The sequence below is a fragment of the Nocardia sp. NPDC003482 genome (assembly GCF_053588115.1).
Window position 1 is genome coordinate 115,344 of the sequence record NZ_JBSFPI010000003.1, and the last position, 57,671, is coordinate 173,014.

Below are 57,671 nucleotides of genomic sequence, written 5' to 3' on the forward strand. Positions count from 1 at the left end.
GGTGTAGGCCCGCTCCCCCAGCACCTCCGCGACATCGTGGCCCGCGTCCCGAAGCTGGCGCGCGGCAAGGATTTCCATCGCGTGCGCGCGGGTCTCCTCGCCGATCCGGCGTTCGATGTAGGGCTCGCGCTGCAAGGTGACGATCTCGCGGAGTTCGCCGGCGTCGCGACGGGATCGTTCGAGCTCGACGTGGATCGCGTTGTGCACCAGATCGGCCATGTGCTGGGCGTCGGAGGCTCCGACGTCGAGCACCAGGCGGTTCAGCGCCGGTCTGAAACCGGCCTCGGCCGGGTCGGCGGTATGCCTGATCTCGACGTCCCGCAGCGTCTCCAGCGCCCAGCGGCCCACATCGGTGCGGCCCAACTCCGCGCGGATGGTCTCGAGCCGTTCCCGGGTCGCCGTGTCGACGAGGTCCAGCCGGTGCAGTTGCGGCGGGTGCGCGGGCTCGGCGAGGCCGGGCGCCCGCCAGACGTGGATATCGCCGTCGTCCTGCAATCTGACCACGTGGTATTCGACTTCGGCCCCGTCACGTGCCGCGGCGACGCGCGGATCCGCGAGCACGGCGTGGTGCTCGCCGGGCGCGCCCACCAGTAGCAATCGCCGCGGCTCGCCGGGCACCAGCACGGCGTTGTCCGAAATCCGTTGCGCGCCGGGATTGTCCGCGAGGGCACGGCCGATCACATCGCGAATCACGATGTCGTGCTTCGCGGCCGTACGATCCCACTGGATCCGCTTGTGCAGTCCGTCGCGCTCGTCGACGAGATCCCACAATTCCCGCAATCGGTGCTGTTCGCGCAGCATGCCGGGCATATCCCTCGGCGCGGCGTCGACCAGCGCGAGGTCGAGACGGGCGAGCCGGACCGCGATCTGGGTTCGCATCCGATCGGTGTCGCCGGGCGTGACTCCGAGTTCGGTCGCCTGCCGCCCGATGCGCCGGATCACCTCGTTGGCCTGGTTCATATCGTCGAGGCGGTACATCTCCGCCTCGCGCAGCCGGCGCGCGCTCTCGGGCGTCGGATCGTAGCTGCGGGAGGAGCGAGCGGGTGGCGACGTCGGATGCGCCGCCTGCTGCGAGCTGTGCGCGTGGTCCCACGCCTCCTGGTAGTACTTGGTGTAGTTCTTGCCGTTGGGCCACACCATCTTCCGCAGCTCGTGATGCACCGCTCGACGCGCGGATTCCTGGGCCCGCGCCTCGATCTGCTCCGGCGTGAGCGTCGGGTCGGCGCTCGCGCGCTCGACGGCTTTGCGATACGCCGCCGCGTGCACGGTTTCGACGGGCGCCTCCCACACCCGATACCCCAGGTCGCGCAGTTCCCGGCCGAATTCCATCTCCCGAATGAAGCACTCGGTCTCCTCGTCGACGCGAGCGCGGACGTAGTCCTCGCGCGACGGGTAGTCGAGCGGATGCTCCTTGGCGCGCCCTTCGACGTGGTACTCCGCGTGCACCAGTTCGTGAACGAGCGTTCTCGCCTGCCACACATGGCCGTTGCCCGAGGTGAACACGCTCGCACGGAGTTCTTCCTGGACGAATTCACCGCTGCGCCCGTCCCGGGCCATCAACACGAACCGCTCCCGGACGGGCATCCGTTCCAGCGCCGCCAGCGCGCGCCGCCCGGATTCGGTCTGCCGCAACAACTCTCGGACCTGGTCCGGCGCCGCGTCCAGCGACCGTCCGACGCCCTCCCATTCCGGCTGTCCCAGCCGCTCGGCCGCCTCCCGCGCCAGCCGATCGCGCGTGGCGTCGTCGACCCGATCGATCGGAGTGCCGTCCCGGTCGAACAGGATCGCCTCGGTGCCGCGCACATCCCGTCCGAGGACCGAAAGATCCTCGTGCGGCCGGAGATCCCCCGGATCCCGCACCACGATCCGGCCGTCCTCGTTGACGAGCAGATAGGCGTGCCCGCCGACGCCGTGTTCGTCGCGCGGCCCGCGATAGGTGTCGACGACCAGCGCCGCGGCCCCGTCCCCCAGTTCCCGTAGTCGTTCCGCGACAACCCCGTGATCGGCGTACTCCCGCAACCGCCCACCCGCGGCGGCCACCAGCTCCTCCCGCGCCATCCCCTCGGCACCGATCACGCGCTCCGGCAATCGGATTCCGCTGTCGTCCCCGAACATGCGTCGCAGTTCACGCAGCGACAGCTCGCCACACCGCCCCTGCTCCACGACCTCACGCACCCGGGCATCCACCTCGCGCGCGGCGATGTGCTCATCACCGCGCACCGAATCCGCCTCGCCCACAGGGTGTTCCGTGCGCGGCACCGGATTCGACCCGTCTCGCACCGGCGTCTCCGCGGCGCGTGGCGTCACCCCCGCGCCGTCATCGCCACGCGACGCCCGCAGGGAAACCGGCGAATCCCGTTCGGCGAACCCACCGAACGTCTTCTCCCGCACCGACTCGCCGGTCGAGCGACCGGGCCCGTCCTCCCACGGCGGCCGCGTCACCTCGGCCTGCGCCAAGCGCGTGGGCCGCTCCGGGGCCGACCCGATCCGGCGGTCGTGGAACTCGCCCTGCGCGTGGGGTTTCGAACCTGCCGGGGGCGGGTTGTCGTGCGGGCGGGGATCCGAACTCCCGAAATCCTGCGCCCTGCTCGCCGAGGACCGATCGCCGGGCGCAGGGGGCTCCGAACCCGCCGAGCGCGAGTTGTCGTGCGGGCGGGGATCCGAACCCGCCGGGCGCGAATTGTCGTGCGGGCGGGGCGTGGAGCCGTCTGGGGCCGCATTCGCTCGGTGTCTGGGTGCGGGTGGGGTGTCGGGGCGGGCGTGGGCCTCGATCTGGGAGAGGCGGTCGAGGATGAGGTCGTGCCAGCGGTCGCGGCCGCGGGCGGCGAATTCGGGGCGGAGGGATTCGACGCGGGTTCGCACCCACTCGACCTGGGAGCGGGTGAGGTCGTGGTCGATGAATTCCACCGAGTTGCCTCGCGCGCGCAGGAAGCGTTCCGCGAAGCGGCTGACCATGGCCGGGGTCAGCGCGTTGGTTTCGAAGGCCAGGTGGTGGTTGCTCCAGGTCAGTTTGCCGTCGGGTTCGGTCACCAGGCGTTCGTCGCCGCGCAGGCCGATCAGGGCGTCGTGCAGGCCGGTTCCGACGCCGCCGAATCCGGAGCGTGCCAGTTCCCCGGCGAGTTTGGCCGAAACGGGTTGCAGATACACGGTGTTGCCGTCGGCGTACGCGTGCGGCATGTCGAGGCCGAAGGCGCGACCCAGATGGGCGGAGAGCACCTCGGCGTCGGCGTAGCGCGAGTTGAGCATCGTCTTGCGGATGAACTGCTCACCGTTGTGAAAGGTGACCAGTTCGGCCCGGCGCACACCTTGGACGGGCGTGTTCTCGCCCAGCGGTTCGACCGTGCGCACGCCGGAGTCGATGGCGGGCCGGAAGGTGTCCTCCATGCCGCGCACGCCGTGGGCCTCGTCCCAGGCCCGGCCGTAGCGGTCGCGATAGGTTTCGCCGTGCGGCGCATGGGCTTCCACCTCGGGCTGCAAGGCCGCCAGCCCCGCCTCGTTGGCGAGCCGGTCCAGCACCGGCCGCAAGCGCTCCGGAATCGGTTCGCCGAGCCGCTCGACCGTCTCGGCGCGAGCGCGATAGAACGCGTCGGTGTAGGCGTGCGTGCCGACCGGCTCGGGCACCGGATGACCGGCGGCCCGAAGTTGCAGCGCCGCAACGATTTCCATCGCGTGCGCCCGGGTCTCCTCGTCGAGCATCCGGTTGATGTAGTCCGAGCGCCGCAACGCCGACCGTTCCTGCGGCGTGACCCGGTCGTGCGCGCCGAGCGGTGTCTCGTGCCCGCCGGTGGCCGCAGCGTGAATGGCGTGATGGACCAGCGCCGCCATGTGTTCGGCGTCGGACAGGCCCGCGTCCAGCACCAATCGGTTGCGGTAGGGCTGGTAGCCCTGTTCCGCCGGGTCGGCGGTGTGGGTGATCTCGACATCGCGCAACATGTCGACGGCCCATTCGCCCACGGGGGTCGCGGCGAGATCCGCGCGGATTCCGGCGAGGCGCTCGGTCGTCGCCTTACCCGCCGCGTCCATCGGGACCACCGGCACGGGATGCTCGATCGGGCCGGACGGCGTCGTGACGCGCATGATCTCGACCCGGCCCGTATCGTCGATCGTCGTCTGGAGGTATTCCACTCGGTCCGTGCCGATTCGGACGATCTCCTCGGCCACGCGCGGATGCGCCATGGCCTGCTCGTGTCCGCCGTGCCGGGCGATCACCAACAGCCGCTCCGGTGGGCCCGGGACCAGTACGGCGTGATCGGAGACGCGGGCGCCGCCCTGCAGGCGGGCGATCGTCTCGACCTGATCGGATGCGGCCAGCTCGTGCATCCGGTCGGACATGGTGCGGGCGCGGGCCTCCAGATTGTTCGTGTGGTCGGCCAGATCCGACAGTTCGCGCAGCCGGTGTTGTTCACGCCGGAGTTCCGGCACCTGCTCGGGCGCGCTGGCGGGGTCGGCGAGCCGGGTGTCGAGATCGGCCAGACGCTGCCGCACCTGGTCGTGAATCTCGTGTGTCGCGCCGATCTGAATGCCGTTGTCCGCGCACAACCCGCCCAGCCGGGCGAAGGCTTCGACGAACCGCGAGTCGACGTGGAAGTGCGCCAGCGCCTCGGTGCGCAACCGCTGGGACACCTCGGGCGACATCGTCTGATAGTGCACGGTCGACGTATGGCCTTGCAGCGCATGCCAATCGGCCTCGTAGCGATCGGTGTAGCTCCGGCCGTCATTGGCCTTGAAGGTGGCGATCTCGGCCTGCGCGGCGCGGAAACCGGCGTCGTGCGCCTGTTCGTGGACCTGCGCTTCGGTCAAGCCGGGCGACTGGCGGCGCAGCCGGTCGGCGGTATCGCGATAGGCGTTGTCGTAGGCCAGTTCGCCCGACTGCGGCCCGATCTCGTAGCCGAGCGCGCGCAGCTGTTTGGCGAGTTGGCCCTCCCGCACGAAACACTCGGTCTCCTCGATGAGCGTTTCGCGCAGGTACTCCTCGCGCGTCATCGTGTGGGCGCGGCCGTGCGCGGTGCGGCCGTCGACGAAGTGCTCCGCGTGTACGAGTTCGTGGGCCAGGGTCAGGGCCTGTTGCAGGTGGTTGTTGCCCCGGGAGAGCACGACCATCTCGCGGCTGTGGCTGTCGAAGTATCCGGCCCGGACGCCGTCGCCGCCCTCGCTGTCGAAATGGTCGCGCACGGGCAGCCGGTCCAGCGCCTCGAGGGTGCGGCGTCCGATCTCGGTCTGCCGCAGGATCTCTCGGACCTGATCCGACGGGGCGTCCAAGGCGTTCCCGATCCGGCCCGCGGCCTCGGGATCGAAACGGTCCTGTGCCAGCAGGGCACGCTCGGGTTCCGCGAGGGGTTCGACGGCGTGGCCCTCGTGGTCGAAGACGACGGCGTGGGGGCGGCCCTCCAGTTCGTGCGGTACGCGGGGCGGAAAGCCGTGCTGTTCGCCGGTGGACGGATCGCGGACGACGATCTCGCCGCCCTCGTTGACCAGCAGATAGGCGTGGGAGCCGACGCCGTGCTCATCGGCGTGGCCCCGGTAGGTGTCGACGACGAGGGCCGCGGAACCGTCACCGCGGGCGAGCAGTTCGTCGGACATGGACTGGTGGTCGGGGAACGACCGCAGCGCGCCGCCCGCGGCCGCGACGAGTTCGTCCTCGCTGACGCCGCGCTCGTCGACGACGCGGTTGGGCATGCGAATGTCGGTGTCGTCCCCGTGCATACGCATGAGTTCGGCCAGAGCGAGGGCCGCGCATCGACCACCCGGATGCGGGGTGACACCGAAACCGCCCCGGTCGCCGAGGATTTCGAGGATCATGCGGCCGGATTCGCTCTCCGACAGCAGTTCCCGGATCTCACGGAGCCGGGTGGGGTCGCCGTCGGGGCCCAGGGCGTGCAGTACCTCGCGGCCGAATTCGGTCTCGCGCAGGATGGCGCGGACCTGATCGGCCCGGCGGGTGAGCTGGTCGCCGAGTTCGTGAGCCTTTGTCGCGGATTCGGCGCCCTGCCGCATCAGGTATTCGCGCGCTCGGTTGCCGACGCGGTCGACCGGGCGGCCCCGGTGGTCGAGCACGATCGCCTGGGTCCGGCCGAGTTCGTGCGGCACGCGCGGGGGGAAGCCGTGTTCCGCGCCGCGCGCCAGGTCGTGGACCACGATCCGGTCGCCCTCGCGCACCAGGAGGTAGGCGTGCGCACCCACGCCGTATCGATCCCGTGGGCCTCGATAGGTGTCCACCACGAGAGCGGAGGCGCCGTCCTTCATCGACCGCAGCACGTCCGCGATCTCGGCGTGTCCCCCGCCGAAGTCGCGCAGCCGACCGCCGATCGCGGCGACCAGTTCGCCGGTGCTCATACCCTCGGCGCCGACGTCGCGATCGGGGAGCCGGAAGTCGCGATCCGGGAAGCGGTTCCGCAGCTCCTCGATCGATAGCACGCCGCATTGGGCGCTGTCGTCGCCCTTGCGTGTCGAGGAATCCTCGCCGTCGGCGCGACGGGTGGGATTCGGCCGTGTGGAGGAATCCTCGCCGTCAGCGCGACGGGTGGGCTTTGGCCGTGTGGAACCGTCGCCCGCCTCGTTTCGGGACGGGCGGCTGTGCGGCTGTGCCTCGTCGTGTGCGTGGAGGGGGGCGACGCCTACCAGAGCCGGGTCGTCTTCTCCCGCATGACGATTCGGTGTCGGGTCGTCGTCCTCGTGGGCTCGCGGACGCTCGGCGTCGCGGTCCGGCGCGTCCGCGTCCGCGCGGCGGTGGCCCTCCTCGTAGGGACGGAGGGGGTCGTGCCCATCCTCGCTTCGATCATGTTGCGCGGCAGGGTCTTCGACGCGATCTCGATCGGGCCTGAGATCCGCTCGCTCGTTCCCCGCCCGTTCCGGCGTTTCACCGTCGCGTACGGGACGGCCGTCCGCGTCACCGTCCCGCTCCCCACGCTGACGCGGCTCATGTCCGATGCCCCGATCCCCCAGCGTGTCCGCGTCTCCCACATGCCGAGGGCTCCCCTCCGCCCCACGCTCGCTCCGGCCTTGCAACTCATCGGGATTGGCTCGATCACGGTGCGCGGTCTCGTCCTCATCGCGTGCCGGGCGGGCCGCATCCGCGTCGTCCTTGTCGCTGGCCCGGCGTGTTCCGTCAGCATCGTCACCATGACGGGCGGGGCGTGTGCCGTCCGCATCGTCCTCATCACGAGCTGGGCGTACGCGGTCTGGATCGTCGCCATCACGAGCGAGGCGTCCGCCGTCCGCATCGTCACCGTCACGCGACGGACGCGCCGCATTCGCGTCGTCGGCATCGCGAGCGGGGCGCGCCTGGTCCGCATCGTCCCCATTGCGAGTCGGGTGCGACGCGTCCACGTCGTCGTCGCGACGAGGGCGTGATGGATTCGCATCGTCTTCGTCGCGGATCGGCCGATCCTCGGCTTCTCGGGTTCTATCGCTGCCGCGGCCCTGGTCGGCGTCGTTCGAGCGGACGTCGGAGGCGCGCGGCTCCTCCCTGGTGCCCGCGCGACTTCGGTCGGGGGTCGAGCGTGTGTCCTCGTCCGCTCGGGGTGTGGTGATGTCGGTGCGGGCTTTGGGGCCGTCCGGGGCGGGCTTGGCGCGGTCGGGGGTGGGTTTCTCGTTCGGGAGTCCGGCGCGGTCGGTGGGTGGGGCGGAGCGGTCGGGTGCTGTCGCGCGGGGCTTCTCGGCGGTGGGGGTGGAATCCGGGCGCGGGGCGGGCTTTTCGGGGACTCCCGCGCCCTCTTGGCGAGACGGAGTAGCCGTGTCGGCGGCGCGGGCCTGGAGGCGTTCGCCCGGGTCGGCCGTTGCGCGGGTCGCGGCGCGGGGGGATTCCGAACCGGTGGAGTCGGCGCGCAGCCGGGGGGACGAATCCTGGAGTGCGCGAGAGGTATTCGGATCCGCGACGCCCGCGCGGGTGGGGGTGGTGGAGCGCTCCGCGCCCGGACGCGCGTCGGAGGAGCGGGATTCGCTCGCGGTGGAGCGGGAGGTGTCACTCGATGACGCGCTGGAATCCGAACGCGTGGACGAGGAGACGGTGTCCGAGCGGGCCGGGGATGCGGCGTCCGAGCGCATCTGCGACGCACCGGAGTCCGAACGCGCGGGAGCGGCGGAATTGGACTGCGCCGCGGGCGAGTCCGCGCGTGCCGGAGCGGTGGTATGCGACTGTGCCGCAGCGGAATCCGAGCGAGTGGGTGTGCTGGCCGAAGAAGCGCTGCCGTCGGTGGCGGCCGCCCCTGCGGGACGGGTGTCGGTCGATGTCGTTTGCTCGTGCGGGACACCGGCCTGTGGCCGCATGGTTTCCGTTGTGCCCGAAGGGATTTCGGCCCGAGTGAGGCCGCCTTCGGTCTGGACCTTGGGCGTGGAACCGTCCCCTGCGACCGGACGGGACGAGGTATCGGTTCCGGCCGGACGCACCGCGGTGCCGTCGTGTGAGTCCGCGATGCTTGCCCGAGGGGACGAACCGCTACGCTCCCCGCCCGGGGAAAGCGTTGTGCCGGAATCGGTTCGGGAGGGGACACCGCCGCCTCGCACGCCGCCGTCGGTGCCGCCCGGAGCGCTCTCCGCATCGACCCGTGGCTCCGCGAAACTCGTCGTCCCCACTCGCGCGGCGGCGGGATCTGCGCCGACACCCGCACCGCGCCCCCAGTTCGGTGAGGTTTCGTAATGCCGGGTGATGGACCCCTTGAACATGCCGGTGATCGAGCCGCTGAGCACACCGCCGGTCAACATGCGCGGATCGAATTCGGTCACACCGCGTTTCAGGTTCTCGACCGCGTAGTCCATGCCGTGTTCGGCGACGTCCAGGCCGAATTGCGTGCCCAGGCCGGCGACCCATCCGGCGCCGCCGCCGACCAGGCCGCCCGCCTTGGCGGTGATGATGTCCTTCAGCAGCGGACGCATGGCGACGTCGGCGAGCTTCTCCCCGACCAGCTCGCCGAACTTGCCGCCCGCCGCGCCGCCGACAGCGGACGAGACCGTCGTGACCAGGAACCGATTCCAGTCGAAGCCGCCCTTGCGATGCCCCTGCAGGATCTGGATGGCCTGGATGGTCGCGTCCTGCCCGGCGCCGATGAGGGTGTTGATGAAGACATGGCGCAGAACGAAATTCAGGATGATCTTGGCGATCCGGTTGCGCACCCAGCCCAGGATTCGCTCGCGGACCTGCATCATGAACAGCCGGATCGCGAAGCGGGTGGCCGCGATCGCGGCCGCCTCCTCCGCGGGCGCGGTCGGCGGAAACGCCCACGCCGCGGCGATTTCGATGGCCAGCAGACCCAGCGACGACTCGACCATCCACTGCCCGGACTCGATCTCGTCGGCGGTGCTGTCCGCGCCCTCGGCGATGCTGTCGAAGTCGTGCGCCAGCCGCGCGACGGATCCGTTCTTCGGATCGTCGAGCGCGAGTCCCGGTGCGTCGCGCAGGGAGTCGAAGGCGGCGGCGATCTCGTCGCGCGCCTCACCGGCCGGATAGGCGTCCAGCGCCGCCTTCTTGGCGGCCTCGATATCCTTCTCGATCTCGCGGAATTCGGCCGCCGCCTCGCGCCACAACCGCGCGAGCTCGCGCATCTGGTCCGGGTCGCCGTTGGGCCACTCCGCCCCGGCTACCCAGCCGAGGCCGTCCATCAAGTCCATGGGCCGTCAGTCCCCGATTACCAACCGGAATCGGTGACACCCGGTTTGCCGTCGGTCCGGTCGCCGAAGATCTCCTGCACCGGCTTGGTGACGGGGGCACGTTCCTGGCCGGGCATCCGGTCGCGCAGATCCGGCATCCCGGGCACGAGGTCGGACAGTTTCGGCAGTCGGGCGCGCTGTTCCTCCAGCGGGGCCATCAACTCTCTGGCCTTGCGTCCGACGTCGGCCGTCGCCTCCTGCGCGGCCTCGACGACCGCGCGAGCGAGGTCCGCGTAGTCCAGATCCTCCACATCGCGGCCGAATTTCAGATCGACCAGGACGCCGTCGGCGTTGACGGTCGCGGTAACCCTGTTGCGCCGCACCGATGCTCGCCCCACGAGCCGGAGGCGCTCGCGCTGCAACCGCGAGATGTTCTGCAGGGTCGACTCGATGTCCTCCCTGAGGTCCGGACGACTACCCGGACCGAGCGCTCCGGTCATCGCCGCCTACTTCCGCGTCTCGAAGCTCTGGCGGTTCTGGGCCTCGAGTTCGCTGCGCACCTTGTCGCCGGTCTTGCTCTGGCCGTCGGCGAGGTTCTCGATGCTCTTGGTCATGCCCTCGCCGCCGACGATGCCCTTGCCGACGTTCGCCTTGGTCGTCACGTAACCGTTGCCGCCGTCGCCCTCGGCGAATTGCCTTCCGGTTCGGTCGGTTCCCCACGGCGTGCCCAATGCGGCGAGCCCGGTGTCGAGCTTCTGCCAGACCTCGCTGATCCGATCGGCCACGTGCTGTGTCTTTCCGGCAGCCTTCTTGAAGGACTCCGGGTCGATCTCCCATTTCTGGGTCCCCATCACGCACCCCTCTCCTGCACTCCGGCCCGGGGAAGCGCGCACCCCGAGTCGACAACCGGGCGAACCCGACTGGGCCGATTCTGTCATCCGAACGGACGGAGCAGAATTGGTTACCAGTTGTGAAAGCCAAAGGAAATGTTAAGTATTCGCCCCAGGTACGAGGCGAGCAAGCCTTCGTGGGTTCCTACTCCAGTGAAGCACAGAACGTGCCGCCGGACAACGGCACGATGGAACGGTCAGTGCGTGGGGTGTTCGGCCTCGGGCAGCAACTCGGCGAGCTCGGCGGTGTCGCGTTCGAGATAGCGCGCCACATACCGGTCGACCAGTTCGGCGGCCACCCGGCCGGGCGCGACCCGGGCCTCGGTGAGCCGCGAGGTCAGTTCGGCCACATCGGCGGTGGTGCGCTCGGACTGCTGGAACGACTGCCACGCCGTGCGCTCGAACAGGTCCACGAACCGTCGCGCGATGCGGTCGCAGTCGGCCGCCAGCCGCTCCAGCTCGTCCAGCACCTGAGCCTGCGGCAAACCCGCGGCGGCCAGTTGATCGGCCACCCCTACGATCTGGCGATCCACCACGCGGTAGGTGGACGCGTCGACCGGTTCGTACATGCCCGCGGTGATCACGCGGGCCAGCCCGTTCGGCACGTCGCGATAGCGCTGCGCGAGTTCCGTTGCGGCGACGGTGATCTCACCGACGCCGCGACCCTTCTCGGCCGTGAACACGAAATCGGTGCGCGGCTCGTCGGCGGGCGCCGCGGCGCCCTCGTGCTCGCCGACGCCCAGGATGTCGCCGAGATCGTCGCCGCGATCCCAGGCCTCCAGCAACTCCCGGATGCCGTTCAGCTTGATGCCGCGATCGAGCAGCCGACTGATGGTCCGGACCCGGTTGAGGTGCTCGGGTCCGTAGAACCCGGTGCGCCCCTTGACCTGTGGCGGCGGCAGCACGCCGCGCTCGTGGTAGACCCGCACGCTGCGCACGGTGGTTCCGGCCTCGCGTGCCAGCTCGTCGATCGTGAACTCCGCACCCGCTGACATACCTCAAGGAAACCACACCGCAACATGCGCGGCTCCGGTCCGCGAGCGTGTGACGACGGTCGAAACATGAGATGACAACCGTGCACAGGTATTGAACGTGCCATTAAGTAGCGGTACGTTATTCACCGATATGATCGCCATCACATGAAAGGCCATCGTCATGACCACAGTTCGACCGCCCGCGGCGGAGGAGCACTCCGCGGCCCCCGGCTTGCATGCGGAGGACGCCGGCTACCACAAGGCCCTGCGGCCGCGTCAGTTGCAGATGATCGCGATCGGCGGCGCGATCGGCACCGGGTTGTTCCTGGGCGCGGGCGGTCGTCTCAAAGACGCCGGAGCCGGCCTGTTCCTGGCGTACGCGGTCTGCGGCATCTTCGTGTTCTTCATCCTGCGCGCCCTCGGCGAGCTGGTTCTGCACCGCCCGTCCTCGGGTTCGTTCGTGTCCTACGCCCGCGAGTTCTACGGCGAGAAGCTGGCTTTCGGCGTCGGCTGGATGTACTTCTTCCACTGGTGTATGACCGGCATCGTCGACATCACCGCGATCGCCACCTATGTGCACTACTGGGGTTCGCTGCAGGTCATTCCGCAATGGGTGATCGCGCTCATCGCGCTGGTGCTGGTGGTCTCCATCAACATGGTGTCGGTGCGGTGGTTCGGCGAGATGGAGTTCTGGGCCGCCCTGATCAAGGTCGTCGCGCTGGTCAGCTTCCTGGTCGTCGGCACGATCTTCCTCGCGGGCCGCTTCACGATCCAGGGGCAGAGCACCGGCTTCAGCGTCATCTCCCAGCACGGCGGGCTGTTGCCCAACGGCATGATTCCGCTGGTGCTGTGCACCACGGGCGTCATCTTCGCCTATGCCGCAGTCGAATTGATCGGCACCGCCGCCGGTGAGGCGGAGAACCCGGCCAAGATCATGCCGCGCGCGATCAACTCCGTCATCGCCCGCATCGCGTTGTTCTACGTCGGTTCGCTGGTGCTGCTCGCGCTGCTGCTGCCCTACACCGCCTTCAAGTCCGGCGAGAGCCCGTTCGTGACGTTCTTCTCCAAGCTGGGCGTCGAGGGCGCGGGCACGATCATGAACCTGGTGGTGCTGACCGCCGCGTTCTCGAGCCTCAACGCCGGTCTGTACTCCACGGGCCGCATCCTGCGCTCGATGTCGATGAACGGCAGCGCCCCGGCCATCGCGTCGCGGATGTCCAGTCGCGGTGTGCCTTACGTCGGCATCCTCGCCACCGGCACCATCGCCCTGGTCGGCGTCGGGCTCAACGCCGTGGTTCCGGAGAAGGCGTTCGAGATCGTGCTGAACATGTCGGCCCTGGGCACCATCACGGCGTGGGCGGCGATCGTGCTCTGCCAGCTCAAGTTGTGGCAGTGGGCGCGCGAGGGCCGGCTGGAGCGGCCGTCGTTCCGCCTGATCGGCGCGCCGTACACGGGCATCGCGACGCTGGTGTTCCTCGTGGCTGTGGTGGTGCTGATGTTGTTCAGCAACAGCGACGTTCAGCGCGGCGCCGTCATCGCCATGCTGGTGATCATGCTGCCGGCCCTGGTCGGCGGATGGTTCCTGGCGCGGCGGCGGGTGCTGCGGATCGCGGCCGAGCGCGAGGGCTACACCGGGCAGTTCCCGGTGCTGGCCGAGCGGCCGATGGAACATCGCGAACTGCACCACACCGATCCCACCGGCGGCACCACCGACGATGGGGCACAATCGCGATGAAACGCGGCCGATCGCTCCGCGACACGGACACCCACCCGTGTCGCGGAGCGTTTCGGAAGGGCAACGGATTCGTGGGTCTGAGAGGGTCTATGTCGGAACACTCCAGTGCGTCCGAGCAGCCACGCCCCCAGACCTGGGCGACGCGGCGGATGCGGGAGCCCGAGCCGAACGGCAACTCGCCGACCTGGGCGGGGCGCCGCGCGGTCTCCGACACCCGATCGTGGGTGGTGGAGGTCAGCGAACCGACCGCGGCCGACGGCGATCCGGGATCGGGCGCCAGCGTTCGTTCCCGGCCCAGCGTGCGCCGATTGGGCGCGGGCCTGGTCACGTTGCCACGGATCGCGCCGGTCGATCCCGCCGCCGCGATGCTCGTCGATCCGCTGGTTCCCGAGGCCAAGCGGTTCTGCTGGAAGTGCGGCAAGCCGGTCGGCCGCTCGGCCGACGGCGAGCCCGGCCCCACCTCGGGCCGCTGCGGAAACTGCGGCTCGCCGTTCAACTTTCGGCCCCTGCTCGATCACGGCGAACTGGTGGCGGGACAGTACGAGGTGCAGGGGTGTCTGGCCTACGGCGGGATGGGCTGGATCTACCTGGCCCGCGATCGCAATGTCAGCGACCGCTGGGTGGTGTTGAAGGGCCTGCAGAATCCGATGGATTTCGAGGCCCATGTCGTCGCGCTCGCCGAACGCCAATTCCTCTCGGAGATGACGCATCCCGGCATCGTCAAGATCTTCAACTTCGTCAAGCACCGCACCCCCGACGGTGTCCAGGCCGGGTACATCGTCATGGAGTACCTGAGCGGGAGCTCGCTCAAGACGATGCTGGATCGCCGTGCGCCGGAACGGCTTTCGGTATCCGAGGCGATCACCTACGTGATGGAGGTGCTGCCCGCGCTGGACTATCTGCACTCGTTCGGGCTGGCCTACAACGACCTCAAGCCCGACAACATCATGATCGGGGAGGACGAGGTCAAGCTCATCGATCTCGGCGCGGTCGCGGCGCGCGAGTCCGGCGGGAACCTGTACGGCACACCCGGCTATCAGGCCCCGGAGTTCACCCGGACCGGGCCGACCATCGCGTCCGACATCTACACCGTGGGCCGCACCCTGGCGGCGCTGACCTTGGATCTACCCACCGACGCGCACGGGCACAAGCTGCCCGGCATCCCGGACGACGATCCGGTCCTGACCAAACATCCGACGTTCCGGCGGCTGCTGGTGCGCGCCACGGATTCCGATCCGACACACCGGTTTCCGTCCGCTTACGCGATGTATCGCCAGTTGTCCGGGGTATTGCGGGCGGTGCTGGCCGAGGAGTCCGGGCGCGAATATCCGCAGGTCTCCTCGGTGTTCGGCGCGCCGCGCGGTGAGTTCGGGATCGACACGCTGGTGCGCCGGACCGATGGCCTGGTCGACGGCCGCCATCGCGAGCTGGTGCTGGACGCGCCGAGTGTGGTTGCGGCGCTGCCGGTTCCGCTCATCGATCCCGAGGATCCGAGCGCGGAGTTGCTGTCGCCGCTGTTGCACGGCGATCCGCGCCTGGCCCTGGACACACTGCGGCAGAGCGGTGAGAGCATGCGAGCGGGCACGATCGACGAACCCGCCACCTTCGCGCTCGAGAGCGCCCTCACCGCCGCCCGCGCCCACCTCGACCTACGCGAAACCGACGCCGCCCGCGCGAGGTTGGCCGCGCTCGCCGACGGCTATCGCACCGATTGGCGCGTCGACTGGTACATCGCGATCGCCGAACTCGCCAGTGGCAACTACGAAAAGGCGTACAACCGTTTCGATCTCGTGCACGGCCGGGTTCCCGGCGAGATCGCCCCGCAGCTGGCGCTCGCCGCCACCTCCGAGTTGCTGATCCAAACCCTCGACGAACCCGAGGATCTCGAACTGTGGTGCGAATCGGCCACCCAGTACTACCGCGCGGTCTGGCGCACCAACCGCGGCATCACCAGCGCCGCCTTCGGCCTCGCCCGACGGCTCGCCGCCGACGGCGACACCGCCACCGCGGTCGCGACGCTCGAACAGGTCCCCCCGACCTCGCGCCACCACAACATGGCCGTCCTGACCGCCTGCCTCCTCCTGGTCTCCCGCTCCCCCGCCGACACCACCCAGGCCGACCTCGACCAGGCCGCCGCCCGCCTGCAAACCCTCCCCGACGAACCCCGCCTCCTCCAGCTGGAGGCCATAGTCCTCGGCGCGGCCCTGAGCTGGCTCCGCGCCGGAGGCCACCCGACCTCCCCCACGGCCACCATCCTCACCGCCCCCTACACCGAACCGGGCCTACGCGAGGGCCTGGAATCCGTCCTCCGCGCCATCGCCCGCACCAGCCCCCACCGCCTCCAACGCTATGCCTTGGTGGATTTGGCCAACTCCCTACGCCCCCGCTCCTGGTGGTAGCCGCCCTGGGGATCGAGGCCCACAGGCCGTAAAGCATTCGCGCCCAACCGAATCAGACCGAACCGCCCGACCTCACCAACCCGAATCGGTCGCCCGATGATTACGGTCGCGCTCGTGGTCGAACGCCTCGACATCCGTGAAGCGCATACTGCCGTCGGAGGCGGGGCGGCGGCGGGGTGGGTCGATCGACGCGCGCGGGGGTTCCGGGAGGGAGAGGTCGGGCATGCCCTCCACCAGTTCGGTGAGTTTGGGTAGGCGGGCGCGTTGGTCTTGCAAGGGGGCGAAGAGGTCTCGGGTCTTGCGGGCCACCTCCGCGGAGGCCTGTTGGGCGGCTTCGGTGATGGCCTTGGCTATTTCGGGGTAGGTGAGGTCCTCGATGTCGGGGCCGAAGGTGGTGTCGATGATGGTGTTGTCGGCGTTCACAGTGACGGTCACGCGCTTGCGGACCGTCGCGGTGGCGACGAGTTCGGCGCGTTCCATTTGCAGGCGCGCGATCGTGCGCAGCTGTTCCTGTACGTCATCGATGAGTCCGGCCAGATCGGCCCTGCTCGCTCGTTCATTGGTCATGCGACGGTCACTTCCGTTCCCTTGCTTGTCCGACGACCATGGCAGCCGAGTTCGAATCTATTGTTAAGGGAATGTGAATGCCCGCTGCCGTGACAGTTGCGCGCAAACCACCGGACATAGTCGGCGACAAGGTTTTTCAGCATGCGCCGCTGGTCGAGAACAGAAGCGAACAATCGGTTTATCGAACATGAACAGTGGATGATCTACACCCGAGCTGAAAGGATGGACCACCGTGCGGGTACTGGTGCAGCGAGTGACGTCGGCGCGGGTGCGCGTCGGCGACGAGATCGTCGGCAGTATCGATCCGAGCGCAAGCGGCGCGCCGCACGGCCTGCTCGCGTTGGTGGGCGTCACCCATTCCGATACCGAGGCGACCGCGAAAGCGTTGGCGGACAAGATATTCCGGTTGCGTGTTCTCGACGGGGAGCGGTCGTCGGCCGATCTGGGGGCGCCGATCCTGGTGGTCAGTCAGTTCACCCTCTACGCCGACACCGCCAAGGGACGGCGGCCCTCCTGGTCGGCGGCCGCGCCGGGTCCGGCCGCCGAGCCGCTGGTGGATCGCTTCGCGGAGACCCTGCGCGAACTCGGCGCCACCGTCGCGACGGGAAGATTCGGCGCGCATATGCGCATCGAACTGGTCAATGACGGGCCGGTGACCCTCCTGCTCGAGGCGTGAGGAGTTCAGCTCTGCGCGAACGGTCTCGGCGAACAGATCAATTCATTGTGAAATCTCCAGCGCGAGCGGCAAAGCCGCCGTACCGTACTCCACACCCGGCTACCGTTCGGTCCGCCCGCCTCGCAGCACGCCGGGACGGGGAGGAAAAGGAGACCATCATGACCAAGCGCCGCGGCCCTGCGGCTCCCGAAATCCATGAAATATTGGACTATTTCGGCAAGTGCCCCGAATGCGGTTATCCCGCACGGGCATCCATGTCCGCCCAGGACACCACCATGGTCCACGCCTCGTGCGACCGCCCCTGCGGCTGGACCGGCACCGTCCCCCTCACCACCATGACCGGCCGCAACGGACGCACCCGCACGGCCTGACCCAGCCGCACCCCTTGTTCCCACACGCACACCTTCCAGGGCACTGAAGGGGGTGCGGATCCGAATAGAGGGTGCGGCTGGGTGGGAGTGCTATTCGGGGCGGGGGGTGAGGATTCGGGGGCCTTGTTCGGTTACCGCTACCGTGTGTTCCCAGTGGGCGGCTCGGCTGCCGTCTTCCGTGACGACCGTCCAGTCGTCGGCCAGGACGCGGGTTTGGGTGGTGCCGAGGGTCAGCATGGGTTCGATCGCCAGGACCGAGCCGACGACCAGCTTCGGGCCGCGGCCCGGGTCGCCCTCGTTGGCGAGGAAGGGGTCCATGTGCATCTGGCGGCCGATGCCGTGGCCGCCGTAGCCGTCGACGATGCCGTAGGCGCGGCCGTGGTCGCGTTCGGCGGCGCGGGTCCCCAACTCGATGGCGTGGGAGACGTCGGTGAGCCGGTTACCGGGCAGCATCGCCTCGATACCGGCCTCCATCGACAGTCGCGTGGCCTCGCTGAGCAGACGGTCCGCCTCGATGACGGTCCCGATGCCGAACGTCCACGCCGAATCGCCGTGCCAGCCGTCCAGGATCGCGCCGCAGTCGATCGATACCAGATCGCCGTCGGCGAGCACCTCGTCGGCGGACGGAATGCCGTGCACCACACGGTCGTTCACCGACGAGCAGATCGACCCGGGGAATCCGTGGTAGCCCTTGAACGACGGAACCGCACCGGCGTCGCGGATGACCTGTTCGGCGATCTCGTCCAACTCGAGCGTCGAGACGCCCGGCTTGGCCGCGGTCCGCACCGCGACCAGGGCCTGGCCGACGATCGCGCCGGCCGCGGCCATGGCGTCGAGTTCTCCGGCGGTGCGGAACGGCACCACCTTCTTGTTCTTGCGGCCGAAGACCATTCCGTCAGCGACCCAGGGCCCGCAGGATGCGCTCGTTCACTTCCTCGACCGAGCCCACGCCGTCGACGGAGACGACCGAACCGTCGTAGTGATCGAGCAGCGGCTCGGTCTCCTCGCGATAGACGCGCAGCCGGTTGCGGATGACGCCCTCGTTGTCGTCGTCGCGGCCGCGGCCCAGCATCCGCTGCACCACGACGTCCTCGGGCACGACGATGCTGACCACGCCGGCGAGCTCGCCGCCGGACTCCTTGAGCATCTTCTCCAACGCCTCGGCCTGGTCGACCGTGCGCGGGTAGCCGTCGAGGACGAAGCCGTTGGCGGCGTCCGGCTCGGCGATGCGCGACTCCACCATGCGGTTGGTCACGTCGCTGGGCACCAGATTGCCCGCGTCCAGGTACTTCTGCGCCTCACGACCCAGCGGGGTCTGCTGAGAGATGTTCGCGCGGAAGAGGTTCCCGGTGGAGATGTGCGGAACACCCAGCTTGTCCGACAGCAGTTCAGCCTGCGTGCCCTTGCCGGCACCCGGCGGTCCGAGCAGTACGAGTCTCACTTGAGGAACCCTTCGTAATTTCTGTTCATCAATTGGCTCTCGATCTGTTTGACCGTATCGAGGCCCACGCTCACCACGATCAGCACCGAGGTGCCGCCGAAGGGCAGGAAGTTGGACCCTCCGGCCGCGCCGATGTGCAGGAACACATTCGGCAGCACGGCCACCAGACCCAGGTAGAGCGAACCCGGCAGGGTGATGCGGCTCAGGACGTACTGCAGATAGTCCGCGGTGGGCTTGCCCGGGCGGTACCCGGGGATGAACCCGCCGAACTTCTTCATCTCGTCCGCGCGTTCCTCCGGATTGAACGTGATCGCCACATAGAAGTAGGTGAAGAACACGATCAACGCGAAGTAGATCGCCACATAGACCGGGTTACCAGGGTTGACCAAGTATTTCTGGATGATCTCCTGCCACCAGCTGCCCTTGCCGCCGGAGGTGTTCTGCGTCAACTGGGCGACCAGGTTCGGCAGATACAGCAGCGAGGACGCGAAGATCACGGGAATCACGCCCGCCTGGTTGACCTTCAACGGCAGATAGGTCGACGAGCCGCCGTACATCTTGCGGCCCACCACGCGTTTGGCGTATTGCACCGGGATCCGGCGCTGACCCTGTTCGACGAAGATCACCGCCACGATGACCAGCAGCGCCGCGAAGCAGACCAGGCCGAAGATCAACCCGCCCTTGCTGTCGAGAATCTGCTTGCCCTCACTGGGGATTCGCGCCGCGATACCCGCGAAGATCAACAGCGACATGCCGTTTCCGACGCCGCGCTCGGTGATCTGCTCGCCGAACCACATGACCAGCGACGCACCGGCGGTCATCACCAGCACGATGATGATCATGCCGAAAACGCTTGTGTCCGCGAGGATGTCCTGCGGGCAGCTCGGCATCAGCTGCTTGCGGGCGGCGAGCGCCACCAGACCGGTCGCCTGCAGCACCGCCAGCGCGATCGCGAGATACCGCGTGTACTGCGTCATCTTGGTCTGGCCGGACTGGCCTTCCTTGCGCAGTTCCTCGAAACGCGGAATCACCACGGTGAGCAGCTGGATGATGATGCTCGCCGTGATGTAGGGCATGATGCCGATCGCGAAAATCGACAGCTGCAGCAGCGCGCCGCCGGAGAACAGGTTGATCAGCTGGTAGATGCCCGCGTTGTCACCGCCGGAGACGATGTCGACGCAGTGCCGGACCGCCTTGTAATCCACACCGGGCGACGGCAGTGTCGCACCGATGCGGTACAGCACGATCAGGCCCAGCGTGAAGAGAATCTTCCGCCGTAAGTCCGGGGTCCGGAAAGCCGATACGAAGGCGGAAAGCACAGATCCTCCTGGCTAACGACATGGGGCGATGGCAGACAACAATTGAACTCTAACAGCGGCGCCGGACGGGCTCTCACCCGTCCGGCGCCCACTGTCTATTGACCCTTACTGTCAGCCCAGCTCGGTGGCGGTGCCACCGGCGGCGGTGATCTTCTCCTTCGCGGAGCCGGAGAACTTGTCGGCGCTGACCTGAACGGCCACACCGATTTCCCCGTTGCCGAGCACCTTGACCAACTCGTTCTTGCGGACCGCGCCCGCCGCGACGAGTTCGTCCTTGCCGATGGTCCCGCCCTCGGGGAACAGCCGGGCGATGTCGCCCACGTTCACGACCTGGTACTCGACGCGGAAGGGGTTGGTGAAGCCCTTCAGCTTCGGCAGCCGCATGTGGATCGGCATCTGGCCGCCCTCGAAGCGGGCGGGCACGTTCTTGCGAGCCTTCGTACCCTTGGTACCGCGGCCCGCGGTCTTGCCCTTGGAGCCCTCACCGCGACCGACGCGGATCTTCTCGGTCTTGGCGCCGGGGGCCGGACGCAGATGATGCAGTTTGATGGTCATGCGTTGACCTCCTCAACGGTAACGAGGTGGCGCACGACGTTGATCAGCCCGCGGTTCTGCGAATTGTCCTCGCGCACAACGGTCTGGCGGATTCCGCGCAGGCCGAGGGTGCGCAGCGACTCGCGCTGATTCTTCTTGGCGCCGATCGTGGACTTGATCTGGGTCACCTTCAGCTGTGCCATGTCAGACTCCCACTCCCGCGCGCGCACGCAGCATGCCCGCAGGAGCGACGTCCTCGATCGGCAGACCGCGACGGGCCGCCACCTCCTCGGGACGCTGCAGCTGCTTGAGGGCCGCCACGGTCGCGTGCACGACGTTGATGGCGTTGTCGCTGCCCAGCGACTTGGCCAGGATGTCGTGGATACCGGCGCACTCCAGCACGGCACGGGCCGCGCCACCGGCGATCACACCGGTACCGGGCGAGGCCGGACGCAGCATGACCACACCGGCCGCCGCCTCACCCTGAACCGGGTGGGTGACGGTCGAGCCGATCATCGGGACGCGGAAGAAGTTCTTGCGCGCCTCCTCGACACCCTTCTGGATGGCCGCGGGAACTTCCTTGGCCTTGCCGTAGCCGACGCCGACCAGGCCGTTGCCGTCGCCCACGATCACCAGGGCGGTGAAGCTGAAGCGCCGGCCACCCTTGACGACCTTGGAGACGCGGTTGATGGCGACGACCCGCTCGAGCTGGTTCTTCTCGGCCTGGGTCTGCTCGCGACGATCGTCGCGGCGACCGCGACGCTCGCCGCGACCGCCCTCGTTGCTTCCGTTCTGTCCGGCGGGTCCGTTGCCGCCGTCACGCCGCTGACGTCCCGGCATCAGACATTCCTTCCGTTGGTGAGCTTGGTCATCAGAACTTCAACCCGCCTTCCCGAGCGGCGTCCGCGAGCGCGGCGATCCGGCCGTGGTAGTCGTGGCCACCGCGGTCGAACACCACGGTCTCCACACCGGCGGCCTTGGCGCGGGCGGCGATCAGCTCGCCGACCTTCGCGCCCTTGGCGCTCTTGTCGCCCTCGACGGCCCGGACATCGGGCTCGATCGTGGAGGCGGCGGCGACGGTCTGGCCGATCGAGTCGTCGACGAGCTGGACGTGCAGGTGCCGCGAGGAGCGGAACACGACCAGACGCGGACGCTCGGCGGTGCCGAGGACCTTCTTGCGCAGACGGAAGTGTCGGCGGGTCTTGGCAACACGACGCCGAGTCGACACATCCTTGCCGAGCGGCTTGCGCGCGGCCTTCTGGGTTTCGGTTTGTGCCATGGCTTACTTACCCGTCTTTCCGACCTTGCGGCGAACGACTTCGCCTTCGTACCGGATGCCCTTGCCCTTGTACGGGTCGGGCTTGCGCAGGCCGTGGATGACCGCGGCGATCTGGCCGACCTTCTGCTTGTCGATGCCCGACACCGAGAACTTGGTGGGGGTCTCGACCTTGAAGGTGATGCCCTCGGGGGCCTCGACCGGAACCGGATGGCTGTAGCCCAGGGCGAACTCGAGGTTCGAGCCCTTGGCCTGCACGCGGTAACCGACGCCGAAGATTTCCATCTTCTTCTCGTAACCCTGGGTCACGCCCTGGATCATGTTGGCGATCAGGGTCCGGGTCAGCCCGTGCAGCGACCGGTTCTGGCGCTCGTCGTTGGGGCGGACGACCTCGATCTGGCCGTCCTCACCCTTGGCGACGGTGATCGGCTCGGCCACGACGTGCGACAGGGTGCCCTTGGAACCCTTCACCGTCACGCTCTGGCCGTCGATGGTCACCTCGACGCCGGTGGGAACCGGGATCGGCTTCTTGCCGATACGCGACATTGCTCCTACCTCCCTTACCAGACGTAGGCGAGGACTTCCCCGCCTACACCCTGCTGCTTGGCCTGACGGTCGGTGAGCAGGCCCTGCGACGTGGAGATGATGGCCACGCCGAGGCCGCCCAGCACCTTGGGCAGGTTGGTGGACTTCGCGTACACCCGAAGACCGGGCTTGGACACCCGGCGCACACCGGCGAGCGAGCGCTCGCGGCTCTGTCCGTACTTCAGGTCGACGATCAGGGTCTTGCCGACGGGCGCGTCCTCGACGCGGTAGTCGGCGATGTAGCCCTCACGCTTCAAGATGTCGGCGATGTTCGCCTTCAGCTTGGAGTGCGGCGCCTTCACCTGATCGTGGTACGCCGAGTTGGCGTTGCGCAGACGGGTCAAGAAGTCTGCAATCGGATCAGTCATGGTCATGGGTAGACCACTCACCTTTCTCGCCGCGGTTCCCATGCAGCACCGGCATGTCCCTACGGGCACGCCGATCGTGGGCCTACAGCAATTCGGCTGGTCCGGCCGGCTTTGGCCGGTCGGTTGAGTGCTTGTTGGCGGGGGTCGTGTGCGGACACAGAGCTCCCCAGGCAACCGGTTCAGTGTAAAGGGGGGCGTGAGCTGGGCAAAATTCGGGTGGGGTGGGTTGGGACACAGTCGGGGTCTGGTGCGCCTAAGGTGTCACGCAGCACGACAGCTCGATATATCCGCCCTCGAGAGGAGAGCTTGTGCGTTCCGCGATCTTCGCGTTCTCGGTGTTCGCCGCGGTGGTGACGATAACCGGCTGCGCCGACGACAAACCGACGGTCACCGCGACCCCCAGCCACGCCGACGCGGCACAGAAGTCGGAGCCGTCCGGCCCCGGCGGCCAGCTGACGGTGCAGGCGGGGACGGGCACCGAGCGGTTCCCGGTGCCTGGGGTGGCGGTGCGGGTGACGTCGTGCGAGAACGATTCCGAACTCGCGACGATCACCACGGGCAAGGATGGCAATGCGTCGCAACAGGTTTCGGCCGGGTGTTACCGGGCGACGGTGACGACGGTGCCGTCGGGGTGCCAGCCGGACGCGGTGGCGAGTGAGACGGCGGATATCAAGGTGGATGAACCGGCTACGGTGAAGTTCTTGATCCACTGCGCGTAGGCGGGGTCATTCCAGCCAGCCGGTGCGGCGTTTTCGGGTGAAGTATTCGTCGTCTTCGGTGTGGTCGAAGACGGGGCCTGGGGGCCAGTGGCGGAGTGGCTCCGGCCGGGTTCCCGGATCAGGTGACTTGTCTTTCGCCTGTTCCAGTTCCGACGGCGACAGCGGAGGTCTCACCCGCAAAGAGCCCGCAACGGCATCGCCGTCCCTGATCGATTCGACTCGGGTCGTGACCGTGAGCTGCACGAGGAACTGCTGGCGGGTGACTCGAAAGAGCAGGTAGCGGTTGGACGACCAGAGCCTCAGCGCGCCCGCTGAATACCGGCCGCTGATCACAGCGGACGGTTGTCCGCCGAAAGTCCCACTGCCGCTGTGCTCCTCGGACCAACCAGGCAACGCGCGGGAACTCGTGAATGCACAGCTCAACAAGGCCGCAGCATCCACTTCACCGGTCAACCTGCCGATCAGTAGCACCGCGTTGTCCGCCCAGCCCTCTCCTTCCGCGGGCGGTAGCGCCCACACCCCGTAGGCATGCGGGAACGCGGCCGCCGCCACTCGACGCCAGCCGACCGGCACCAGAACCTCCGCGATCGGCGCACCCACGGTGTCTCGATGGGCGACCACGAGACCAACCCCGGCGCGGTTCAGATACTCGGCCACAGAGAGGGGCATGCCGCCCGGCGATCCGGAAGTCATTGCGCCGCATTTCCTTCGGGGTACAACTTGGACAACCTCTGCTGCTCTGCCAGCGGGGGTGGGGTGAACCACGCCGGGGCATCCGGATGGGCCAGACAAACTCGGGACTCGGGCTGCGAAACCAGGATCCGCACGACAGCCAGAATCGTATTCGCCTCTCCCGCAAGGGCATACACCGGCAGCGCCACTCGGTCCGGCCGGTCCAGCCGCAGCTCCAATCGGGTAACCGGGGGGCAGGGCGTTCTGAGGTACAGATCGATGGTCGGTAGCGGCCCCGCTTGGGCCGACGAGCGAAACTCTCCTTTCGCGACCGACGCCACGTCGTCCCATTTCACGAACCGATCCTTCCGGTCACCACCCGGAAATGCGCTGGGCCTTTTCACGCCGAGGGGATACAGCTCGACCGACAGTTTCCAACGAAGCAGGACGGCCAACACCAGCGCGCACAGGGCGCTGACCACACCGAATATTAGCGCCAATGTCGCGCCACCCTGATTGTTTTTCGACAACGGCAGCAGACCGTCGTCATAGAATCCGTTCCGCCAGGCGAGCCACGCGGCGATTCCATAAACCGCGACGCCACCGAGCGCGAGGTACAGTATCGGATTGGTCCGGCGGGGTCGAAGCACAACTCCGGGACCGTGTTCACCGTCCAGACGGCGAAATGCCTCGGCGCGGGGTTTGCGACGCACCAAATCCGCGTTGCCGATGAGCACGAATCCGATACCTCCGACCATCGAAGCGCCGCCAAGGCCACCGATCACCGTGATGGTGTGCCGCGCGCGCAGCCCGTCGACAATCACGATGGCGATCCAAACAACGGCGACGATCAGGAGCGCCCCACCTGTGACCGCCGCGAGAACCCGGGTACCGAGCGAGCGGCCCGAAACCGGCCAAGCCGGAACCCATTGCCACTGCGGAAAAGCCACCTCCGACCGCGACGCCGAGCCGTTCGGTTCGGTCATTCCCATAGCCATTGAATCCCTTTCGACCCCAAGTAGGACGCACCGGCGCCCACCGCGGATCCGACGACGAGACCCACCACGTTTCCGACGCCTGGAACCACGCTCCCGAGTTCTGTCCCGGCGACCGCTCCGCTGGCCATACCCCCGAGCACACCACCCGCCAGCAACCCCGCCGCAGTTCCGCCGCCCTCACTCACGACCGCCTCGGTCGGGTCCATCCCGCCATGAATATCGTCCACGATGGAAGGGACCGTCCCGATCGCGCTACCCACGACTCCCAATCTGCTGAACCCGGACGAGACATCGCGAGCCCAGGTGCCGTCCTTTCCGACGTTTCCCCAGTTCTCGACCCATTTGAGCACCCCCGCGTCACCCGCGTCCTTCGCCGCATTCTCCAACCCCAGCCGGGTCCCCTCCGTCATGGCTCCCGCGATCGTGGACGCGGTCATTCCCGGCACATCCGGCGCCCAGAACGAGGTGGGATTGGTGGCGATACTGTCCGCGATCGCCTTGGGATCCTCCTTTTTGATCTTCTGAATCTCCGCGGACTCCGTTTTCAGCGCCGAATCCGTTGCCAGCATCGCGAGTTCATGACGCGCGTGGGAGAGTTTGGCGCTCCATTTCACGTCCGCGGACACCAGCGTCGCGACGAGGCCGGACAAGCGGGAAAGCTGCTGTCCCGCATCGGAATTCCAATCCTCGACTCCGGTGATGGTCCAATCGTCGGCCACGGCGACCGGAGCGACGGCATAGAGTTGGAGGATGGTCTTGATCTCCGAGAGCGGGTGGGCCATTTCGTCGTGGGCACCCGAGCAGGCCGCGGCGATATCGTCGTAAGCCGTCGCCACGGCACGCATCTGTTTCTGCTCCCTGTCGGCCTTGCCTTCGGCGGCGTCCTTGGCCGCGCCTTTCCAGACCAGGCCGTCGTGAATGGTGGTGTGCATCGTGTCGGCCGCCTTGGCGATCGCGTCCGCCAGCGCGGTGGCGTCCGCGGCCAGACCGGCCAATCCGGCGACATCCCAATTGCTCACCTGACTCGGCGTCGCCATGGTCACCGCCCCGGAAACGAGGTCGGCAGTGCCGGTTCGGCGGGATTCCCGGAATTGAAATCGGCGACGGTCGCGATCCGTTGAGCCGCGTCCACATCGCTGCCGTGGAATTTGTCGGCGGACAACGCCAACGCCCCGGAGAACTCGTTGAACCGGGCCTGCAACACGGCCTTGGCCAACGAACTGACCGCATCCAAACCCGCCAGCACATCCCCCACGGCCGATCCCTTCAGCGCATCCGCCACCGGCTGCGATTTCACCTGTGGCGCATGATCGATCTCTTCCGGCAGTAGGGCCAGAGCCGCAGCAGCTTGCCGGAGACTATCGGGATTCACTTCGAACGGCATGGGATACAGCATTCCGGACACCTACTGTCCACCGCCACAGCAAGTCCGACTTGTCCCTTTACGAGTGGTAGTCCCACATATCGAACCGTGCTGGAAGGGGCTTTCACCGACGGCCGCGGAGGGTGCGTGAGCTTCGGCAACCGAGCCCGCGATCACGACATGACCCGCGACTGATTGGGCGGCCGCGAAAGCCCTTTGGTAAGTTGACCTCTCGTCGTCACATGCGGCTCGACGGGCTTCCGCTGACGCGGATACGCCCCCACCGCACGATCATTCGTGCTATCCGGGGGTTCCTGCCTTGCCGAACCAGGTGTACCGTTCGACCGCCGAAGAGGTGCTGGCGCTGTCCGCGCAGAATCAGCTGTCCGCGATGGTGACCGAGCATTTGGGTCGTACTCGGCGGGAACGGCCCACCGCCGAACAACGGTCCTGGGATGTGAGTTTGCCGTGGATCGCGCGGGATCTCGCCGAGATCGGCCTGGAAAAGACGCAGATGCTCATCGAGTACCGGCTGCCCGAATCCAGCCGCCGGGCTGATGTGATTCTGGCGGGCGCACATCCGCAGACCGGCGAGGACAGCTATGTGGTCGTCGAACTGAAGCAGTGGAGCCGGGCGGAGACCGTGTGGAATTTGGACCGCATCGTCCGGGCCTCGGGAATTCCGAACGAACAGTTGCATCCGATCGATCAGGTGCGCGGCTACTGCCGGTATCTCACCCAGTTCGTCGAGATCCTGCACGCTCGTCCCCATGCGGTGAGCGGAGTGGCGTATCTGCACAACGCCACCGAGAATTCGGTGACCGCGCTGCGCGCCCGACAGCCGGACCGAATGGGCCGCCTGTTCACCGGTGATCAACACGACGAGTTCCTGGAATTCCTGCGGAGCCAGCTCGCCCCGCAACCCGCGGGCGATGCCGCCGAACGCCTGCTCAGCAGTCCCCTCAGACCCAAGCCGAATCTGTTCTCCTTCACCGGGGCCGAACTCCGGGCCGCCACCGAATACACCCTGCTCGACCAGCAGAAACTGGCCTACGAGACGGTGATGAACCAGGTGCGTGCGGCACACCGGTCCAATCACAAGAGCGTCGTCATCGTCACCGGCGGACCGGGCAGCGGTAAGAGCCTCATCGCGGTTTCCCTACTCGCCGAACTGCATCGGGACGGATATCGCGTTCGGCACGCCACCGGATCACTGGCTTTCACCGAATCGCTTCGCAAGTTCCCGGCGAAGGGTTCGACCGAATTGCAGGGCCTGTTCAAATACTTTCGGAACTTCGCCACCCTGGGCGAGAACGAACTCGACGTCCTCATCTGCGACGAGGCCCACCGCATCCGCGAGGTATCGACGAACCGCTTCACCCCCAAGGCCGCGCGCACCGGCCGCCCGCAACTCGACGAACTGATGTCGGTCGCGCGGGTGCCGGTATTCCTCCTCGACGAACATCAGGTCGTGCGTCCCGATGAAGTCGGACGGGTCCAGGAGATCAAACGCCATGCGGCCCGTTCCGGGCATATCGTGCACGAGATCGAATTGGACGGACAGTTCCGCTGCGGCGGCAGCGGGGCCTACGACGAATGGGTTCGACGCCTGCTCGGCCTGCGGGAAGGCGGCCCCACGCCCTGGACCGGCGATCCCACATTCGAGGTCCACGTCGCGAACTCGCCCCGAGAGATGGAGGATTTCCTCCGCGCCAAGAACGCGGAAGGCCTCACCGCCCGCATCGCCGCGGGTTACTGCTGGCCGTGGAGTTCACCCAAGGATGACGGCACCCTGGTCGACGACGTCGTGATCGGTGAGTGGAAACGGCCGTGGAATCTGCGCGGCGATCGTGCGGTCGGCGACGCCCCGCCGAGCCCGTTGTGGGCGACGGATCCGCGGGGGTTCGGGCAGATCGGGTGTGTGTATACCGCGCAGGGATTCGAATATGATTGGGCGGGAATCATTTTCGGACCCGATCTCGTCGTGCGCGACGGGCAGTTCGTCTCGGTCCGAGAGGGCACCCGCGATCCCGCGCTCAAGGGTAAGAAGAATAATCCGGTCTCCGATGAAACCTTCGACACGTTGGTGCGCAATGTGTACAAGGTGCTGTTGACCAGAGGGATGCGGGGTGCCGTCGTCTACTCGGTGGATCCGGAGACTCGTGCCTTTCTCTCCGAGTTGGTGGGTTCGACCGTCTAGATCGCGGCCTACTCGCCGATGATTCCGAGCCAGGCGTATTCGCGTGCCCGGGTGATGGCGACGAATCTCTGGTTCGCCGACAATTCGGCCCGGTCCCGCTCCGAATCGGTCGCGGGCTCCAGCGGCCCCGACCTGGTGAAATACGGATGGAGAACCGCCCTGAAATCGAGGCCCTTGGCTCGGAACACGGTTCCGATCTTCACCGACTCCTCCGCGTCGTCGCCGCAGTAGTCCTGAAGGTCCTGGAAGGGAATGCCCCAGCGCCGCAGGGCGTTTCGGAATCGGATGGTCTCGTGATTGGTCCGAGTGATGAGGGCCGTCGCCGAGAGCGGGATGCCCTTCTCCCGAATCCGCTGGAGTTGCTCGTGAATCGCCTCCTCGACCTCGGCATCCGTACCGGACCAGGTGACGGCGTCGCCGCCGGAGAGCGCGGTCTGGGCGCGGCCGAGCGTGACGGCGGGAATACCGTCGAGATCATCCACGAGATTGCGGCCTTCGAAGGACGCGGCCAGCCGCATGACCTCAGCGCAATTGCGATAATTGACCTTCAGCAATTCGCCGCGGCCGACGATTCGGATCCCCGCGTCCGCGATCCGCCAACCGCCCGCGTAGATCTTCTGCTGTCCATCGCCGACCAGCAGGAGCGCATTGGGCGCGTCACCGGGGATGGCGTGCACGAGCCGCAATCCCTGCACCGTCATATCCTGCACCTCGTCGACGACGACCATGTCGTACCGGTCGTCGAGCGGTTCACGCTGAAGTTCGCGCAGGGCCGCGGTGATCAGGTCATTGGCGTCGAGAAAATTCATTTCTTCGCGAATCTTCTCGTATTCGCGGAAGAGCTTCCAGACGGCCGCGCGGGCGTCACGGCGCAACACTCCGCTGCGGCCCCGTCGCACGACGGACGCGTACTCCTCGAAATCCTCGGTACCCATACCACGGCCCTTGATCAGCCGGTCGATCTCGGCGCGCCAATAGCGGTTGTCCGGTTCGATCGCACCGAGCGGTCCCCGGCTGCCCACTCTCGACCACGCGAGATTGAAGGCGTTGTCGGCCTTGGTCAGGTTCATCGTGACGTGGTGATTTCGACTGTCCAGCAGCTGCCCGGCCCAGGCATGCAGGGTCATGAACTGGGCGCGGTCGGCGGCGAAGGGCGCCAACCGCGCGAAGGCTCGTTCCTGGCAGCGCGGCAGATTGCGAACGAAGGTGGTGAACAGCAGTTTTCCGGTCGTACGATGTGCGCGGCTCGCCATCCGATGCAGCGCGACGACCGTCTTTCCGGTACCGGCCGGCCCGGCGATGCGAGCGGGGCCGCTGTAATTCTTCGTCACCAAGGCGCGCTGTGCGGGATCGAGGAATGTCATCCAGGACGGAAGCGGTTCGCGCAGCGCCCGTTCCCGCTCCTGGTCGACAAGTTCATCGACTCCGATCAGCGCGTCGGCGCCGGTGGTCTCGGGCCGGTCTTCGACAGACAGCGAGACCAGTTGGCGGTCGCGTTGCGCCGCTGCCCGAGCCAATCCGTCGGCGGCTCCGCGAGACAGGCGTTTGGGCCCGGCGATCGCCCGTGGATAGTCGATCTCACTGACCACCAGGAACCGGCCATCACTTCGAACCCGCTGGTGCGGTGCGGTCACCAGAACCAATCGCACTGTGTCCGTGACGAATTCGTGTGGCGACCCGCTCACCCTCACACCATCCAGCAGTTGCTGGAGGTGGGCCCGCAATCGTGCGATCTCGGTCCCGTCGAGCGGCTGATCGCCGAATACAAAGGCAAAGACGCCGCCCGTGCCGATCAGCAACAGGCCCACTCGATCGCTCGTCGACTCCGGCCGATCCCGTACCAAAACATGCCAGCCGCGCCGATCGGCCAGCAGACCGGATATGACGTTGCGCCGACGTGTCGGCATCGGCCCCAACTCGCTGATCGCCCGCTCGACGGCGAGTCGCCGCCGCTCCTGATTGAAGCTCGTTCCACCGCTCACGTACGAACCCCCACATTCGTCGACGCTGGTTGACGAAGACAGTTCCAGAGTGACGGGTTCGGGAGCGGATCGCAATAGTGGCTGAAATCGACGTGGTCCAATGGTCCTTGATTAGCGCGCACGGCCGCGGCATGGATGACAGACCGAAAGGCCGGTTCTACCGCGCCTCGTGATACCGTTGCCAGCTCTCCGACAGGTAATCGCGCAGACGCTCCTCGAGCCCTTCGAATCCGGGCGTCCCGTCCGTGAGCGGAGGCAGGCATGGAATGAACGGCTCCATCTCCGGCGGATAATCGAACTCGGCATACAGCTTTTCGATTGCTAGAAAGGGCTTTCCCTCGAAATCGGAGGGGTGCTCATAAACCCAGGCCACGGTCAGATAGACCCAGACCGCGCGCCCATCGACGACCAGACGATCAACCAGATCATCGACCTTGCCGAGCTCATCGGAGAGAAGCAACGAAAGTGACTCGACCACCTCCATGGGCTCGGTCTCCGGCACAACGTCCGTCATCGCCAAGCGAACCACGTCCAGGTCCGTGATCCACCCATTGCGGTAGCCGTAGCCGAGTTCGCGCGGGGTCAACTTGGCCCTCGACTCGATGAACGATGCCGGTAACTCGAACCGGATCAGCGCTTCGCTCATTTCACGGCTCCATCTCGGAAAGAATCAACCGTACAACCGCTCATAAACCTCTCGAGCCCGGACCTTCAGCTCTTCCTCATCCAAATCCCCAGTGCGCTCATGAAGATGAGGGTCTCCGACGTAGTCGTGCACGAAATCCAGTGGCCCTGAGAACCCGCGACTACAGCCGCAGGTGACGTTGCCGGACACTCCGGGAGGAACAGCTTCCAACCGTTTCGAAAAGCGACTCTAGCCCCGCCGGATTTGAAAAACACCGGCGAAAGAATCTCGGATTTCAGTGCATTCTCGACTTCGTCCCGACGCCAATGTCCGATCTGGTGACGCCCGATCGCATCCTTGGCAACCGATTGCGGCGACAGCTCAGCGTCGTAACCGATCACAATCAGGAAATCCGTGTCCAGAAGAAGGCCGACCTCCTCCGGACGCCAATCCACCCCCACCACGCGACCGCCCCGCAGCGGCAGGAGGATCCAACGGTCCTCGTGCTCGATGATCTCCGGATGCATGCTCTCGCTTTCGCTCATTCCCCGAGCTCATCGAGGATGTCTCTGAGTCCGTACCGGTAACCCGACGATTGGGCGATCTGCCGTCGAAGCTGCAGTACGTCGCCTCGACCGCTGACCTGACCCGCGCGATCACGATCATGGTGCGCCACAACTTCTCTCAGGTCGCCGTTATCGATGACAACGGCACCGATTATGGCAAAGCACACGTTGCAAAGGACCCGACGACGCGATTGTGTGTGTTGCGGCCGTCGACCACGACGCGCTGCTACTCGATCAGATACGCACGATCGACAACGGTTTCGTCTTGCGCGCTCGACCGAACGCCGTTCTCGCCAATTGTGTCCGGCGCACCCTGAATCAGTCGCCACTGAACCAGAGGTAGCCATGAAGGAGAATAGCCTGCTCTGCGGCTGCGGAGAGGACCGCAATCATTTCCCCCTCATGATCGTCCTTCGGCCTCATCCCCGCTAGCTCCTTGAGAAAGAACTTGAGCTGATACGAATTGAACATGGTATCCGCGTACCTGTGGATCCCCCTCATCATCGATCCCAAGGGAACCTCGAGCACCGAATCGGAAAGCCATTGCCCAACTGGACCCGAAACGTATTCCAACCGTTGATGATTCATGTCTTGAATCGCGACATCGATGGCCAAGCGTCCTCCTAGATCGGGTACATGTTGATGATGGTCCCCCAGCGGTCGGTGACCACCTTGTAGCGGGCACAACCGTCCCACGCGGGTGATGTCGATCGCGTCGGCTCTGCCGAACCCGCACCAACACGGGCCAGTCACGCCGGTCGGCCAGCAGGCCGGATATGGCACTCTGCGACCGTGGTCTCGGCGCGGGAGAGCGGTGGCGATGCAGCGGTGGACGCCGTGGCCGAAGGCAATGTGGGTTTGGAGGATGGGAACGTCATCGTCGCGCCCCCGGCGCCACACTCCCGAGAATCAGGAATCGTCCGACATTCGTGCCATGTTCTGCACGATCAGCTCGAAGTCCAACACGGCCTGTCGGCAGAAATCTTGGTCGTTTCGCATGAGTAGGGCCACAGCGCTCGCATCGGTGGGCAGGCTCTGCCGTTCTTGTTCTTCGAGCACTCGAGCCGGGACAAGAACCCAATTCCTTCGACTCGTGTCGAAGGCCCAGTCGATCAGAAGATCCTCCGCACCGACGAGCTGCTGAATCTTTTCCGCGACCCATGACGGGCGTGGTTCCGCGTACCGCCACACAATCAGCGGCGGGTCGTAGATCCCGGATTCTGTGATACCACCACCAAAGCGGTACCACTCCAATGTGCCGAAGCGTTTCAGCGTGGCAATGAACTCTGCGGGTCCTGCGGTCATCAGCGCACCGTCCTCACCTTGGCACCGGGATTGTCACCCAACATCTGTCTCTCCCATTCGGTTTTCGGAACGGGCTGCGGACTCAACCGCGGGTCGTAGACATAATTTCCGTCAGTGTACACTTCGTGGTACATGTATTCGGTCGAGTGCTCCTGCTCGCGTACGGACAGCGATGGCTTTCCGTCGGGTGGATCGACGCGAATGATCTCCCCCTCCCCATCGGCGGCCTCCTCCAGATCTTCTGCAATTTCCGAGCAGTCATAGTTCGGATGAATTCCGTTGGCCAGCATCTGCGTCATCTTGTCCGTGACAGCCTGATTCGGTGCAGGCATCGCCGCGCCACCGGCGTGCGAGTCGTCTGAGCCCGAATCGCTGAGGTCTGCCATTTTCACGGTGATTGCTGCGATCGCGGCCAGCCCGGATCTTATGGCCATGTCAGGCACATCTTTGAAGGCCTGCGTGGCTACCGCAGCGGTCGCTACCCCGCTTACCACCCCAGTGACTTTCATCAATCGGCTCACGCTGATGGTATTTCGAATGACATTGACAGCATCGGCCACAATGACGGCAATACCGCCGGCTTCCGCGACAGCGCTCACCCCGGCGGTGAAAATCGAGAGGGCTACGGCCACCGCAACACTGGCCGCCAGCGCCTTGACCGTCTCTTCAACCTCCACGGCGACCTGGCTGCGCATCTCGCCGAGGGCGGCGTTGAAGTCGGAGACCGGCGGGCCGAAGGCCAAGGCGCCCTGCGCGATTCCCGACGCGCCGGTTCGCAGCGTCTCGAGATTACGAAGAATGTCGTCGACATTCGGGTGCCCGTGATCGAAAAGTTCCTTGATCGCCTGAATTTTGTCGGCCGCCGAATGGATGCCATCGTGTCCTGCGGCAGCGGTCCATGCGGTGGCGGCCTTGGCCAGCTTGTCGCGATCACCATTGGGAATTTTGCCGAGAGCCTTCACCAGTTGATCGAATGTGTCGACTCCGGGACCGTTATCGCCGGTGGCGGAGGGAATTATGTGATACTCACGTCCGGAGAAAATCGCACCTTGGAGACTGGGAAGGGGTGGCTTCGAATGGTTGCTGGTGCCGTAGTTGAAACCGGTGGCCGCAAGTGCATCACCATATTTCGCCAACGCGTTGCACAGGGTCATCCACGTCGAGATGACATCCTCGGCGTGCCTGTCGTACGCCTTCGACCATTCGACCGTTTCCCGTGAATCGCCCGCCATTCGCTCGCACTCTTCGAGTGTGCTCAGCAATCCACGCAGAACATCGGCGATTTCACTGGCTAATGTATGACATCGATCAGCCGCGTCGTAGTAGGTCTGCCAGTCGAGTGCGATGGGGTTGCCCACACCGTCACCCGCCCCCGTGCATCTGCCTACTCAGTTCGACCGCACGAGTGTAGCGCTCGTGAGCTCTTCTTGCCGCATGACTCACCTCGGCGACGCCCCGAGCGAATTCGCGTGCGGCCGAACTCCATTGCGCGTGGGCTTCGGCGTAGGCGGAAGCAGCCAGAGACTCCCAGCTACCGTGCCGCAGCGATCCGATCTTGTTATCCAACTCGTCCAGATGGCTCGTGACAAAGCTGGACAAGCCGTTCAAGCGAGAGGCGATCTGGTCGAGCTGCTCGAGGTCGACGCGGAATTCCGAACTCATACCACGGCCAGACGGTCGAGTGTCGGATTCATTGCGCCGAGAACGAAAAGAAAGCCTCCACCCCATCTTCCCCCTGCACTCATAGCTCGTGACCATATCGAGGTCCCGAGCCCGTGTCCACCCTCATCGAGATACGCGAGTGCGGTGGTCCGTCCTCGGATGGACCACCGCACTCAGCGTAGTGAAGTCCTACCAGGAAGCCTTGTGCACCCCGGGCAGCTCACCCTTGTGCGCCATATCCCGCAAGCACACACGGCACAACCCGAACTTGCGGAACACCGCGTGCGGCCGGCCGCAGCGCTGGCAGCGGGTGTAGGCGCGCACGCCGAACTTCGGCTTCCGGTTGGCCTTGTTGATCAGAGCTTTTTTAGCCATGCTCAGTTCTCCTTGAACGGGAAGCCGAGGTGACGCAGGAGGGCGCGGCCCTCTTCGTCGTTGGTGGCCGTGGTGACGACCGTGATGTCCATGCCGCGGGGGCGGTCGATCTTGTCGACGTCGATCTCGTGGAACATCGACTGCTCCGAGAGACCGAAGGTGTAGTTGCCGTTGCCGTCGAACTGCTTCGGCGACAGGCCGCGGAAGTCGCGGATTCGGGGGAGGGCGATGGACACGAGGCGGTCCAGGAACTCCCACATGCGGTCGCCGCGCAGGGTGACGCGGGCGCCGATCGGCATGCCCTCACGCAGCTTGAACTGCGCGATGGACTTGCGGGCCTTGCGGATCTCCGGCTTCTGACCGGTGATCAGGGCCAGGTCGGCGACGGCGCCGTTGATCAGCTTGGCGTCGCGGGCGGCGTCGCCGACGCCCATGTTCACCACGACCTTCACCACGCCCGGGATCTGCATCACGTTGGCGTAGTTGAATTCCTTGTTCAGCGCGTCCTTGATTTCCTCGCGGTAGCGCAGCTTCAGCCGGGGCTGGATCTTCTCGGTGGTGGTCATCAGATGTCCTTCCCGTTGCGACGGGAGATACGCACCCGCTTGCCGTTCTCGTCGGTGCGGTAGCCCACGCGGGACGGCTTGCCGTCGGAGTCGACGACCATCACGTTCGACACGTGGATGGGCGCCTCCTGGGTCACGATGCCGCCCGAGCTGGCGCCGCGCTGGTTCGCGGAGTTCGCGACGTGCTTCTTGATGCGGTTCACGCCCTCGACCAGGACCCGCTGCTCCTTCGGGTAGGCCTGGATGACCTTGCCCTTGGCGCCCTTGTCCTTACCCGAGATAACGATCACGGTGTCGCCCTTGTGCACCTTCATGTCAGAGCACCTCCGGGGCCAGCGAAACGATCTTCATGAAACGCTTGTCGCGCAGCTCGCGGCCGACGGGGCCGAAGATGCGGGTGCCGCGCGGATCGTTGTCCGCCTTGATCAGCACCGCGGCGTTCTCGTCGAAACGGATGTAGCTGCCATCCGGACGCCGGCGCTCCTTGGTGGTGCGCACGACGACGGCCTTGACGACATCGCCCTTCTTGACGTTGCCGCCGGGGATGGCGTCCTTCACGGTGGCGACGATCACGTCGCCGATACCGGCATAGCGACGCGACGAACCGCCGAGCACGCGGATGCAGAGGATCTCCTTGGCACCCGTGTTGTCGGCGACGCGCAGCCGCGACTCTTGCTGAATCACTTCAGCTCTCCTCCTGGACCTGGACGATATGCACGCCGGATTACCGACCCGACGGGCATGGTCAGCTGCCCCTCGAACGCGCGCCTGCCAGCGGATTCTCGCGATCGAAGCGATCACCACTGGGGGTTCACGGCCGAAGTGCGGGCACAACTGTCCCGCAGGCAACCTGGCCAGTGTAGCGAAGGCGCAGGTGGTCCCCAAATCCCGGCCCGAGAGCGCGGCCGGGAGCAGAGAGAAGGGAGGCGCGGGCGATGCCCCTCGACGGCCCGGCGGGATGACGCGGGAACGCCGGAGACATTAGCCTCGATCGCACAGCCAGATCGCCATACCGTCGGGAAGAGGTTGCCTGTGACATCTCGAGGCCGGGCCCGCCTGGATCGTCGTTCGTTTCTGATCGCGCTGGGGGCGGTGCCGGTGGCGACCGCGCTGGTGGCGTGTTCGAAACAGTCGGCGCCGGTGCAGTTGCACGGGGCCGATCTGTCGGGGGTGGATCCGGCGGTGCGGCCGCAGGACGATCTGTACCGGCACGTCAACGGGAAGTGGCTGCGGGAGTATCAGCTGCCCCCGGACAAGAACAGCTTCGGCACGTTCGACGAGGTGTCCGATCGGGTCGAGGGGCAGCTGCGCGAGATCGTCGAGGCCATCAAGGACCCGAAGGACGGCACGCCCGAGCAGCAGATCCGCGACCTGTACGACGCGCGGATGGATCTGGACACGATCGAGAAGCTCGGCATGTCGCCGTTGCAGGACCTGTTCGACAAGGTGGACAAGGCCCCGACGAAGGCAGACCTCGCGAAGGTGATGGGCGAGCTGCCGATCGCCGGGCTGATCGGGCTGAACGTCTCGGTCGATCAGAAGGATTCCAACGCCTACATCCCGTACGTGAGCCAGTCCGGCATCGGCCTCGGCGAGCAGTACTACCGCAAGCCCGAACAGGCCGACAAGCTCGCCGCCTACCGCACCTATCTCGAACGCATCGCCACCGGCGCGGGCTTCCCCGATCCGGCGGGGATGGCGCAACGGGTGTTCGATCTGGAGAAGCGGATCGCCGCGGGCTTCTGGGACAACGTGCGCACCCGCGACAGCGACGCCACCTACAACCTCAAGTCCTGGAACGAATTGGTCGCTCTCGCACCGACTTTCGAATGGGACGCCTGGCTGGCGGGCACGACCGACCGGCCCAAGAACCTGTTCGACAAGATCGTCGTCGGCGAGCCGTCGTTCGTCACCGCGGCGGGCAAGCTGTGGACCGAGACCGATATCGCCGTGCTGCGCGAGTATCTGAAGCTCTATCTCGTGCGCGAGTTCGCCCGCTTCCTGAAGAAGGACATCTCCGACGCCAATTTCGACTTCTTCGGCAAGGTGATGAACGGGACGCAGCAGCGGCCCGAACTGTGGAAGTCGGCGATCGGAACGGTCAACCAGTACGCCGGGGAGCAGCTCGGAAAGGCTTATGTCGCAAAGCATTTCCCGCCCGACGCGAAGGACCGCGCGAAGGAGATGGTCAACGACATCATCGCCGCCTACCGCGACAACTTCCACAATTCGAGCTGGATGTCCCCGCAGACCCGGGACGCGGCCATCGCCAAACTGGACAAGATCACCGTCAAGATCGGCTATCCCGACAAGTGGGTGGACTATTCGACGCTGAAGGTGACCCGCGGGAAATTGATCGAATCCCTGCGCGCCATCAACACTTTCGAGTCCAAGCGCAGCATGAATCATCTCGGCACGCCGGTCGACAAGCTGGAATGGGGCATGGCCCCGCAGGAGGTCAACGCCTACTACTCCGCCGCCTCCAATTCGATCAACTTCCCCGCCGCGATCCTGCAGGCCCCCTTCTTCGACAAGGACGCCGAACCCGCGGTGAACTACGGCGCGATCGGCGCCACCATCGGCCACGAGATCGGCCACGGCTTCGACGATCAGGGCTCGAAGTACGACGGCGACGGCAACCGGCGCAACTGGTGGACCCCGGCGGACCGCGCCGCCTTCGACACCCGTACCAAACAGCTCATCGACCAGTACGACGCGCTGGTCCCCGAGGGCATCGATCAGCACGTCAACGGCGAACTCACCGTCGGCGAGAACCTCGCCGACCTGCGCGGCCTGATGATCTCCCTCGCCGCCTACCGCCTCGCCGAGAAGCGCAAGGGCCGCGACACCCCCGACTACACCGACATGTTCCGCTCCTGGGCCCGCAACTGGCGCACCAAGTCCACCGCCGAGTACACCGAGTGGCTGGTCACCAACGACGTCCACTCCCCCAGCGAGTTCCGCTGCAACCAGGTCGTCCGCAACCTCCCGGAGTTCTACGCCACCTTCGACGTCAAGGAGACCGACAAACTCTTCCTGCCCCAGGACCAGCGCGTCAGTTTGTGACCCGACGGTTCAGCGCGCCAATTCCGACAACACGACCTCCCCGACCACCACATGCTCCAGCCGCAGCACCCCGCCGCGGTGGAACTGGTGGAGCCGGTATTCACCCGCGTGCGCGTCGAGGCGGAATTCCAGAACGTCCTCGATCTCGTACTTGTCGTTCAGGACGATAACGAGATAGAGCGGGATTCCCACGCGGGCGTACTGGGCCTTCTTGTCGAGGAGGTCCTCGGCGGCGGTGGACGGGGACGACACCTCGACGACGATCAGGGTGTCGCCCGCTTCGGGCTTGGCGCCGGGCTCGTCCAGGCAGCGGTAGACCACCACGTCCGGGCGGCGGAAGGTGAATTTCGGGACCCGCCAGAGGACCACGTCGATATCGGTCTCGGCCCGGACGCACGGTTCGGTGCTGGGGAGCCGCTCGAGCTCGTTGGCGAGTCGCCGAGCGATCCGATTGTGCTCGGGGCTCGGCGATTCGCACACGATGACATGACCGTGGACGATCTCGATCTCGCGGGCGATGTCCTCGGGCAGCCGACGGTACTGCTCCTCGGTCATCTGGTGCGGGAGCGAATCCACCGCCTGGATGGTCATGTCGGAAAGCTTACCCAGCCGCAGGTCCGGACCCGCTCAATGCGTGATCAACCGCCAATCCTCCGGCAGATTCGACGCGACCACCCGCTGACCGTCCACCGCCAGATCGATCATCGATCCCCCCAGCCGGAGATCCGTGAGTTCCACTCGGCCCCACCGCGACGGCAGGTGGGGTAGCACGGTCAGGGAGCGGCGGGGGACGTCGGGGTCCAGGCCGAGGAACGAGCGGACCAGGAGGAGGGGGGCGGCGCTGGCCCAGGCCTGGGGGGAGCAGGAGGTGGGGTACGGGACGGGTGCGGAGAACCTGGATCTCGGGAAACCGCAGAACAATTCGGGCAGGCGGCCGCCGAAGGCCGCGGCGGCGTCGAGGAGGCCGTCGGCCAGGCGGGTGGCCAGGTCGACCGCGCCGGGGATGTGGCGGTAGCGCAGCAGGCCCGCGACCGCGATCGCGGTGTCGTGCGGCCACACCGAACCATTGTGGTAGCTCATGGGATTGAACGCGCCCATGCCGGAAGCCAGTGTGCGCAAACCGAATCCGGAGTCCATCTCGGCGGTGGACATGCGCTCGACCAGCTGCGCGGCGTGCTCGTCGGGCACGATACCCGACCACAGGCAGTGCCCCACATTGCTGGTGAGCGCGTCCACGCGGCGTTTCCCGCGATCGAGAGCCACGGCGTACCAACCCTTTTCGGGCATCCAGAACGCCTCGACGAATTTGGTGCGCAACGCCGAGGCGCGGTCGCGCAGGCGGGCGGCGACGATGACCTCACCGAACTCGTCGGCCAGTTCGGCGCGCGCCAGGAGGGCGGCGTACTGGTAGCCCTGCACCTCGCACAGCGCGATCGGCGACTCCGCGATGTGCCCGGCGATGTCGTTGATGCCGTCGAAGCTGTCCTTCCAGCCCTGGTTGATCAGGCCGCGGTCGGTGGCGCGCTGGTATTCGATGAAGCCGTCGCCGTCGCGGTCGCCGAAGTGCGACATCCAATCCAGCGCCGCGTCGGCGGCCGGGAGCAGGGCCGCGACCGCGTCCGAGGGCGCGCCCCAGCGCCTGGTCTCGGCCAGCAGCATGACGAAAAGCGGTGAGGCGTCGACGGTTCCGTAGTACGTCTCCCCGCCGAGCGCGAGACCGCTGGCCGGTCCGCGCCGGATCTCGTGCATGATGCGGCCGGGCTCCTCCTCGGTCAGCGGATCCACCCGCTGCCCTTGGGTTTCCGCGAGTTGCTGCATGGTTCCCAGCGCCAGGCTCACGTCCAGCGGCAGGGCCATCCAGGCGGTGAGCAGGCTGTCGCGGCCGAACAGCGTCATGAACCAGGGGGCTCCGGCGGCGACGAAGGTGCGGCCCTCGCGTTCGGAGTCGTGGATCCGCAACGCGCCCAGATCGCTCTCGGTGCGTTGCAGGACGGCGGTCAGCAGCGGATCGCCGCTGGTGAGCTTGGTGGCGGTGTCGCGCCACGCCTCGATCTTGCGGCTCGGTTCGCTCACCTCGAAGTGTTCGCCGGGCGGCAGCGTGGGCTGCACGCGCTGATTGGCCATCGTCGGCTGCGCGAGGACCTCGGTCTGCCAGCTGCCCCCGGCCGGGACCACCACCCGCCACGCCAGCGAACCCGGCATGATCAGGGGCGCCTCCGACGACGAGACGGCCAGGCCGCGGGCCCGGTCGGAACGGTCGTTGAGCAGCAGTTCGCTGTCGGTGACCAGCACCTCGGCGCGGCCGTTGCCCGCCCGGCCCTCCTTGACCGCGAACAGGTCGACGAAGTCCGCGTCGGCGAGCAGTTCGAGCGAGACGGCCGTGGGTTCGCGGCCGAGGTTCTCCAGCGTGATCTTCTCCCGCAGTCCGTCGGCGACCAGGCGTTCGCGCACCACCAGCAGCGTGCTGTCGGCCGCGCCCGCGCGCGGCGGCCGCCGCAGGATGAAACGCGCGGTGAAGGCCTCGGGGCTCAGCACCGACAGCGGCTCGGGCCGCTGCCCGTCCACCCGTAGTTCCCAGCGCGAGACCACGCGGGCGTCGCGATAGAACAGCCCGTGCGCGGTTTGCGGTTCGACGTCTCCCATGCGGTTCGACAGGCAGAAGGTGCTCCCCTCCACCAGAGTGACCGCGCCACCGGGACCGCCCACGGTCGACGGCTCGGCGGCGTTGAACGCGGCGGGCGCTCCGTTCACGCAGTGTCTCCTCTCCTAGGGGGACAACGGTTTTCGGCTTCGCACAACAGAATTTCGCCCCATCGGTACGGTTCGTCGTGATCCACGCTCGCAAAGGTGAACCGACCCGGCAACAAAGCGTAGCGCGTTGTTTGCGGTTGGAAGGGCCGTTCCCCACCCCGAACCGACGTTCGGTGGAACGAGTCAGCCCTGAGCCGCCCTGCGGTAGCCGCGGATCGCCAGGGCGCCGAACACCACGGCGAGGCCCGCCGACCAGGCCAAAGTTTGCAGGAACGGCAGTAGTACCGGGCCGCCGAGGGTGAAGTTGCGCATGGTTTCGATGGCGCAGCTCATGGGTTGGGCGCGGACTATCGGCTGGAGCCAGCCGGGGTAGTTGTCGACGGGGACGAAGCCGGAGTTGAAGAACATGCCGAGGAGGGTTACGGCGGCGAAGAGTTGGACGACCTTGGCGCCGGCCTTGCCGACGCCGACGGTGATGACCATGGTGGCGAAGCCGGGGATCAGGACGACGGGGACGAGCAGGGCGCCGAGCAGGCCGAGCCAGCCCGCGTGGAAGCGCAGGCCCAGGGCGACGCCGAGGACGACGACCAGGGCGGTGGCGACGAGGGTGCGGCCGCATTCGGCGATCAGGCGGCCGAGGAGGCCCGCGCCGCGGTGCACCGGCAGCACCCAGAAGCGCCGCAGCAGACCGCTTTCCACCTCCGCGTGCAGCGACAGGCCGGTGCCCATCGCGCCGTACATGGCGCCCGTCACCGCGATCATGGGGACGAAACCGTAGATGGCATCGGTACCCGACGACGCGGTCAGCGCCCGGTTCAACACCAGCTGATACATCAACAGCAGCAGCACCGGCAGCACCAGCGTGGAGGTGATGACCTCCTGTTCGCGCGGCCAGCGCCGCATCAACCGCCCGGCCTCGACCAGGCTCTGATCCACCAGGGTCCTCACGAGCGCCGCCTTTCCACCAGCACCGACACCGCGGTGAACGCCACGATCATCCCGGCGATCCAGGCCAGCGAAATGCCCAGTGCCGCGGTGAATTTCCCGTCCGCCAGCTCCCGCAGCGCCGCCGCGGCCTGGGAGACGGGCTGATTGCGCACGAACGGCTGAATCCACCCCGGAAACGCCTGCGCCGGAACGAATCCCGTCGACATCATGATCAGCAACAGCTGCGGGGCCAGCAGCGCCGACGCCCCGACCTCCGGCTTACCGGTCGCCACCCCGAGCGCGTCGGCCCCGATCACCAGCGCGACCCCGAAGGCCAACGCCAGCCCGACGAACGCGAACGCCCCGGCCACGTCGTGGAAACGGAACCCGAACGCGCCGCCGATCACCAGCGCCCCGGCGACCGCCGCGACGGCCCGCACCAGATTCGCCGACATCCGCGCCGCCAGCGGCAGCCACGCCCGCACCGGCATGGACCGCAGCCGGGTTCCCATTCCGCTGAACGTGTCGCGCGCGGCCCGGTCCCCCGCCGACATGGCGGTGAAGAACATGCCCTGCACCACGATCACCGGCAGCAGATATTGCGCGTAGCTGCCGCCACCCAGTTCCATCGAATGTCGCAGCGGCACGAAGAAACACACGAAGAAGATCATCGGCGCGACGAACCCGAACGGCAGATCCCCCTCCCGCACCGCCGCGCGAATCGTGCGCCCGCTCAGTGCCCGCCATTGCAGCCCGGCCGGAACCCGGTGCTCGGCAAGGGTTTCCGCGCTCATGCCCGCCCCCCCACCGCCGGGCGGGTCAACTCGATGAACACCTCGTCGAGCGAGGGGCGGCGCAGCGCGATATCGATCAGCTCCACCTCGGCCTCGGTGACCCGGCGCAGCACCTCGGCCAGGGTGGCCGCGCCGTCGGGCGCGGGCAGCGACACGCGGTCGGCGGATGCGGCGACGGTCGGCTCGCCGAGCTCCGCGAGCACGGACACGATCTTGGCGACATCGCCAGCGTCGACCGGAACCACCTCGCAATAGCTCGCCCCCGACCGCGCCTTGAGCTGGTCGGCGGTGCCCTCGGCGATGACGGTGCCCCGGTCGACCACGATGATGTTGTCGCTGAGCGCGTCGGCCTCCTCGAGGTACTGGGTGGTGAGCAGGATCGTCACCCCTTGCTGTTTGAGGTCGCGGATCAGCGCCCACAACCGCTGGCGGCTGACCGGGTCGAGTCCGGTCGTCGGTTCGTCCAGGAACACCACCTTCGGCAGGCGCACCAGCCCGCAGGCGATATCGATGCGGCGGCGCATCCCACCGGAGTACTGGCCGACCCGGCGGTCGGCGGCATCGGTGAGTTCGAACTGGTCGAGCAGTTCGGCCGCGCGCCGCTTGGCCGGTTTCGGCCGCAAACCCATGAGCCGCCCGAACAGGACGAGGTTCTCCCGCCCGGTCAGCACCTCGTCGAGCGCGGCGTACTGTCCGGTGAGCATGATCGATGCCCGCACCCGATCCGCTTGAGCGACAACGTCGTAACCCGCGACCGTGGCGCGTCCGGCGTCGGGCCGGATGAGCGTGGACAGCACCGACACGGTCGTGGTCTTCCCGGCGCCGTTGGGCCCGAGCACGCCGAGCACGCTGCCCGCCGGGACGGTGAAGCTGATCCCGCGCAACGCCTGGACCTGTCCGAACGATTTCTCGACCGATTCGACGACGATCGCCGAATCCGTGGCTTGCGACACCTGATCCTCCGTCCTCACTGTGCGTACCGCGCGTTCGTCAGCGCGGCGACGGCGCGCTGCCAGATTTCGATGAGCCGCTCGATATCGGCGGGGTCGAACAGCTCGGCGCTCCACCGCCACAGCGTGACCACCCGCGGGCCGTCCGGTCCCGGCTGCACGCCCGCGATGACGTCGAGCGCGTAGCGCAGCGGGAGATCCGGTTCGGGTGCGATCGGAAGGTGCTGGTGCAGTGCGAGATCCGAGATCGGCGACCAGGGGCCGTCGGGGTCGGCGCCCAGGTCGAGGCGGCCGAGGTAGTCGAACATGACCTGCGGTTCGGCCACCGGTTCGACTACGCCCCCGTAGCGCAGCAGTCCGTAGTCGAAGCCCTTGTTCGGCACCGCCTCCGTCTGCGCCGCAATGGTTTTCAGCAGTTGCCGGGCGGCGTCCGGATCGGTCTCCAGGGTGGCGACGTCCGGTTCCAGTCCGGCGGCGAGCCGCAGCGGGTAGACGGTGGTGAACCAGCCGACGGTGCGGGCGGTGTCGGTGCCGAGGAGGTGATCCTCGCGGCCGTGGCCCTCGAGCGCGACGAGCGTGCCCGCCGTGGTGTCGCGACCGTGACCGGACTGCCAGGTCGACAGCGTCGCGCAGAGGGCGGCCAGCAGCAGTTCGGGCAGGCCGGTGTGGGCCAGCAGGTCACGCGTCCGCTCGCCGGGCACGATCGCCGGGGTGATGCGGTAGGAGGCCCAGGTGTCGCGGCGGGGGTCGGGCGCGCGGTGCCCGATCGGCGGATCCGGGTGCGCGACCTGTTCCGCCCAGAACGCTTGCTGCGCAAGGACTTCGGGATGTCGTGCGCGCGCGGTGAGCCGTTCGGCCCAGTGCCGGTAGGTGGTGGGCTCGGGTGGCACGGCGAGGGGCGGCCCGCCGGAGGTCGACCGGTCCCACGCCTGCGCGAGATCGCCGATGATGATCTGCCACGACACCGGATCCACCGCCAGGTGATGCACCGACAACAACAGCACATCCCCGCAGTCGCGCACGAAACGCACCGCCCGAATCATGCTGCCCGCGTGGGGATCCAGCGCGTCGATGGCGGCACGCGACGCCGCCGCCAGCACCGGACCCAACTCCCCCTCGACCCGTACCTCGGTGAGGATGTCCCCGGCGTGCACACAGCCCGGCGCACGGGTGACGAGCCGCGACCCGCTCGCCGTTTCGCGCAGCTCCGCCCGCAGCATGTCGTGCCCGTCGATGACCGCTTGCAGCACCGATTCCAGTGCGCCCCGGTCGATTCCGGCAGGCAGCGCGACGAGGGTGGACAGCGCCAGCCGCCGGAAGCCGCCGAATTCGTAGAGCCACGACATGATCGGGGTGACCGGCACCTCGCCGTATTCGGCGGGCCGGGACGAAACAGTCTGCGCCGCACGGGCATCCACCGCGGCGGCGAGATCCCGCACGGTCGGCGTCGCCAGCACCATGGCGGGGCTGATCGACAATCCGGCGTGGCGCGCCTTGTTGACCAGCGCGATGGCCACGATGCTGTCGATACCCAGATCGAGGAAGTCGTCATCGATGCCGAGCGTCCGCCCCAGCGCCGCCGAGAACGCCTCGCACAGCGCGCGTTCGGTGGCGGTGCGCGGCGCGGTGCCCCCGCCGCCCGCGCTCAACTGCCGCGTCCCGATACCGACCAGCTCCCGGACGTCCAGTTTCCCGTTCGGCGTCAACGGCAGCGCCGACACCAGCACCAGCCGCGCGGGCACCATATAACCCGGCAACCGCTCGGCCAGCGCACCGCGCAACGCCCACCCGTCGGCACCGGACTCGGCGACCACGAATCCCACCAGCGCGGGCCCGCTCTCGCGCGGCACGACCACCACCGCGGCCTCGCGCACCCCGGGCAGTCGCAGCAGCGCGGATTCGATATCGCCCAGCTCGATCCGGTAGCCGCGGATCTTGACCTGATCGTCCGCGCGCCCGAGATACGACAGCTCCCCGGTCCGCACCCGCCGCACCAGATCCCCGGTGCGATACATGCGCTCCCCCGGCCGGAACGGATCGGCGACGAACCGGTCCGCGGTCAGCGCGGGTTTACCCACATACCCGCGGGTGACCTGCTCTCCGGACAGGTACAGCTCACCCACCACCCCGTGCGGCACCGGCCGCAGCAGACCGTCGAGCACATACCCGGACATCCGGTCGGTGGGCCGCCCGATCACCGGCGTCGGCGACGAATCGGCCTGTCCCGCACCGGTGTTCACGGTCGCGACCACGGCCTCGACGGTGGTTTCGGTGGGTCCGTAGCAGTTGAACACGGCCGTGTCCGGCAGCGACCGCAGCCGCTCCCACACGGCCGGGCCGATCGCCTCGCCGCCCAGGGCGAGCACGGTCAGATGGTCGCCGTCGACGAGTCCGGCGGCCGAGAGCTGGGTGAACATCGACGGCGAGGTGTCGATCATATCGACGCGGTGCCGCCCGATCCCGTCCACGATGCCCTGCGCGTCGCGCATCTCGGACTCGTCGAACAGATGCAGCGCATGGCCGTCGAGCAGTCCGACCAGCGGCTGCCAGGACGCGTCGAAACTCAGCGACCAGGCGTGCGCGATGCGCAGTTTGCGCCCGAGCCGCCGCTCGGCGGGCCGGTAGACGCGGTCGCGGTGATCGGTGAAATAGCTGAGCAGCGCGGCGTGGGTGCCGATGACACCCTTGGGTTCGCCCGTCGACCCGGAGGTGAAGATGAGGTACGCCCGAGCGAGCGGCGACACCGGCCGCGCCTGGGCCTCGGGCCGCTCCGCGATGCGGCGCTCGGTCTCCGGATCGTCGAGTACCAGCGCACCGGGAAACAGCGCGGCGTGTTCCCGATCGGTGACGACCAGCAAGGGATCCGCCTGCCGCACAATCGATTCGATTCGGGCGGCCGGTGCGGAAAGGTCGACGGGCACGTACGCGCCGCCCGCCCGCAGCACCGCCAGAATCGTGACGATGGACCGCGCCGATCGCGGAAGGGCAAGGGCCACCGTCGTTTCCGGACCCACACCGCGGTCGGTCAGTTCGGCCGCGAGCCTGCCGGACGCCGCGCCCAGCTCCCGATAGGTGTATCGCTCGGCGGCCGTCGACAGCGCGACCACGTCGGGCCGCTCCGCGACCTGCCGCAGGAACAGCTCCGCCACACCGCCCGTGCTCACCGGCGCATGGTCCTTGGCGCGCAACGCTTCTCGCTCGCCGGGTAGCAGCACCTCGAGCGCGGCCGGGGAGTGTGCACCGTGGTCGGGCAGCTGCCGCAGCACCGCGAGCACGCGTTCGCCGATCTCGGGCACGCCGAGGTGCGGCAGCGCGTGTTCGACGGCCTCCAGCATGACCACCAGCACCCCGTCGTGCAGATGCGACACCACCGACAGCGGATAGTGCACCAGGCTTTCCATGGCGACGGGCAGGAACCGCGTCCCGTCGGCGGCCACGATCGGATCGGTGGCCGCCCCGATCGGCGCGTTCTCGAATACGAACAGCACGTCGAACAGCGCGCCCCGCCCGACCGCGCGCTGAATCGTGGACAGGCTCAGATATCCGGCGTCGCGCATGGCGGCCTGCTCGCGCTGCGCGCGACGGCACTGCTCGACCACCGATTCGGCGGGGTCGAGCACCAGCCGGGCGGGCACGGTATTGATGAACAGCCCGATCATGGATTCGACGCCGGGCAGCGAATCCGGGCGACCCGAGATCGTCGTCCCGAAGACCACGTCCGGACGGCCCGACAGACGGGAAAGCACGACGGCCCAGGCGAATTGGACGACGGTGCTCATGGTGAGGCCGTGGCCGCGCGCCCAGCGCACGAGCCGATCGGTGTCGGCGGCGGACAGACTCGTTCGGGTGCGGCGCGGAATCGCCTCGCCCACTTCGGCATTCGCGTCGGCCAGCAGGAGCGGACCCGACACCGGGCGCAGGTAGTCCCGCCAGGCGCGTTCGGCCGCGGCGGTGTCGCGGGCGGCGAGCCAGGCGATGTAGTCGCGGTACGGGCGGGGTGCGGGAAGGGCGTCGGCGCTGCCCCCGGCCTCGTAGACGGCGATCAGTTCCCGGAAGAACACCGCGACCGCCCAGCCGTCCATCAGGATGTGATGCGCGGTGAGGATCATGCGGCGGCGGCCGTCGGGCAGCGTGACGAGGGTGACGCGCAGGGCGGGGCCTTGGCCCAGATCGAAGTTTCGCCGCCGGTCCGCCTCGGCGAGGGCGTCGAAATCGTCGGGGCGCGCGTCGATCTCGGCCCAGGGCAGATCCGCGACGGTGGGGATGATCTGCACCGGTTTGGGCAGGTCGCGATCCCAGAACGACGCCCGCAGATTCGGATGCCGACGCAGGATCGCCTCGGCGCCGCGGCGCAGCCGCGCGGTGTCGACCGGGCCGCCGATATCGATGACGAACTGCATGGAGTACAGGTCCACCCCGTCGGCGGCCAGCCGGGCCAGCGAGAACAGGCCCTCCTGGAGGGGACTGAGGGCGAGCACGTCCTCGATCTCGGGCGCGCTCACCGCGACGCCTTCCAGGCCGCACCCAGCGCCGCGAGCGCGCCGTCATCGAGACCCGAAAGATTCTCCACCGCAACGGGTTCCGGTTCCCCCGCTGTCGCGGCCGCGTCGACCGCCGCGGCGAGTTCGGCGATGGTCAGGTGCTCGAACACCAGCTGCGGCGACAGGGGCAGCCCCAGTTCGGCCGCGCGCGCCGACCATTGGATGGAGATGACGCTGTCCCCGCCCAGGGCGAAGAAGTTGTCCGCGGCGGTGACGTCCTCGATCTCGAGCAGCTCCTCGAGCAGGGCGATCAGCCGCTGTTCGGTATCGCCGCCCGCCCTTGTGGATTCGCGACGCGGCGCGGGAGCGGATTCGTCACCGGGGAACGACAGCCTCCCGTCGGCGGTCCAGCGGGCCCGGTGGCCGGTGCGGTGGAGGTCCTGCCCGGTCGCCAGTCCGGCGCCGCCGATATGGATGTCGCCGAAGACGCCCGGCGGCACCGGATTTCCGTGCTCGTCGAGGATCAGGACGCGCGCCCCGGGCACCGGTCGGGCCCGGGCGGTGAGATCGAGGGGGCCGCGTGCGACCGGGCCCGCGTAGCCGCGGGTGTGGTAGGCGAAGGTGGCCAGCGAGTCCGGGGCCAGGGCGGGCAGCAGATCCGGCAGCGACGCGGGCCAGCTCGTCGCGGGAACGTCCCAGCGCAGCACCGACGGGAGCATGGACACCCCGGTCTGCACGACGCGGGCCAGCGTCGCCGGATCGGCCACGACATGGGTGACGGCGTGGGCGCGGATCAGCTCGACCAGGGCCGTCGGATCCTCCCGCTCGGCCTCGGCGGCCACGACGAGGGTCGCGCCGTCGGCGAGGGCGGCGAGCAGTTCGACGGTCAGCTCCGGCCCGCCCCACGAGGCGGCGATGAGCCGGACGTCGGGGGCCGCGCGGGTGGTGCGCCGTTCGCCCGCCACTGCCCGGCGATCCGCGACCGCCGCCACCAGCGCCGCCTCGTCGAAACGCACGTCTTCGCTTGTCCAGCAGAGCTGCTCACCGGCCGAGCAGGCGCGTTCGAATCCCCGCACGATCGCCTTCAGACCCGCCGCGCCGGGCTCCGTCGAGTCCGAGTCCACGCCGTCGAACACCTGGCCGTAGGTGAGCGAGTCGCCGCCGTGCCGGATGGCGATCCGTTCGGGCGGCACCTCGGCGCCCCGCCGCAGCAGCCGCGCGATCGGCAGCACATCGGCGGGTTCGACGCCGGTGGCCCATTCGCCGGTGAGCCGGGCCCGCTCCGCCGGGGTCAGCACGTCCAGTTCGGTCAGCGGCGCGTCCGGGTGCTCGGCGAACGCCTCCAGCACACGAATCATGCGGCGCGCGAATGTCTCCGCGGACGCGGCGTCGTAGAGGTCGGCGTTGACGATGACGCTGGCGGCCAGCCCCGCATCGCCCTCGGCGAAGAAGTTGATCGACAGGTCCAGCAGCGACACGTCGAAATCCAGCGGCAGCACCCGCACCGACGCGTCGCCCCAGCGGATATCGCTCGCGGTCCAATCCTCCTCGCGGAAGTGGGTCATCGCCTGGAACACCGGGTTCCGGGACCGGGTGCGCGGCGGGTTCAGCGCCTCCACCACGCGTTCGATGGGCACGTGCTGATGGTTGTAGGCGTCCAGCGCGACCGCGCGCACCCGTTCCAGCACCGTGCGCACCGTCGGATCGCCGGACAGATCGGTGCGCAGCACGACCATGTTCGCGAGCAGACCCACCAGCTCCGCGGCGGCCGGATCGGTCCGATTGGCGACCGGTGTGCCGAGCGGAATGTCCACGCCCGCACCGAGTTTGTGCAGCAGCGTGACCACGGCGGCCTGATACAGCATGAACTCCGACGCCCCGGCCGCCTCGGCGACCGCCCGCAACCGCGCGCGCAGCGCGGCGGGCACCCGGAACGGCGCGACATGCCCGTTCTTGCCGAGCACCGCCGGACGCGGCCGGTCCGGCGCTACGGTGATCTCCTCGGGCGCCCCGGCGAGGCGGGCCCGCCAGTACTCCAGCGACGCCGCGTCGGCGTCGAGCGAATCGCGTTGCCAGAGCGCGTAATCCGCGTAGTCGACGGGCAGCGGCTCCCAGTCCGGCCGCTCCCCCCGAAGGCGCGCGGCGTACGCCCGGCCCAGATCGCCGAGGAGGGTGCGGAACGACCAGTGATCGGCCACCAGATGGTGCACGAGCAGTGACAGTACGTGGGAGCCGTTGTCCAGCACCAGAATTCGTGCCCGGACGAGGAGTTCGGACTCCACGGCGAAGCAGTGCCGCGCCTCGGCGGCGAGCGTGTCGCGCAGGTCCGCCGCCGCGATCGCGGTGACCGGCACCTCGAACGGCCCGGCGGGTCGGATCGATTGATACGGCAGCCCGTCGTGCTCGGGGAACACCGTGCGCAACGCCTCGTGGCGGCCCACCACATCCCCGAGCGCGGCGCTCAGCGCGGGCACGTCCAGGGCTCCGTCGATCCGCACCGCGAAGGGGATGTTGCCGACCGGCGAGTGCCCCTCCATCTTGCGCAGGAACCACAGGGCCAGCTGCGCGTGCGTCAACGGAATGCGTTGCGGCCGTGCGCGTCTGGTGAGCGCGGGCGGGGCCGCGGCGGCGGTGGCCGGGGCCGCCTCGATGAGCGCGGCCAGTCCCGCGACGGTCGGGGTGTCGAAGGGCGCGCGCACATCCAGCCGCACCCCGAACTCGGCGGCGATGAGCACGATGAGCCGGGTCGCCAGCAGCGAGTGACCGCCCAGTTCGAAGAACGAGTCGTCCGCGCCGATCCGGTCGCGGCCGAAGAGTTCGCCGAACAGCCGCGCGAGCCGGATCTCCGTGGCCGTGGCCGGTTCCCGGTACCGGCGGGCGACCGTGCGCTCCGGTTCCGGCAGGGCCCGGCGGTCGAGCTTGCCGTGCACGGTGAGCGGGATCTCGTCGATGACGGCGAACGCCGACGGCACCATGTACTCGGGCAGTGTCGCGGCGGCGTGCGCGCGCACCCGCTCGAGGTCCACGCCCCGCCCGGCCTCGGGCACGACGTACGCGGCCAGCATCGCGCCCACCGCGTCGTCGCGCACCGCGACCACCACGCAGTGCCCGACACCGGGATACGCGGCGATCGCGGCCTCGACCTCGCCCGGTTCGATGCGGTAGCCCCGCACCTTGACCTGTTCGTCGGCGCGCCCGACGAATTCGATCTCCCCGGCCGCGTTGCGCCGCGCGAGGTCACCGGTCCGGTACAGGCGGGCACCGATGTCGTCGGGTCCCGCGAAGGGGTCGGCGACGAACCGTTCCGCGGTCGGACCCGGCCGCCCGAGATACCCGCGCGCGAGTTGCGCACCGCCCAGGTAGATCTCGCCGACCACGCCGTCGGGCACCGGTTGCAGCACCCGATCCAGCAGGTAGGCGGACACATTGCGGTTGGGCACGCCGATCGGCACGATCCGGGTGCCCTGCGGTCCCGTCACGGTCATATGGGTCGCGCACACCACGGCCTCGGTGGGCCCGTAGTGGTTGCGCAACTCGGCGTCGAACACGCCCGCGAACTTGTCGGCGATCTCGCCGGGCAGCGCCTCGCCGCCGACCGGCACGTGCCGCAGCGCGCGCCACTGATCGACCTCCGGCAGCAGCAGGAACGTGCTCAGCATGGACGGCACCATGTGCAGCACGGTCACCCCGCACCGGGTGATCACGTCGGCGACGTACGGAATGTCGCGGAACGCATCGGGTTTGGGCACGACCAGCCGCGCGCCGACGGTGAAGGTGACGAAGATGTCCAGCAGCGACGCGTCGAAACTCACCGACGACGATTGCAGCAGCCGGTCCGCCGCGGTCATCCCCCACTGCGCCGCGAAACCCTCCAGATGTTCGGCGATCGCGTGGTGCGCCACCGGCACACCCTTGGGCGTGCCCGTGGAACCGGAGGTGTAGATGACATAGGCCAGATTCCCCGGCCGCAGCGGGCGCGACCGGTCCGCGTCGGTGGGGGCGTGCGCGGGCAGCGCGGCGGCGGACTCCTCGGCCGCGGCCAATTCCGCGCGCCCGAGCACCAGCAGCGGTTGCGCGTCGGCGACCAGATGGTCGATGCGGTCGGCCGGGTAGGCGGGGTCGATCGGCAGATACGCGGCGCCGGACTTGAGCACCGCCAGCACCGCCACCACGAACTCCACGGAGTTCGACAGCCGCAGCCCCACGATGTCCTCGGTGCCGACGCCCGCGCGGATCAGCCAATGCGCCAACCGATTCGCGCGTTCGTCGAGCGCGCGGTAGGTCAGCTCCAGATCGGTGTCGGGGGCCACGACCGCGACGGCGTCCGGATGCGCGGCGACCCGCCCCTCGAACAGCGCGACCATGGTCGTCGGGGTGGACGGCACCCGCTCCCCGTGCGACAGCGCGAGTACCCGGGCGCGGCCCTGCGCGCCGAGCATATCGATGTCGCCGAGGCGGCGATCCGGTCGCGCCAGCGCGCTGTCCAGCAGTCGCGCATAGTGATCGGCGAGCTGTTCGACCAGGTCGGCGTCGAGCGCGCCGGTGCGGTATTCGATATCGAGATGCGCCCCAGTGGTTTCCAGGGCGACGGTCAGGCCCAGCGGCACCTGCGCGACCGGGCTGCGCAGCGCCAGCGGTGTCGACTCGACGCCGGGCAGCGCGAACCCGTCGGCGGATTTGCGGACGCCGAAGCCGAGCCGGACCAGCTGTTCGAGGCCGTCGCGGCCGTCGTGCCGGGCCGGATTCGCCGCCCGCACCACGCGATCGATACCGACGCCGTCGTGGGCGAACGCGCCCAGCGCGGTCTCCCGCACCCGGTCGACCAGCGCGGCGAAGCTGTCGCCGGGCAGCGGGGTGGCGCGCACCAACAGGGTGTTGCCGAAGTAGCCGATGGCCTCGGTCGCGATCGCGGTGCGGCGCACGGTGATCGGCACCGACACCAGGAAGTCGGTGGCGCCGGTGTAGCGGTGGATCACCGCCTCCCAGGCGGCGAGCAGCACCATGAACGGGGTCGCCGACCGCTCGCGCGCGAACGCCTCGACCCGTTCGACCAGGTCGGCGGGCAGCGGGCGCAGATGGTGGTCGGCGGTCTTGTCGACCGTCGCGGCCGGGCGGCCGGGCAGTTCCAGCGGTTCCGGCAGCGGCCGCAGCGTGTGCCGCCAGTAGTCGAGATCCGCCTCGGTGCCGGTGATGTCGTCCACGTCGGCGAATTGCGCACGCGCAGTGGGCAGTTCACCGCCGCCGTAGGCGGTGTTCAGGTCGCGGAAGAACACGCCCCACGAGTCGTCGTCCCAGCAGATGTGGTGTACGACCAGCACCAGCGCGTACTCGTTGGAACCGATGCGCGCCAACAGGATTCGCAGCGGGGATTCCGTCGCGAGATCGAATGGGCGGCCGAACTCGCGGCGCGCCAGCACCTCCAACCGCAGCGCCCGGCTGGTGTCGGACAGGTCGCGCAGGTCCTGGGTGTGCCAGCCCGGGGCCAGGTCGCCGTGCGCGAGTTGATACGGCTCGCCGTCCTCGCCCAGGCCGTAGGTGGTGCGCAGGATCTCGTGGCGGGCGACCACGGTTCCCACCGCGCGGCGCAGGCGTTCCGGATCCAGGGCGCCCGTCAGCCGGTAGGCGACGCAGATATTGAGCGCCGTGTCCTGCGGGTCGCGGGCCTGGAGGAACCACAGCCGCCGCTGCCCCGCCGACAGCGGCAGGCGCTCGCCGACGTGGCCGCGCGCCGGCGCGGGCGCGGAATCCGGTGCGGCGACTCCGCTTTCGGCCAGGCGCCGCCGTAACAGCTCGCGGCGTCGGTCGAGGACGGACTTGTCGGTCATCGTGGTCTCGCTCCCTGAATCTCTCATGCTCACGCCCGCTCGGTCGCCATCAGCCGGACGACGTCGTCGAGCGACGCGCCCCCCAGGATCGCCGCCACGGGCAGCTCCCGGTTCAGCTCGGCCCGCACCCGTTTGCGGAAGTCCAACGCCTGCAACGAATCCAGGCCCAGCGCCACCAGCGGCACGGTGCCGTCCAGCCCGTCCAGGCCGTCGGCGCCGATCACCTTGCCCAGCTCCCGGCGCACCCGCTCGGACAACGGCGCGTCGGCGGGTGGCGGCGCGACCTGTTCCGGAACCGTTTCGGCCGCAACGGTTTCCGTGTCGCTGGTGGCGCGGACGCGTTCCAGCAGCGGATGGAAGCCGAGCGCCGACATCATGGCGCGCACATCCGACCAGTCGGCGGCGGCGACGAGGCGGTTCGCCGCCCCCGGCCGGTCCGCGTGCTCGGTCAGGCCGACGGTCAGCGCGTCGGGCGCGGCCATGGCGACCACCCCGGCGGCCTCCACCGGCCCCACCCCGACCGCGTGCAGCGGGCCGGGCAGATCCCACAGCCCCCACTGCACGGCCACCGCGTCGACGCCCTGCGCGCGCAGCCGCCGGGCCAGCACGTCGAGCATGCGGTTCACGCTCGCGTACAGCACCTGCCCGCGCCCGCCGAAGGTCGCCGCGGCCGAGGAGCACAGGATCACCCGGCAGTCCTCGGTGCGCGGCAGCGCGCGCAGCACGACGTCGGTGCCGTAGATCTTGGAACCGGCCATCTCCCGGGTGTTCTCGGCGGTGACGTCGGCCAGTTCGGCCCGCACATAGTTCACCGCGGCGTGCACGATCAGGCTCGCGGGCCGCTCGGTCACCGCCGCGACCGCGGCCGGGTCGGTGACATCGCAGGCGGTGACGACGATCTCGGCGGCCGGGGCGTCGGCGCGGATGCCGCGCAGCCGCGATGTCACCGGTTCGGTCTCGCCGGAGCGGCTGAGCAGCGTGATCCGTCGCGCCCCCGCGCGGGCGTAGTGCTCGCAGAAGGTCATGCCCAGAGTGCCGGTGCCGCCGATGATCACGACGTGGTCGAGATTCCGCGCGGCGGGCGCCGGGTGCGGGGTCGTGTCGACCTCGAGGCGCTTGGCGTACACGCCGCCGCCGCGCAGGGCCAGCTGCGGTTCCGCCTTGATGTGCAGCGCGCGCACCAGGGCCGCCGCGATATCCGGGTCGGCTCCCGCGGGCAGGTCGATGTGCCGGAACGAGACGCCGAGGTGTTCGGTTGCCAGACAACGGAATCCGGCCGACACCGCGCCCTGGAACGGATGCGGGGCGGGATCGTCGTCGGTGACCGCCTCCCCGCCCGTGGTCACCAGCCAGCATTCGCGCACACCCGTGAGATCGGGCAGCCAGACCGGATCACCGAGGAATTCGGCGAGTGCCTCGACGGCCGCGGGGCCGTCCATCTCGGGCGACTCCGGCAACAGCACCACCACGGCGTCGTAGCCGCCTCCCGAGTGCGACCGGGACGAACCGGCATCGCCGCCAGGGGCACCGGATCCCTCGGCGCGGGGCCGGGCCGAATCAGCGGCGTCGCCGGTGCCCGAAGCGGGCGCGGTGTACAGCCGGGCGGAACCGCCGTGGTCGTAGGCGGCGGCGCGGAGGGCGGCGGCGAGGTCGGCGCGAGTGCCGGTGTGGTCGACGACGAGCAGATCGCGCGGGGGCACCAGCGAGCGGCGTTCCAGTCGCGTCCAGGTCTCCGCCAGCCGCAGCGGGAGGGGGCGGTTCGCGGCCGGAACGGGTTGTGCGGCAGGCGGTTCGGTGGCGGCCCAGAGCCGCCGCGCGGCCATGACCGTGTGCGGGAAGTCGGGCAGCGGCAGCGGCACCGGACCCTCGACGCGCAGCGCCCGCCAGTCGTAGCCGAGGTCCGCCACCGCGACCGTGGCCAGATTCCGGGTGAATTCCCGCAGGCTCGTCGCCGTGCGCAGCGAGGTGCCCAGCACGCGGAAATCGCGCGGCGGCGCCGCCGGATCCGGCGGGACCAGCGTCAGATTCTCCTGCACCGCCAGTTGCAGCGTGGGATGCTCGGCGACCTCGACGAAGGTGTCCACCCCGTCGACGCCCGCGGCGACGACCGCGCGGTCGAAGCGAACCCGATTGCGCAGGTTGAGATACCAGTAGCTCTCGTGGTCCAGATCGGGGGTGATGCGCCCGCCCAGGGCCGCGCCGTAGCAGGGGATGTCACCCGGGTCGAATGTGCGCCCGGCCATCCGCCGACCCAACTGGTCGGACAGCGAGCCCATCACCTCGTAGACCAGGGAGGTGTGCGCCGGATAGGCGACCTTGATCTCCTTGGCGAACAGCCCGCGCGCGGCGCTCGTGGCGACGATATCGGTGATCGTCTCCCGATCCCCGGCAATGGCCAGGATGTGCGGCGAGTTGATCACCGACAGTTCGGCCCAGCCGCGATGGCGGGCCAGCAGGGCCTCGCAGTCCTCGCGATCCATGCCGAGCACGGCCATGGAATAGCCACGCGGAGCGAGCTTTTCGACATTGAGCGCGCGCTGGGTCACCACGTACACCGCGTCGGCGCGGGACATGATGCCCGCGATGTGCCCGGCCGCCAGCTCGCCCTGACTGTGCCCGATCGTCGCCGCCGGACGCACACCCGCGGCCTGCCACATTCTGGCCAGCCCCGCCATGTGGAACATGAGCGCGGGCTGCACCTCCCACACGGTGTCGGCGTAGCCGCCCTCCTCGCCGAGCAGATAGGCCAGCGGCTGCCGGTGCCCGAACTGCTCCTCGTGCAGGGCGGCGCACGCGTCCACCTCGTCCCGGTACGCCTGGGACAGTTGGTGATACAGCGCGCCCATGCCCGGCCGTTGACTGCCCTGGCCGGGGAAGACGAAGCCGACGCGGCGCGCGGTGGCCGTTCCCGCCACGACGGCCGGATGCTCCTCCCCCGCCGCGATCGCGTCCAGCGCGGCCAGCAGTTCCGCCCGCGTCTCGACCATCGCCAAGGCGCGGCGGCGGCGGGCGAGCCGGGTGCGGAACAGCATGTCCGCCACGCGTTCCGGCGTCACCCGGTCGTGGTCGCGCAGATAGCCCGCGATCCGGGCGGCCTCGGCGCGCAGTCCGGCATCGGTGTCCGAGG

The 57,671-nt window shown here is 68.2% G+C and carries 45 protein-coding genes (2 of these 45 cut by a window edge); 8 read left to right on the plus strand and 37 right to left on the minus strand.

Annotated elements, in window-relative coordinates; translation table 11 throughout:
• From ACWDSJ_RS06000 to ACWDSJ_RS06015, 4 genes are all read right to left on the minus strand, one after another.
• Positions 1 to 9,603, minus strand: partial view of a WXG100-like domain-containing protein gene (locus ACWDSJ_RS06000; protein WP_450029582.1) — the 5' end (the start) only. It extends 22,668 nt beyond the left edge of the window; 9,603 of the gene's 32,271 nt are visible here — the first part of the coding sequence; its start codon is at positions 9,601 to 9,603; its stop codon lies off the left edge, out of view.
• Between the two features lie 17 nt (positions 9,604 to 9,620).
• Positions 9,621 to 10,082 carry a YbaB/EbfC family nucleoid-associated protein gene (locus ACWDSJ_RS06005; RefSeq protein WP_387362817.1) on the minus strand — a complete coding sequence of 154 codons (462 nt, stop codon included), beginning with the start codon at positions 10,080 to 10,082 and terminating at the stop codon, positions 9,621 to 9,623.
• Between the two features lie 6 nt (positions 10,083 to 10,088).
• Positions 10,089 to 10,436 carry a hypothetical protein gene (locus tag ACWDSJ_RS06010; protein ID WP_450029583.1) on the minus strand — a complete coding sequence of 116 codons (348 nt, stop codon included), beginning with the start codon at positions 10,434 to 10,436 and terminating at the stop codon, positions 10,089 to 10,091.
• A gap of 233 nt (positions 10,437 to 10,669) precedes the next feature.
• Positions 10,670 to 11,467, minus strand: coding sequence for a MerR family transcriptional regulator (locus ACWDSJ_RS06015; protein ID WP_387362820.1), 798 nt, complete (start codon positions 11,465 to 11,467; stop codon positions 10,670 to 10,672).
• Between the two features lie 160 nt (positions 11,468 to 11,627).
• Here ACWDSJ_RS06015 and ACWDSJ_RS06020 point away from each other — a divergent pair, with 160 nt between their 5' ends.
• Positions 11,628 to 13,181, plus strand: coding sequence for an amino acid permease (locus ACWDSJ_RS06020; RefSeq protein WP_450029586.1), 1,554 nt, complete (start codon positions 11,628 to 11,630; stop codon positions 13,179 to 13,181).
• Positions 13,182 to 13,270: 89 nt separating this feature from the next.
• Positions 13,271 to 15,580 carry a tetratricopeptide repeat protein gene (locus tag ACWDSJ_RS06025; protein ID WP_450029587.1) on the plus strand — a complete coding sequence of 770 codons (2,310 nt, stop codon included), beginning with the start codon at positions 13,271 to 13,273 and terminating at the stop codon, positions 15,578 to 15,580.
• 72 nt (positions 15,581 to 15,652) lie between these two features.
• Here the strand turns inward: ACWDSJ_RS06025 and ACWDSJ_RS06030 are convergent, their stop codons facing one another.
• The gene (locus ACWDSJ_RS06030) at positions 15,653 to 16,147 is read right to left on the minus strand and encodes a YbaB/EbfC family nucleoid-associated protein (RefSeq protein WP_450029588.1); all 495 of its coding nucleotides are present in this window, start codon (positions 16,145 to 16,147) and stop codon (positions 15,653 to 15,655) included.
• 232 nt (positions 16,148 to 16,379) lie between these two features.
• On the opposite strand from ACWDSJ_RS06030, the gene dtd reads away from it, so the two are divergent.
• Together dtd and ACWDSJ_RS06040 are read left to right on the plus strand one after the other, a co-directional pair.
• Complete coding sequence (gene dtd / locus ACWDSJ_RS06035; protein ID WP_450029590.1) at positions 16,380 to 16,823, plus strand: D-aminoacyl-tRNA deacylase; 444 nt, start codon at positions 16,380 to 16,382, stop codon at positions 16,821 to 16,823.
• A gap of 158 nt (positions 16,824 to 16,981) precedes the next feature.
• The gene (locus ACWDSJ_RS06040) at positions 16,982 to 17,194 is read left to right on the plus strand and encodes a hypothetical protein (RefSeq protein WP_387362828.1); all 213 of its coding nucleotides are present in this window, start codon (positions 16,982 to 16,984) and stop codon (positions 17,192 to 17,194) included.
• A gap of 90 nt (positions 17,195 to 17,284) precedes the next feature.
• Here ACWDSJ_RS06040 and map read toward each other — a convergent pair whose 3' ends face one another.
• From map to rpsH, 9 genes are all read right to left on the minus strand, one after another.
• Positions 17,285 to 18,085 carry a type I methionyl aminopeptidase gene (gene map, locus ACWDSJ_RS06045; protein ID WP_450029592.1) on the minus strand — a complete coding sequence of 267 codons (801 nt, stop codon included), beginning with the start codon at positions 18,083 to 18,085 and terminating at the stop codon, positions 17,285 to 17,287.
• Between the two features lie 4 nt (positions 18,086 to 18,089).
• Complete coding sequence (locus ACWDSJ_RS06050) at positions 18,090 to 18,635, minus strand: adenylate kinase (RefSeq protein WP_450029594.1); 546 nt, start codon at positions 18,633 to 18,635, stop codon at positions 18,090 to 18,092.
• A complete protein-coding gene (gene secY, locus ACWDSJ_RS06055; RefSeq protein ID WP_387362833.1) occupies positions 18,632 to 19,954 on the minus strand; it encodes a preprotein translocase subunit SecY in 1,323 nt (440 codons plus the stop codon). The genes ACWDSJ_RS06050 and secY overlap by 4 nt, the downstream gene beginning before the upstream one ends.
• 111 nt (positions 19,955 to 20,065) lie before the next feature.
• A complete protein-coding gene (gene rplO / locus ACWDSJ_RS06060; RefSeq protein WP_387362835.1) occupies positions 20,066 to 20,509 on the minus strand; it encodes a 50S ribosomal protein L15 in 444 nt (147 codons plus the stop codon).
• Positions 20,506 to 20,691 carry a 50S ribosomal protein L30 gene (gene rpmD, locus ACWDSJ_RS06065; protein ID WP_387362837.1) on the minus strand — a complete coding sequence of 62 codons (186 nt, stop codon included), beginning with the start codon at positions 20,689 to 20,691 and terminating at the stop codon, positions 20,506 to 20,508. Before rpmD ends, rplO begins: the two co-directional genes overlap by 4 nt.
• 1 nt (position 20,692) lies before the next feature.
• Positions 20,693 to 21,328 (minus strand): 30S ribosomal protein S5, encoded by a 636-nt coding sequence (rpsE, locus tag ACWDSJ_RS06070; protein ID WP_387362839.1) that lies wholly within the window; start codon positions 21,326 to 21,328, stop codon positions 20,693 to 20,695.
• 31 nt (positions 21,329 to 21,359) lie between these two features.
• Positions 21,360 to 21,767, minus strand: coding sequence for a 50S ribosomal protein L18 (gene rplR / locus ACWDSJ_RS06075; protein WP_387362841.1), 408 nt, complete (start codon positions 21,765 to 21,767; stop codon positions 21,360 to 21,362).
• A gap of 3 nt (positions 21,768 to 21,770) precedes the next feature.
• Entirely contained in the window at positions 21,771 to 22,310 is a 540-nt protein-coding gene (gene rplF, locus ACWDSJ_RS06080; RefSeq protein ID WP_387362843.1) for a 50S ribosomal protein L6, read from the minus strand.
• 14 nt (positions 22,311 to 22,324) lie between these two features.
• A complete protein-coding gene (rpsH, locus tag ACWDSJ_RS06085; RefSeq protein ID WP_387362845.1) occupies positions 22,325 to 22,723 on the minus strand; it encodes a 30S ribosomal protein S8 in 399 nt (132 codons plus the stop codon).
• A 302-nt stretch (positions 22,724 to 23,025) separates the two neighbouring features.
• Here rpsH and ACWDSJ_RS06090 point away from each other — a divergent pair, with 302 nt between their 5' ends.
• Complete coding sequence (locus ACWDSJ_RS06090) at positions 23,026 to 23,436, plus strand: hypothetical protein (protein ID WP_387362847.1); 411 nt, start codon at positions 23,026 to 23,028, stop codon at positions 23,434 to 23,436.
• A 6-nt stretch (positions 23,437 to 23,442) separates the two neighbouring features.
• Here the strand turns inward: ACWDSJ_RS06090 and ACWDSJ_RS06095 are convergent, their stop codons facing one another.
• From ACWDSJ_RS06095 to ACWDSJ_RS06110, 4 genes are read right to left on the minus strand one after another with little or no spacing between them, the layout of a single operon-like run.
• The gene (locus ACWDSJ_RS06095) at positions 23,443 to 24,129 is read right to left on the minus strand and encodes an LpqN/LpqT family lipoprotein (RefSeq protein ID WP_450029598.1); all 687 of its coding nucleotides are present in this window, start codon (positions 24,127 to 24,129) and stop codon (positions 23,443 to 23,445) included.
• Positions 24,126 to 25,094 carry a hypothetical protein gene (locus ACWDSJ_RS06100; RefSeq protein ID WP_450029600.1) on the minus strand — a complete coding sequence of 323 codons (969 nt, stop codon included), beginning with the start codon at positions 25,092 to 25,094 and terminating at the stop codon, positions 24,126 to 24,128. Before ACWDSJ_RS06100 ends, ACWDSJ_RS06095 begins: the two co-directional genes overlap by 4 nt.
• Positions 25,091 to 26,149 carry a hypothetical protein gene (locus ACWDSJ_RS06105; RefSeq protein ID WP_450029601.1) on the minus strand — a complete coding sequence of 353 codons (1,059 nt, stop codon included), beginning with the start codon at positions 26,147 to 26,149 and terminating at the stop codon, positions 25,091 to 25,093. The genes ACWDSJ_RS06100 and ACWDSJ_RS06105 overlap by 4 nt, the downstream gene beginning before the upstream one ends.
• The gene (locus tag ACWDSJ_RS06110; RefSeq protein ID WP_450029603.1) at positions 26,146 to 26,490 is read right to left on the minus strand and encodes a hypothetical protein; all 345 of its coding nucleotides are present in this window, start codon (positions 26,488 to 26,490) and stop codon (positions 26,146 to 26,148) included. The genes ACWDSJ_RS06105 and ACWDSJ_RS06110 overlap by 4 nt, the downstream gene beginning before the upstream one ends.
• Before the next feature lie 298 nt (positions 26,491 to 26,788).
• Between ACWDSJ_RS06110 and ACWDSJ_RS06115 the strand changes: the two genes are divergently transcribed.
• The gene (locus ACWDSJ_RS06115) at positions 26,789 to 28,669 is read left to right on the plus strand and encodes a DNA/RNA helicase domain-containing protein (protein ID WP_450029605.1); all 1,881 of its coding nucleotides are present in this window, start codon (positions 26,789 to 26,791) and stop codon (positions 28,667 to 28,669) included.
• Positions 28,670 to 28,677: 8 nt separating this feature from the next.
• On the opposite strand, the gene ACWDSJ_RS06120 is transcribed toward ACWDSJ_RS06115, so the two are convergent.
• From ACWDSJ_RS06120 to ACWDSJ_RS06130, 3 genes are all read right to left on the minus strand, one after another.
• Positions 28,678 to 30,477, minus strand: a complete 1,800-nt coding sequence (locus ACWDSJ_RS06120) for a UvrD-helicase domain-containing protein (protein WP_450029607.1) — start codon at positions 30,475 to 30,477, stop codon at positions 28,678 to 28,680.
• Between the two features lie 331 nt (positions 30,478 to 30,808).
• Positions 30,809 to 31,297 (minus strand): DUF2247 family protein, encoded by a 489-nt coding sequence (locus tag ACWDSJ_RS06125; protein WP_450029609.1) that lies wholly within the window; start codon positions 31,295 to 31,297, stop codon positions 30,809 to 30,811.
• 65 nt (positions 31,298 to 31,362) lie between these two features.
• Positions 31,363 to 31,821, minus strand: coding sequence for a hypothetical protein (locus ACWDSJ_RS06130; RefSeq protein WP_450029611.1), 459 nt, complete (start codon positions 31,819 to 31,821; stop codon positions 31,363 to 31,365).
• A gap of 50 nt (positions 31,822 to 31,871) precedes the next feature.
• Between ACWDSJ_RS06130 and ACWDSJ_RS06135 the strand changes: the two genes are divergently transcribed.
• Positions 31,872 to 32,159, plus strand: coding sequence for a hypothetical protein (locus ACWDSJ_RS06135; RefSeq protein ID WP_450029613.1), 288 nt, complete (start codon positions 31,872 to 31,874; stop codon positions 32,157 to 32,159).
• Position 32,160: 1 nt separating this feature from the next.
• Here the strand turns inward: ACWDSJ_RS06135 and ACWDSJ_RS06140 are convergent, their stop codons facing one another.
• From ACWDSJ_RS06140 to rplN, 8 genes are all read right to left on the minus strand, one after another.
• A complete protein-coding gene (locus tag ACWDSJ_RS06140) occupies positions 32,161 to 32,457 on the minus strand; it encodes a hypothetical protein (RefSeq protein ID WP_450029615.1) in 297 nt (98 codons plus the stop codon).
• Positions 32,458 to 32,751: 294 nt separating this feature from the next.
• Positions 32,752 to 33,147 carry a hypothetical protein gene (locus ACWDSJ_RS06145; RefSeq protein WP_450029617.1) on the minus strand — a complete coding sequence of 132 codons (396 nt, stop codon included), beginning with the start codon at positions 33,145 to 33,147 and terminating at the stop codon, positions 32,752 to 32,754.
• Positions 33,147 to 34,505: a hypothetical protein gene (locus ACWDSJ_RS06150; protein WP_450029619.1), complete on the minus strand. Its 1,359-nt coding sequence runs from the start codon at positions 34,503 to 34,505 to the stop codon at positions 33,147 to 33,149. The genes ACWDSJ_RS06145 and ACWDSJ_RS06150 overlap by 1 nt, the downstream gene beginning before the upstream one ends.
• Before the next feature lie 4 nt (positions 34,506 to 34,509).
• Positions 34,510 to 34,809 (minus strand): WXG100 family type VII secretion target, encoded by a 300-nt coding sequence (locus ACWDSJ_RS06155; RefSeq protein WP_450029621.1) that lies wholly within the window; start codon positions 34,807 to 34,809, stop codon positions 34,510 to 34,512.
• Between the two features lie 189 nt (positions 34,810 to 34,998).
• Positions 34,999 to 35,184, minus strand: coding sequence for a type Z 30S ribosomal protein S14 (locus ACWDSJ_RS06160; protein ID WP_387362869.1), 186 nt, complete (start codon positions 35,182 to 35,184; stop codon positions 34,999 to 35,001).
• Positions 35,185 to 35,186: 2 nt separating this feature from the next.
• Positions 35,187 to 35,750 carry a 50S ribosomal protein L5 gene (gene rplE / locus ACWDSJ_RS06165; RefSeq protein ID WP_387362871.1) on the minus strand — a complete coding sequence of 188 codons (564 nt, stop codon included), beginning with the start codon at positions 35,748 to 35,750 and terminating at the stop codon, positions 35,187 to 35,189.
• Positions 35,750 to 36,064 carry a 50S ribosomal protein L24 gene (rplX, locus tag ACWDSJ_RS06170; protein ID WP_387362873.1) on the minus strand — a complete coding sequence of 105 codons (315 nt, stop codon included), beginning with the start codon at positions 36,062 to 36,064 and terminating at the stop codon, positions 35,750 to 35,752. The genes rplE and rplX overlap by 1 nt, the downstream gene beginning before the upstream one ends.
• A 1-nt stretch (position 36,065) precedes the next feature.
• Positions 36,066 to 36,434: a 50S ribosomal protein L14 gene (rplN, locus tag ACWDSJ_RS06175; RefSeq protein ID WP_040745724.1), complete on the minus strand. Its 369-nt coding sequence runs from the start codon at positions 36,432 to 36,434 to the stop codon at positions 36,066 to 36,068.
• Between the two features lie 348 nt (positions 36,435 to 36,782).
• On the opposite strand from rplN, the gene ACWDSJ_RS06180 reads away from it, so the two are divergent.
• Positions 36,783 to 38,816, plus strand: coding sequence for a M13 family metallopeptidase (locus tag ACWDSJ_RS06180; RefSeq protein WP_450029624.1), 2,034 nt, complete (start codon positions 36,783 to 36,785; stop codon positions 38,814 to 38,816).
• Positions 38,817 to 38,825: 9 nt separating this feature from the next.
• On the opposite strand, the gene ACWDSJ_RS06185 is transcribed toward ACWDSJ_RS06180, so the two are convergent.
• From ACWDSJ_RS06185 to nbtC, 8 genes are all read right to left on the minus strand, one after another.
• Positions 38,826 to 39,407, minus strand: coding sequence for a Uma2 family endonuclease (locus ACWDSJ_RS06185; protein ID WP_387362878.1), 582 nt, complete (start codon positions 39,405 to 39,407; stop codon positions 38,826 to 38,828).
• 36 nt (positions 39,408 to 39,443) lie between these two features.
• Positions 39,444 to 41,567, minus strand: coding sequence for an amylo-alpha-1,6-glucosidase (locus ACWDSJ_RS06190; RefSeq protein ID WP_387362880.1), 2,124 nt, complete (start codon positions 41,565 to 41,567; stop codon positions 39,444 to 39,446).
• A gap of 183 nt (positions 41,568 to 41,750) precedes the next feature.
• A complete protein-coding gene (locus tag ACWDSJ_RS06195; protein WP_450029626.1) occupies positions 41,751 to 42,515 on the minus strand; it encodes an ABC transporter permease in 765 nt (254 codons plus the stop codon).
• Positions 42,512 to 43,288, minus strand: coding sequence for an ABC transporter permease (locus tag ACWDSJ_RS06200; RefSeq protein ID WP_450029628.1), 777 nt, complete (start codon positions 43,286 to 43,288; stop codon positions 42,512 to 42,514). The genes ACWDSJ_RS06195 and ACWDSJ_RS06200 overlap by 4 nt, the downstream gene beginning before the upstream one ends.
• Positions 43,285 to 44,241, minus strand: coding sequence for an ATP-binding cassette domain-containing protein (locus tag ACWDSJ_RS06205; protein WP_450029630.1), 957 nt, complete (start codon positions 44,239 to 44,241; stop codon positions 43,285 to 43,287). The genes ACWDSJ_RS06200 and ACWDSJ_RS06205 overlap by 4 nt, the downstream gene beginning before the upstream one ends.
• A gap of 14 nt (positions 44,242 to 44,255) precedes the next feature.
• On the minus strand, positions 44,256 to 48,740 hold the full coding sequence (locus ACWDSJ_RS06210; RefSeq protein ID WP_450029632.1) for an amino acid adenylation domain-containing protein: 4,485 nt from the start codon (positions 48,738 to 48,740) through the stop codon (positions 44,256 to 44,258).
• Entirely contained in the window at positions 48,737 to 54,544 is a 5,808-nt protein-coding gene (locus ACWDSJ_RS06215; protein WP_450029634.1) for an amino acid adenylation domain-containing protein, read from the minus strand. The genes ACWDSJ_RS06210 and ACWDSJ_RS06215 overlap by 4 nt, the downstream gene beginning before the upstream one ends.
• A 29-nt stretch (positions 54,545 to 54,573) precedes the next feature.
• Positions 54,574 to 57,671: the 3' portion of a nocobactin polyketide synthase NbtC gene (gene nbtC / locus ACWDSJ_RS06220; RefSeq protein ID WP_450029636.1), read on the minus strand. It continues 58 nt past the right edge of the window; only the last 3,098 of its 3,156 coding nucleotides appear in the window; the start codon falls outside the window, past its right edge; the stop codon is at positions 54,574 to 54,576.

Excerpts from the sequence above, each read along its gene's own strand:
- ACWDSJ_RS06005 (WP_387362817.1), bottom strand. The coding sequence starts at position 10,082 with ATGACCGGAGCGCTCGGTCCGGGTAGTCGTCCGGACCTCAGGGAGGAC.
- ACWDSJ_RS06015 (WP_387362820.1), bottom strand. The coding sequence starts at position 11,467 with ATGTCAGCGGGTGCGGAGTTCACGATCGACGAGCTGGCACGCGAGGCC.
- ACWDSJ_RS06020 (WP_450029586.1), top strand. The coding sequence starts at position 11,628 with ATGACCACAGTTCGACCGCCCGCGGCGGAGGAGCACTCCGCGGCCCCC.
- ACWDSJ_RS06025 (WP_450029587.1), top strand. The coding sequence starts at position 13,271 with ATGTCGGAACACTCCAGTGCGTCCGAGCAGCCACGCCCCCAGACCTGG.
- ACWDSJ_RS06030 (WP_450029588.1), bottom strand. The coding sequence starts at position 16,147 with ATGACCAATGAACGAGCGAGCAGGGCCGATCTGGCCGGACTCATCGAT.
- ACWDSJ_RS06040 (WP_387362828.1), top strand. The coding sequence starts at position 16,982 with ATGACCAAGCGCCGCGGCCCTGCGGCTCCCGAAATCCATGAAATATTG.
- map (WP_450029592.1), bottom strand. The coding sequence starts at position 18,085 with ATGGTCTTCGGCCGCAAGAACAAGAAGGTGGTGCCGTTCCGCACCGCC.
- rplO (WP_387362835.1), bottom strand. The coding sequence starts at position 20,509 with ATGACCATCAAACTGCATCATCTGCGTCCGGCCCCCGGCGCCAAGACC.
- rpmD (WP_387362837.1), bottom strand. The coding sequence starts at position 20,691 with ATGGCACAGCTGAAGGTGACCCAGATCAAGTCCACGATCGGCGCCAAG.
- rpsE (WP_387362839.1), bottom strand. The coding sequence starts at position 21,328 with ATGCCGGGACGTCAGCGGCGTGACGGCGGCAACGGACCCGCCGGACAG.
- rplR (WP_387362841.1), bottom strand. The coding sequence starts at position 21,767 with ATGGCACAAACCGAAACCCAGAAGGCCGCGCGCAAGCCGCTCGGCAAG.
- rplF (WP_387362843.1), bottom strand. The coding sequence starts at position 22,310 with ATGTCGCGTATCGGCAAGAAGCCGATCCCGGTTCCCACCGGCGTCGAG.
- rpsH (WP_387362845.1), bottom strand. The coding sequence starts at position 22,723 with ATGACCATGACTGATCCGATTGCAGACTTCTTGACCCGTCTGCGCAAC.
- ACWDSJ_RS06095 (WP_450029598.1), bottom strand. The coding sequence starts at position 24,129 with ATGACTTCCGGATCGCCGGGCGGCATGCCCCTCTCTGTGGCCGAGTAT.
- ACWDSJ_RS06100 (WP_450029600.1), bottom strand. The coding sequence starts at position 25,094 with ATGACCGAACCGAACGGCTCGGCGTCGCGGTCGGAGGTGGCTTTTCCG.
- ACWDSJ_RS06110 (WP_450029603.1), bottom strand. The coding sequence starts at position 26,490 with ATGCCGTTCGAAGTGAATCCCGATAGTCTCCGGCAAGCTGCTGCGGCT.
- ACWDSJ_RS06125 (WP_450029609.1), bottom strand. The coding sequence starts at position 31,297 with ATGAGCGAAGCGCTGATCCGGTTCGAGTTACCGGCATCGTTCATCGAG.
- ACWDSJ_RS06130 (WP_450029611.1), bottom strand. The coding sequence starts at position 31,821 with ATGAGCGAAAGCGAGAGCATGCATCCGGAGATCATCGAGCACGAGGAC.
- ACWDSJ_RS06145 (WP_450029617.1), bottom strand. The coding sequence starts at position 33,147 with ATGACCGCAGGACCCGCAGAGTTCATTGCCACGCTGAAACGCTTCGGC.
- ACWDSJ_RS06155 (WP_450029621.1), bottom strand. The coding sequence starts at position 34,809 with ATGAGTTCGGAATTCCGCGTCGACCTCGAGCAGCTCGACCAGATCGCC.
- ACWDSJ_RS06160 (WP_387362869.1), bottom strand. The coding sequence starts at position 35,184 with ATGGCTAAAAAAGCTCTGATCAACAAGGCCAACCGGAAGCCGAAGTTC.
- rplE (WP_387362871.1), bottom strand. The coding sequence starts at position 35,750 with ATGACCACCACCGAGAAGATCCAGCCCCGGCTGAAGCTGCGCTACCGC.
- rplX (WP_387362873.1), bottom strand. The coding sequence starts at position 36,064 with ATGAAGGTGCACAAGGGCGACACCGTGATCGTTATCTCGGGTAAGGAC.
- ACWDSJ_RS06185 (WP_387362878.1), bottom strand. The coding sequence starts at position 39,407 with ATGACCATCCAGGCGGTGGATTCGCTCCCGCACCAGATGACCGAGGAG.
- ACWDSJ_RS06200 (WP_450029628.1), bottom strand. The coding sequence starts at position 43,288 with ATGAGCGCGGAAACCCTTGCCGAGCACCGGGTTCCGGCCGGGCTGCAA.
- ACWDSJ_RS06215 (WP_450029634.1), bottom strand. The coding sequence starts at position 54,544 with ATGACCGACAAGTCCGTCCTCGACCGACGCCGCGAGCTGTTACGGCGG.